Here is a 57,671-nt window from a genome sequence, read left to right on the forward strand (position 1 = left end):
AAAAACGCAAATAAAAACGAAAATGAGGGGAACTTTATGAACCAAAATCAATTCGAATGTCGTATTTCAGAAGAAGATGTACAAATGTTAAGAGCGTTAGCTCACCCACTTCGTCTACGTCTAGTAATGGAACTTATGCAAAGAGGAACATGTAATGTAACACAACTACAGGAAGTGTTAGAAATTCCGCAATCAACGGTTTCACAACATTTAACGAAGTTAAAGCAAAATAAAGTAGTGCGCTTTGAAAGACGAGGATTAGAAGTGTATTATCAAATCCATAATGATAAAGTAAGTGCGGTAGTAAAAACATTATTTTCTTAAAATTTGAATATTATGGAAAAAGACGTGTAGAATATACGTCTTTTTTTATTTGTCAGAAAGGTAGCGAGAGAGTAAATATTAGCATGTGAGGTAGAAATGACTATTAATCAATATGCTGCCTTACCGAATATATTCTAAAAGGAAAAGAAAAAATAGAAAGGAGTGTAGTAAGCAAAAGGAGGGATAGTAGTATGGATGTGAAACGTGTGAAACAAATCTTATCTTCTTCAAGTAGAATTGACGTTACATATGAGGGCGTACCAGTATGGATTGAGAGCTGTGATGAGCAGAAGGGGAGTGCTCAAGTGTATGATGTATCTAATCCTGGTGAGAGCGTTCATGTGGACGTGACAGCTTTAGAGGAGAAATAATAAAAAAGACGCTTCTAATTTTAGAAGCGTCTTTTTGTTATTCCATCATATGTGCAATTTTCTTAGAGAACATAAGAAGTACTAATCCCAGTACAATTACGATAATACCGATGCTTGCGAATACTTCTAAATATCCTAAAGATTGAGTGAAAGCGGCTAATTGTCCTGCTAATAAGTTTGCGAAGCCAGTACCAGCTAACCATACACCCATTAATAATGATGCTAGTTTAACAGGAGCGATTGCACTTACCATAGATAATCCGATTGGTGATAAGAATAACTCACCGATTGTGTGGAACATGTAAGTGAATACAATGAATAGTAAGTTTGCTTTCATTGTAATGTTACCTTCATCGCTACCAGTTTTTAAAACAGCTAAAGTTAGAACTAAATATCCAATCCCTAGTAAAATCATACCTAATGCCATTTTTGTTGGGATTTTCAAATCACCATTTTTTGTTTTTGAAAGCTTAATCCATAACGCAGAAACAGGTAATGCTAGTAAGATAATGAATAGTGGGTTTACAGATTGGAACCAAGGTGTTGGAATTGTAAATCCACCAATTGTACGATCTACGAACTTATCTGTGTAAAGTGTTAAAGAGCTACCAGCTTGTTCAAATCCTGCCCAGAAGAATACAACGAAACAAGTTAAAATTAAAATTGCAACAGTACGTTTTTTCTCTTGTGGTGTTAAAGGTTTTTTCTCAACAGCTTTTGCATTTTGTTCTTTAGATTTTTTACCCACAACTGTTGTTCCAGCTGATCCTAAGTAACGAGGTGCTAATAAGTTAAATGCAATTTGTCCAATAATCATACCGATACAAGCTGTTAAGAAACCGTATCTATAATCTGCGAAGTAACCGCAAATGAATGGAGCGATAAGAGCTCCTAAGTTAATCCCCATGTAGAAGATAGTGAAGGCACTATCACGACGAGAATCGTTGTCACTATATAATTGACCTAATAAAGTCGAAATATTCGGTTTGAAGAATCCGTTACCGATAACTAATAATCCTAATCCTAAAAATAGTCCAGTTTTCGTATTCATTGAAAATAGTACGAAGTTACCAATTGCCATGATGATACCACCAATAGTAATGGCATGTCGCTTCGTAATGAAATGGTCAGTTAACCAACCACCAATAATAGGTGTGAAATATACAAGCATTGTGAAAATACCGTAAATTTGAACTGCAACTGCTTTATCAAATCCTAAACCGCCGCTTACTAAGCTCGTTGTTAAATAAAGAACTAATAAGCCACGCATTCCGTAATAACTAAATCTTTCCCATGCCTCTGTAAAGAACAACAAGTATAACCCTGGTGGATGTTTTTTTGGTGATTGTTGCTCTCCAGCTTTGTCTAATTTTAAAGCTGCATCCATGTTTGTTTCCCCCTAATCCTGTATAACGGATATTTATGTAATCATTTTAATTTACAAAATATTTAGAAGTCAATAGAATTATATGGAAATAGAAAGAAAATTTCTGAAAAAGTTCTATTTTTCTTCGACCGTTACTGTATTTTGCCCTGAAAACAAGATGATAAGCGTTTTCAAATGTAATAATTGAATTCTAAAAGAAAATAAAATAGTGATTAATCAGAAAATTTAGATTAAAATATTTATTCTGATATAAAGAAAATATATTCTATTTACTTTCTCAATATAACATATTGGGAATAAAAATACAAAACGAAATAATGTGACATTTAAGTGAATTGAAAAATAACCAGCTCCATAGAAGGGAGCTGGTTAAGGAAATATTATTTAACAAAGCGTTTTTCGATGTCATCTAATAGTAGGTTAGCGGCCATTACGCCACCAGCTGTATTCCAAATAACGTCATCAACTTTGTATGCTTTACCATTTTTTACTGCATTTAAATTTTTAAATAGCGGATCATTAATATATTCTTTTTCTAATTCAGATCCTTTTTTCTCATTTCCTTTATCGAATGTGAAGTAGAATAATACGTCACCATCCATTGCAGAAATACGCTCTTTAGATACGTTACGCTCTGCAAAATCATCTTTGTTTTGATCTCCAGGACGTTTAAATCCAAGTTCTTTTAAAATAACACCAGAGAATGTATCACCATGATAAATACGAACATCACCAGGCATGAAACGAACCATAGAGATTTCTTGATTTACTTTATCGCCAAGTTTGCCTTTTAAATCTTTCATACGTGATTCGTAATCAGCTACAACTTTTTGACCTTCTTTTTCTTTATTTAATGCTTTTGCATAAAATTTGAAGTTATCTTTCCATTCACCACGTAATGTTTCTGAGAACACAGTAGGTGCAATTGCTTTTAGTTGTTCGTACACTTTTTCGTGACGCATTTTGTTACCGATAATTAAGTCTGGTTTTAAAGAAGCAATTGTTTCAACGTTAACTTGTCCTTCATCACCAACAACTTTTACATCTTTCATTTTATCCTTAATATGTGGATACCATGGGTCACCAGTCCAAGACTTTACAGCACCAACTGGTTTCACACCTAATTCAAGTAAAGCTTCAGTTCCTTCATTTGTTAAGATAACTACACGTTTTGGATTAGCAGGAACTTCTGTTTTACCCATTGCATGTTCTACAGTAACCACTTCTTTTTTATTATCTTCTTTTGTAGATTCTTCTTTGTTACTTGATTTTCCACAAGCGCTTAAAAGCATTGAAAATGCTAGTAAAAATACAAATACTGTAAACGATTTCTTCCGCATGAAATTCATTATGTACCCCCTAAATGTTGAGAATATTTTTCAATAGCAAGCATGATATTAAGCCTTTATCTTTTAATTGTCAATATATATGGGTGAAAATAATTCTCATTTCCGTTGACAATAAGAATTAAGTTGAAATACACTAACAACGTATCATTATACATTGAAGGGGAAACGCTGCATGTTATTAAAAACAAATCGAGCAAAAGGGATTGGATTATTTGTTGGAATCATTGCAGTCGTTATTTGTATTTGGGGAAGTATTATTTTCGGATATACAAATACGAGTTGGAAACTAGCATTGGATGCTTTTTTCCATTTTAACGGTTCCAATGAACATATTATTATTCAAAATGTACGTCTGCCTAGGGCGTTAATTGCAGCTAGTGTTGGTGCTAGTTTAGCCATTGCTGGTTGTCTTATGCAAACTTTAACTAAGAATCCACTTGCTTCTCCAGATTTTATTGGATTAAATTCAGGTGCTGCGTTCTTCATAGTTGTAGCAATTGTAATCTTTTCAGTAACATCATTATCAGCTTTCACATGGATCGCCTTTTTAGGAGCGGCGGTTGCAGCTGTACTTGTATTTGCTTCTAGTTCTTTAGGAAAAGAAGGGACTACTCCTCTTAAGTTAACGTTAGCAGGGGTCGCAATTAGTGCGTTATTTTCATCATTAACACAAGGATTACTTGTGTTAAATGAAAAAGCACTTGAAGAGGTATTATTTTGGCTTGCTGGATCTGTGCAAGGGCGAAAGTTAGAAATTTTACAATCTGTATTCCCATATTTATTAATAGGATGGATTGCATCTCTTATTATGGCAGGAAAAGTAAATACATTGATGATGGGAGAAGACGTCGCGAAAGGACTTGGACAACGAACAATTTTAATGAAATCATTCGTGTTACTTATTATTGTACTGTTGTCTGGTGGTTCAGTTGCGGTTGCTGGCCCAATTGGATTTATTGGGATTATTACTCCGCATTTTGCTAGATTTCTTGTTGGAGTTGACCACAGATGGAGAGTGCCTTATAGCGGATTGTTAGGTGCAATACTACTAATATTGGCTGATATAGCAGCAAGATATGTCATTATGCCACAAGAAGTACCAGTAGGAGTTATGACAGCATTTATTGGAGCACCGTTCTTTATTTATATTGCACGTAAGAGAGGGCTTAGCAAATGAAGAAATATATTCCGTTTCGTATAGGAAAAGGCGAGCTCTCGTTTTTAATGTATAAACGAGCTTGTCTCGTCTTGTTAAGTTTACTACTTGTTTTAATAGGATTATTCTTTGCGAGCGCAGGTATGGGAGACATGAAAATTGCTCCTTATGACGTATGGCAAGCAATTACCGGAAATGGCGATGCGATGTCAAACATGGTTGTAAATAAGTTTCGTATGCCGCGTATTTTAATTGCTATCCTCGTAGGAATTGCGCTCGCGGTAGCGGGCTGTATTTTACAAGGGCTTGTTCGAAATCCACTTGCTTCTCCTGATATCATCGGGATTACGGGCGGGGCAAGTGTTGCAGTTGTATTATTTTTAGCGCTATTTAGTGATAAAAATAATGCACTAACGGTAAGTATTCATTATATGCCGCTCGCAGCTTTTGCAGGAGCAACGATTGTAGCGGTTTTTGTATACTTATTTGCATGGCAAAATGATGGATTATCACCAATTAGCCTCGTTTTAATTGGTGTTGGATTCTGGGCATTAACGAAGGCTGCGACAACATTATTTATGTTGCTAGCACCAATTTATCAAGCGAGCCAAGCAAATGTATGGATTACGGGTACCGTTTATGGCTCTTCTTGGCAAAATGTTATGGTACTTGCGCCTTGGGTTCTCATTTTAACAGTAATATCATTTATCGCAGCTAGGCATTTAAATGCACAAGAGCTAGGGGATGATATAGCGGTAGGACTTGGGGTTCCTTTAACGAAGTCGCGTGTATTTATGCTATTACTTAGTACAGCTTTAATTGGTGGTGCGGTAGCTTTTGCCGGAGGGATTGGATTTGTCGGTTTAATGGCACCTCATATTTCACGAAGATTGGTTGGTTCTTTATACGGTGCATTACTCCCAGTTGCAGCTATTGTCGGTGCAATTCTAGTACTTGCTGCAGATTTAATAGGGCGTACAATTTTCACGCCACTTGAAATTCCAGCAGGGGTATTTACATCAGCAATTGGTGCACCTTATTTTATTTATTTACTTTATAAAAGTCGGAATTCATAAAGGGAGATGAATATGCAAAAAGCATTGGAGACGAAACGCTTGACGTTGTCTTATGGTGAAACAAGTATTATTGATGAGTTGAATTTAGAAATTCCAAAAGGCGAAATTACAATCTTTATCGGCTCTAACGGTTGCGGGAAATCAACTTTATTACGTTCACTAGCTAGATTATTAAAACCAACAACTGGTGATATTTTGTTAGATAATCAAGCCATTCAAAGTATGCAAACGAAGCAAATCGCTCGTCAAATGGCGATTTTACCGCAAGGACCACAAGCACCAGAAGGACTTACAGTATTACAACTTGTAAAGCAAGGGCGTTATCCATACCAAACATGGCTGAAGCAATGGTCAGAAAAAGACGAGGAAATGGTACAGAAAGCACTTGCAGCGACAGGTATGACAGAATTTGCTGAGCGTGATGTGCATGCTCTTTCAGGTGGGCAACGTCAACGTGCTTGGATCGCAATGACACTTGCACAAGATACAGATATCATTTTACTGGATGAGCCCACTACATACTTAGATATGACTCACCAAATTGAAGTGCTGGATTTATTATTCGAATTAAATGAAACAGAACAAAGAACAATTGTTATGGTATTACATGATCTAAATTTAGCATGCCGCTATGCAGATAACATTGTAGCAATTCAAGATAAACAAATATATGCACAAGGTAAACCTGAAGAAGTGGTAGATGAGAAACTAGTACGTGATGTATTCCGAATGGAGTGTCAAATTAGTACGGATCCGTTGTTTGGAACACCGCTTTGTATCCCGCATGGAAGAGGAAGACGTGTAGTTAAAGAAGTTGCTCAGGCGATAAGATAAAAAAACGATGAGTGATTCATCGTTTTTTTTTTTATTTGGTACAAGAAAATAAGAGGAAGAGAGGAATTCGTAAGCGACGTTTATACTCTTCTTCATTTTGAAAATAGATTGGATTTGGTGTAGCTTCTTTTAATGATGTAATGGTAAATCCAGCTTGCTGTAATAATGTGAAATACTCTTCCGTTGTACGATGATATTTAATAACTTCTTGGTCAATCCATGGTTCAACCCGTTTGCCTAGTTTAAAATAATCATCGACGAGCCAACTCGTTCTTTTACCACTTGTTTGTAAGCTTTCAAATGAAGAAGTAATAACGGGATGTTGAACGCTAAAGGTAAAGGTGCCATTTGTTTTTAAAGTTTGAAACACATTTTGAAAAATGGTATCAAGATGTTCAATATAATGTAAGGCGAGTCTAGATGTTACTAAATCAAAAGTGGAAGAGGGATAGGTATAATCTTTGAGGTTTAAAAAATGAACAGATCCATTTTTATTTTCTAGTTGATTTTTAGCTTTTTCATACATAAGTTCGGAGCCTTCAATGCCAGTGTAAGAGTAGCATCCCTTTTCTAATAATTCCGCACCAAACTTAGCGTCACCACAGCCTAAATCGAGAATTTGTTTTCCTTGCACATGACCAATGAGCTGAAAGAATACTGGTTTTTCAATGGATTCATTTGGGCTATTTTCTCGGTATCTTCGTTTCATATATTGTTCGAAAAATGCTGTGTTATTGTATACATCAGATTCTGTAAATGCCATGTTTGAAACCTCCCAAAATATTTTTTTAATTCTATCAAATATGAAAAGTAAATGATAGATTTATTATAATGAATCATATATAATCTAAAATTGTAAGCGGTTACTTTAAACTATTTTTCTATAATAAATTCTGAAAACGTGTTAAGCTAGTAGAGGGATTATTAGAACTATTAAGACAATAATCCGCTTACATGAACGATGGGAGGCTTCACGATGTCTAGTAAAACACTTGCAAAATTTTTAGAAGAAAATTTAGAGGATTTAAAATCAAAGGGGCTTTATAACGTAATTGATCCGCTTGAGAGTTCAAATGGACCAATCATTACAATTGGCGGAAAAGAATATATTAACTTATCTTCAAACAACTATCTTGGATTAGCAACAGATAGCCGTTTGCAAGAAGCAGCAATTGGTGCAATTCATAAGTACGGTGTTGGGGCAGGAGCTGTTCGTACAATTAACGGTACTTTAGATTTGCATATTAAATTAGAAGAGACAATTGCAAAGTTTAAACATACAGAAGCGGCAATTGCTTACCAATCAGGATTTAACTGTAATATGGCAGCGATTTCAGCTGTTATGGATAAAAATGATGCAATTCTTTCAGACGAATTAAACCATGCTTCTATTATTGATGGTAGTCGTCTATCAAAGGCAAAAATTATTGTTTATAAACATTCTGATATGGAAGATTTACGCCAAAAAGCAATCGCGGCGAAAGAATCGGGTCTTTACAATAAATTAATGGTAATTACAGACGGTGTCTTCTCAATGGATGGAGATGTTGCAAAACTACCAGAAATTGTTGAGATTGCAGAAGAATTAGATTTAATGACATATGTAGACGATGCACACGGTTCAGGTGTACTTGGAAAAGGTGCAGGAACTGTAAAGCACTTCGGTCTATCTGATAAAGTTGATTTCCAAATTGGTACATTATCAAAAGCAATTGGGGTAATTGGTGGATATGTAGCAGGGAAACAAAACTTAATTGACTGGTTAAAAGTTCGTTCACGTCCATTCTTATTCTCTACAGCATTAACACCAGCTGATGCAGCAGCTTGCATGAGATCAATTGAAATCTTAATGGAAAGCACAGAGTTACATGATCGTTTATGGGAAAATGGCCGCTACTTAAAACAAGGATTAAAAGAACTTGGCTTTAACATTGGGGAAAGTGAAACGCCAATTACACCTTGTATTATTGGGGACGAAGTGTTAACACAAGAATTTAGTAAGCGTCTAAATGAAGAAGGTGTATACGCAAAATCTATTGTGTTCCCAACTGTAGCAAAAGGAAAAGGTCGTGTTCGTAATATGCCTACAGCAGCTCATACGAAAGAAATGTTAGATGAAGCAATTCGTAAGTATGAAAAAGTAGGAAAAGAAATGGGCATCATTTAAGTAAGGGCATCTTTTGGATAGCTTGCAAATGAGGAGTGGGGAAAATGAAAAAAATTCTAGTAACCGGTTCTTTAGGGCAAATTGGTTCTGAACTAGTAATGAAACTTCGTGATGTATACGGCGCATCAAATGTTATTGCAACAGATATTCGTGAAACAGATAGTGAAGTAGTAAAGTCTGGTCCGTTTGAAACGTTAGATGTAACAGATGGACAAAAATTACATGATATTGCAAAGCATAATGAAGTAGATACAATTATTCATTTAGCAGCTTTACTTTCAGCAACAGCAGAAAAAAATCCGTTATTCGCATGGAACTTAAATATGGGCGGACTTGTAAATGCATTAGAAGCAGCTCGTGAATTAAACTGTAAGTTCTTCACGCCAAGTTCGATCGGTGCATTCGGTCCATCGACGCCAAAAGATAATACACCGCAAGATACAATTCAGCGTCCTACTACGATGTATGGGGTAAACAAAGTAGCAGGAGAATTACTATGTGATTATTATCATCAAAAGTTTGGCGTAGATACGCGCGGTGTCCGTTTCCCAGGTTTAATTTCTTACGTAGCTCCTCCAGGAGGCGGAACGACTGATTATGCAGTTGAAATTTATTATGAGGCGATTAAAAAAGGTGCATACACCTCATACATTGCTGAAGGAACGTACATGGACATGATGTATATGCCTGATGCTTTACAAGCGATCATTTCATTAATGGAAGCTGATCCAAGTAAGCTAGTGCATAGAAATGCATTTAACATTACGGCAATGAGTTTTGAGCCAGAGCAAATTGCAGCATCAATTCGTAAACACATTCCGACGTTTACAATGGATTATGCAGTAGATTCAGCTCGTCAAACAATCGCTGATAGTTGGCCAAACTCTATTGACGCAACTGCAGCAATGAAAGAGTGGGGCTTTAAAGCAGAATACGATTTAGACAAAATGACAACGGACATGTTGGCTAAGTTAAAAAAAAAGCTCACAGCTGAGTTAGTGATGAATTAATAGGAAGAGTCGATTCTTAGGAATCGGCTCTTCATTATTTTTGGGAGGAGAGAAGTCTTATGCAAAGAGTAGATGTCGTATACGCACTAATACATGACGAGGAAACAGATAAAATATTAATGGTACATAATGCAGAACAAAACGTTTGGTCATTGCCAGGTGGGGCTGTGGAAAAAGGTGAAATATTAGAGGAAGCACTAATAAGAGAAGTGAAAGAAGAGACAGGTTTAATTGCTACGTTAGGTGGACTTGTTGCGATCAATGAAAAATTCTTTGAGGAATCAGGGAATCATGCACTATTTTTTACATTCCGAGCGAATGTAGTAAAAGGTGAACTTATTGCGGAAGATGAAGGTGAAATTTCTGCAATAGAGTGGGTGGATCGAACAATTGCGAATGAGCGCTTCCCATACTATGACGGAGGATTTGAATCCTTATTAGAAGTAGCCATTCCATATAAGTTTCAACCAGAAACAAAGTAATTGAATGAAAAAACAGGAGCCACAAGGCTCCTATCTTCTATTCAATCGTCTTCAGTAATAATTTTTTCAGTAATGGTTTAATCTTCAATCGTAAATCTTCAGCATGATTTGCAACTAAGAAGTGATGGTTATAAATGTTCTTCATCAATTGATAAGTTGCTTCTTTTGCCTCGCCTTCTTCGATGAAGATACCGATTACTTCCATGCCACTTTTACGCGCGAGTTTAACAGCTTCATGCGTATCTAAAATTCCATCTTGTTGATAGTCTAGCGCAGAAGGCTCACCATCTGTGAAGACTAGTAAGAATTTATGTTTCTCAGGTCTTTTTGCAAGCTTTTCAGAAACGATACGAATAATATATCCGTCGCGGTTATCTTCTTCTTCACGAAGTTGCATAACTTCCGGACCAACGTTTGGTAACGTTGAGTTTTTATAATTTACAACTTCATGGATAACGTTCGGCTTATCTTCAGGTTTAGCGCTAGAGGCATCTTCCCAAAATCCGCTAATAGCGTGCGGGATTTTTAAAGATTTTAAAGCTTCATGGAATAGTACAACACTCTTCTTCGTCTCTTCCATTTTGTTATACATAGAACCAGAACAGTCAACTAACAGTTGGAATGCAACATCGAGTTCTTGTGACTCTTGTCCTTTTTTATAAAACATACGCGGTTGTTTTTCGGTATAAATACGAAGGAATTTTTTGCGAAGCCTTCCGTAATATTTATCACTATTCGCATTCGTTTTATTTTCAATCGTTTTTTCGATAATTTTCTTTAATTCTTTTACATCTTTATTGACGACTGATTTGATAGCTTGGTAATCTTTTTTCTCATCGATATTTGCTTTGCGAGCTTCTTTAAATGTATGAGAAGCACCTACATTATACTTACCGTATGCACCGTCGTGCTGGCTAGAAGCGTGTGAAGCTCTTGCTTCTTCTGTATCAGCGCCATCAAAGTTGGATTGTGTACTTTTTTGAGAAGTACCTTGTACAGAACCAAGTGCTTGGTCGCCATCTTCTGATTCACGAGCAGTATCGCCCATCATGTTTGTTTTTGTTCCGCTTTCTAATTCAAAGCGTAAAAAGTTCTCGTTTTCGTTATTTTTATTTTCACGATGCCATGTGGAGAAACTTTCATCCATTTTGTTTTTATTTTCATCGTCATCTATAAGCTGTGTATCATCATTTGCTAAATCTTCGACGCGACAGTTCTTTTCGTCTGCAAGAACAGATAAGTAAAGTGGAGCATGTCCGAAATAGTTGTTAAGCATATCACTTTCAAGAAGCGCCTCTAAGCGATAGCGAATTTTCTCAACGACATACATAATATCTTCTGTATTACGTGCTTGGAATGTTTCATGTAAAATCGCTTCAATTTGCTCAAAATATTCATTATTAAACATTTCATATTTATCGCTCGTTAATGAAAGATAGCATAGGCAAAACAAACGATCACCGTGATAATTACGAACGCGGTTTATTTCATTTTGAGAGCCGAAATAATTGCGGTACATTTCTTTTCGGCGTTTAAAAATATGCTTCGTGCCAGGACGTAAGTTCTTTACGATTTCCTCAACGCGTAAATCTTCTAATAGAACAAATAATTGTGTTAAAAACTTTTTTAGGGGCGATTCTTGCAATTCAATCGCATAAGAACGAATTAAAGTCATGTCCGAGTAATGTTTATTACCAAGTGCTTTTAAGAACACTTCGCTTTTTAATCCGATTACTGTATCTTCTTCTTTTCGATCATCCCAAAAGTGACTAATGACAACTTTCTTTTCAATTTCGTCGTAGTATGCTTTATAGCCATATTCAAGATAGGCATCGTCTTCTTTTAGAAGGGCATACATTAAGTTTTCCATTTGTAGAAACAGCGACGCATCAATTTTTTTGTCACTAAAAATTTGTCTCATAAATTATCCCTCAAAGAAATAACTTTCTGCTAATTCACGGACAGTCATTTGTTCTGTTTCATCATTAAGTTTTGCAATTATGCTTCGTTCAATAGCGCGCATAACAGGAATATATACACCTAAATCACATGCGTCGATAATACCACGAATACTTGCTGCTTCTTCACTTACACGTCCATCGCGAGCTAAAGGCATAAGGTCGCTTGCAAATGCAACAAACTTTTCAATTGTTGCAACATCATTTAATTTTGATTCTGCTAATAATAGTTCTTTTAATGTGTCACCTTGAATGTAAGGAACTTCAATAATAACGAAACGGTTTTTTAATGCTTCATTTAGTTCACTTGTTCCAACGTAACCTTCGTTAATCGCAGCAATTACACGGTATTCTTCATCACCGTATACAACCTCTTGTGTAAATGGGTTTGTGATCATTTTACGGTAATCTAATGCGCCGTGAAGTAGCGGTAAAGTTTCAGGTTTTGCCATATTGATTTCGTCAATATATAGGAAGTGACCGTTCTTCATTGCTTTCATAAGAGGACCGTTAACGAATGAAACTTCAGATGCACCATCTTTCGTTTGTAGTGTGTTGTATCCTAAAATACCTTCTACATCTAAGTCGACAGAGCAGTTAATGCTATGCATTGGTTTTTGAAATAAAGAAGAAAGAGTTTCCGCTAGTACTGTTTTACCACTACCAGTCGGTCCTTTTAATAGAATGTTCTTGCCAAGAAGAAGTGCTGTAATCGCATCTTCGATAATGCTGTTATCAGATGCTTTATATATTTTAGTACCGATTAAATGAGCATTTTCACCAGCTTCTTGTTTATTCTTTTCATGAATCGTAGAAAGCTGCTGTTTTAAATCAGAATGTATATGAAATTGTTCTAACATGTATTTCCCACCTAACATTATTTTCATAAAGTAATACATCTTATGATAACTTGTTTTAATATGGTATGCAAAGAAAAGGAAGGAGGATAAAGGGAAAAGAAAAAGCAATCAAGATGAAGTTGATTGCTTACAGTAAAGGAGAAATGAGCCTCATGAAAGACTCCAATATGCGTTTTTTTATACTTCTTTTTTGGAAAGAGTTCCATTTAATTTCAGTTGAATGTTTAAAATCTTTTTCAAAATCACGTTTAATATCGTGAACTGTTTTTGATTCATAAAGTACGCTAATAATTTCGTAATTCAATTCAAAGCTACGTACATCCATGTTCGCTGTTCCGATAGTTGCAATTGTATCATCAACGAGTACAATTTTTGCATGCATAAAACCATCTTTATAACTGTAAATAGAAGCACCAGCTTTTAAAAGTGGAGTGAAATAGGATTGAGATGCTTGATCACTAATGATGCTATCACTTTTACCTGGATATAAAATCCGTACATCTATTCCGGCAATTGCACTTAAGCGTAATAATGTTAAAGTTTCTTGATCTGGAATAAAGTAGGGTGTAGCGATCCAAATGGATTTTTTTGCAGAGCCCATAACAGCTAATAATGTATTACGAATACTTTTATCATCGGAGCTTGGTCCGCTTGCTACGATTTGAACAGCACCTTCTGCATGTGAAATCTCTTTACCTGGGAAGTATTGTCTATTCATGAATTGATCCCAGGAATAAGTATTTAAACCACTAGAGGCATAGAGCCAGTCTTCTAGAAAGATTGCTTGTAATTTATATAATGCTTTTCCTTCTATTTTTAGATGACTATCACGCCAAACAGGAAATTTCTTTGAACGGCCAAGATATTCATCACCGACATTGAGTCCTCCGGTAAAACCAATTTCTCCATCTACAATAACAATTTTTCGATGGTTACGATAATTGACAGTTTCAAGTAACCAAGCTGAAAAAATAGGGTCAAATTCTACAATTTCAATCCCAGCTTCTTTCATAGGTTGCAAAAATCGTCTTCTTAACGTGTTACTTCCAAGACCATCATAAAGGAAGCGTACAATAACACCATCTTTTGCTTTTTGTATTAAAGCATCTCGAACTTTTGTACCAATTTCATCAGATTTATAAATGTAGTATTGAATATGTATATGATGTTTTGCCTGCTCTATAGCTCGCAAAATTTCTGAAAATGTTTGATCTCCGTTTGTTAAAAGTTTTGTAGTTGTTTTATCTGCGGCAGGACCGCCTCCAAATTTTTGTATGACTTCTGTTAAATGTATGGAACGTTCATTTAGTGGGACTGTGAGTAATAACTCTAGTCTTCTTCCTTCTAATATTTCACGGAATAATTTTCTTTGTTCTTCTGAACGATGGAGATGTTTTTTTCTTCTCCAGCGGCTGCGCCCGAAAATAGCGTATAAAAGCACACCTATAATAGGAAGAAGTGCTAATACTAAAAACCATGCCAATGTGCTTTGTGGAGATCTATTTTCTATAAAGATAACGAATGAAATTCCTACGATTGTGATGGACCATAGAGCACCGACAAATGTATATAACGAAATATACGATGTATTTAATAGGAACAGAACGATAGATACAATTGTAAATATTAATAGTAACTGAACGATAGGCTTCTTCATTTCTATATAATTCCCCTAATCTTTTTTCAATATAGATTTCTTAAATAGAAGATGTAATATGACATCTTTATTATAAGGTGTTTTGCTTTTTTTACAAAATATAGACATTTCACCTATACTTTCCGCATTTGTCCTACATACAGTGTACTATCACATTTTTATCCCACTCTTAATGCATATGAAAATGAAAAAATCGAAAAGGAGCGGAGAAACATGAATTATATAGAAAATAATGGATTGTATTATCGGAATCATCATCATGGAGGACACAATCATGGTGGGCACAATCATAACGGCGGACATCATCACCATGGAGGACACAATCACCATGATCACCATCATCATCACGGAGGCGGATGGGGCTGGGGGGGTAGTTCATGGGGAGGCGGATTTTTCCCTGGAAGCTTTGCAGGAGGAGTGTTAGGTGGACTGACAGCTGGCGCATTAACGGGTGCAGCAAGTGGAGGGTATTATCCAGCGCCATATCCAGTAACTTATCCATCACCATACCCTGTAACGTATCCAATGCCATACCCAGGTTATCAGCAAATACCATATTCGTATTAAACTAAAAAAGAGGCTACCCTCTTTTTTAGTTTAATACGGTATTTATTTATAAAATACTTCCAAAATTAAGGTGAAAATATGTTAATATTTTGTTATTGTAATTCAAAAACATATACATTAATGTAGATTTTCATATTATTATTCGTGAATAGTTATGTAGTATGGTCTAATTTCTATTTTGTTATTAAAGAGTAAAGAGATCAGATGTGAATGGTATTAGTTAGAAACAGGGCTTGGATAGAGCCACTTAAAAGGATTGCAGTATAATAAGGTGCGAAATAATTAGGGAGATGAGAAGCTACTAGTTATAATTGAAACGGTATAATATTGCTTTTTATTACAAATAATATTATGTTATTTTAATCGGTCTATTTAAAAAGATAATTTATGTAATGGGCTAGTATTAGAAAATGAAATATCTCTATTTCTATGAAGAGAAACAGGTTGTGTTTTAGTCAGATAGGAAGCAAGGAGAGATGCGCATGCTAGAACAGAGAGGTCATGCATTATATGACTCTTCATTGCGAGATTTAAAGTTAGCATTAGATGAGTCTTCAATTGTTGCAATTACAGATCGAAAAGGTCTTATTACATATGTAAATGATAAATTTTGTGAAATCTCTAAATACAAAAGAGAAGAATTAATTGGAAAAGATCACCGTATTTTAAATTCAGGACATCATCCGAAAACCTTTTTTCAAAACTTATGGAAACGTATTTTGAATGGGAAAGTATGGACAGGTGAGATTCGGAATCGAGCAAAAGATGGTACATATTATTGGGTCAAAACAACAATTGTTCCATTTTTAAATGAAAAAGGAGAGCCATACCAGTTTATCGCAATTCGAAATGATATTAGTAGTAGAAAAGAAGCAGAACATAGATTGCGGCTAAGTGAAAGTCGTTATAGGGAACTTGCCTATCATGATGCTTTAACCAGTTTGCCGAACCGTTTGCAATTAATAACAACCGTTAATAAATTGATTGCAGATAAAAAAGAATTTGGTATGATTTACTTTGATTTGGACCGTTTTAAATTAGTAAATGATACGTTAGGTCATATGATAGGGGACTTACTTTTAAGCGAAGTCGCTTCACGGTTGCATTATGTACTAGGAGAGAAAGATGTTCTGGCTAGGCTAGGTGGCGACGAATTTGTGCTGTTAACAAAAAATCATAGGCAAGATGATATGAGTCAGTTAGCGACATCTGTGTTGTCATGTTTTCAGGCACCATTTATGTTGGAAGGCCATGAAGTATACATTTCAGCTAGTCTAGGACTTTGTTCTTATCCACAAGACGGACTAGACGTGGAAACGTTATTGAAAAACTCTGACTTAGCTATGTATAGTGCAAAAGAACAAGGTAGAAACGCTGCATGTTTCTTTACAGATGAGCTACGGGCGAAAATAAATCGTAGAATGAAAGTTGAGTTTGCTTTGCAAAAGGCAATTCGTGATGAAGAGTTAGATGTAGCATTGCAGCCTATTATTGATTTGAAAACGAAGAGATATTCTGGTATAGAAGCTTTAGTACGCTGTATGACAGAAGACGGCCCCATTGCACCAAGCGAATTTATCCCGGTAGCTGAAGAGTCTGGACTTATTATAAAGCTAGGAGACTGGGTATTAGAAAAATCGTGCCGATTGTTTAAAACATTGCCAAATTATCAAGAAGGACTAAAGTTATCTGTGAATTTATCTATACAACAATTAATGCAGAAACGTTTTATTTTGTCTGTACGTAGCATTTTAAAGAGAACTGGTTTTCCTCCGAACCGTTTAATATTAGAAATAACGGAAAGCATTGCAGTCCGCCATTTTGATTATATTATTGCTACATTACAAGAATTAAGAAATATGGGTGTTTTAATTGCTTTGGATGATTTCGGAACTGGCTATTCTTCCTTATATTATTTAAAACAACTACCACTGGATATTGTGAAAATTGATCGTAATTTTATTCGTGAATTTCATTATGATCACGCGCAACCAGAACGAACAATTGTAAAATCTGTTATTGAAATTGCTCATAGTTTAAATTTAGCAGTAGTTGCTGAAGGGGTAGAAACAGTAGAGCAAGAGAGTTTGTTACAATCAATGAGCTGTGATTATGTACAGGGATTTTATTATGCGAAACCTTTATCTGTAGGAGAGTTAAAAGAAAAGTTAATTACAGATTTTTAATAAAAAAGAGAAGCCAGCAGCTTCTCTTTATTTAATCCGTTTTTTGTGAGTCTTTCATTAGTACTGGATAAAGAATAAGACCTAATACGAACAATCCAATTCCTAAGAAGAACGTTTTTAAATCAGCAGTTCCCGTTTTGATAACCCAAATTGAGTATACAAATGCTAATGTAGTGATGATCCCGTCCTTTATTCGAGAACCAGGCATTATATCATACGTTTCTCCTGTAATAACCAGTTTGAATTGGTACAGAGTAGAAACTAGGTATGGAATTAAATAGGCTAATGTTGCTACGACAATAGCGAAACTATACGCTTCTGAAACAGTACCAGAAATCGTTGAAAATAAGAAAATTTGCGTCATTACATTTGTAATCAATAATGATTTTGAAGGACTACCTTTTTTATTTGTTTTCCCGAAAAACTTAGGGAAAAGTCCATTCTTTGCTGCCTGGTAAGGTACTTCTGAACTAACAACAATCCAACCAACTGTAGATCCAAATAAAGATATAAGAGCGAGTAAAGCCATGATATATGCGCCTTTATTTCCAATTGCTAAATTTAATGCGTCTACTAATGGTTTTTGAGACTCTTTTAAAGCATCTTGCGGAAGAGCTCCCATTGTAAGTAAAGTAATTGACATGTAAATAAGAAGAGCGATAATTAATCCGAAAATCGTAGCTTTTTTTACATCGCGCTGTGATTTTGCACGATTAGAAAGCATAACTGCTGATTCAATACCGATAAATGCCCAGAGTGTTGCAATAGCAGCTGAATTGATTTGTCCACCTAACGAGATGGATTGTCCTGCTTCATTCATAAAGGTTTGACCGTCTCCGAAATTAGAGGCATTGAAAATGAATAATGTAATTACAATAAACATTGTAAATCCGATAATTTTTGCAATGGTAGCAAGTAGATTCATATTTCCAGCTCGATCAATATTTTGAGAAAGAATATATTGAATTCCCCACAGCATAAGGCTACATACGAGGAAAGTTAATCCTTTTCCGAGTTCTAGTGAAAATCCGTTTATTGAAAAAAGAATTTGCTTACTTTGTAAAACTGGAAAGAATGTTGATAAATATCCAGCAAAGGAAATAATAACAGATGCTGTTGCAGCCCAGTTAGCAGCCCAATATCCCCATGCCATACTATATCCCGCAACTTTACCAGCTTTTTTTGAAGGAAACATCGCTTGAGCGTAGCTTTGTGGTCCAGCTTTTAATTCTGGTTTCCGAATCGCTAAATTTCCAAATACAAGTGCAATCATAAATACGCCAAGGCCTGTAATACTCCATGCGAGTGTAGAACCCATTGGCCCTGATACTTGTGCTAAATTTGCTGGAAGCATAAATACGCCACCGCCAACCATATTCCCGATAACAAATGCTGTTAAAACCCATAATCCCCATTTTTTCGTTTCCATTTTTGTTAACTCCTTTGTAGTAAGTTTTGCTTAAACATCATTTTTTACTAGCTTTTTGACAATAAAAAAAGAGCCATGTAGATAAAAAAATACCTACATGGCTCTTTCGCCAAAGCGTAGGTACAACGGGAATAACCCTTGTACCTACGCGTAATTTTTCCGCTAGGTTTCAAGGGTTACGTATGATGATGATGTTTTTGTGCAAATGAAACTACAGTTGTTGTATAAGTAAGCATAGTTCTTTGCTCCCTTTCTCCTCTGATTTTGAAGTTAGTATACTACATGTTTTTTTGAATGAAAAGAAAAATATAAAAATTTTTATAAAAATACGTTTTAAAGATTAAATATTTACCTATATTTTTCTTGTACTGGAAAATAAGTGAGAGATTGGCAGAAGAGTGAAGCATGTTATAATACATATAGAATTAGAAGGTGACAAGGGGCTATTGTAGATGATGAGTAAGTATGAACAAATTTATACAGAAATCAGTAAATCTATTGATAATAAACAATTAAAAGAGGGATGCAAAATCCCATCAGAAACAGAATTAATGAAGCAGTATGAGGCAAGCCGAGGCACGGTAAGAAAAGCTGTAGATTTACTGCAAGAGCGTGGATATGTGCAAAAAATTCATGGAAAAGGTGTTTTTGTTTTAAAGCGAAAAAATATTGAATTTAATTTTGGCGGTATTGTAAGTTTCCAAGAAGAAAATGAACGTTTAGGACGTCATTGTATTACGGAAGTTGTGGAAATGGACAAAGAAAAAGCCACAAAAGAAATTGCGAAATTATTAAATGTAAAAGAAAAAACAGAGATTGATCATATTAAACGTGTACGAAATATTGATGGAGAAAAAGTAATTTTAGATATAAATCATTTTGTATCTGAGTTTATTCCAGGATTAACGAAAGAAATTGCAACTGCATCGATTTATAAATACATTGAGAAAGAGCTTGGGCTACATATTAGTTATTCGCAGAGGGTAATTGAAGTACAGCCGTGTACAGAGGATGACAGAAAGTATTTAGATTTAAATGGAACAGACTATGTTGTCGTTGTGAAAAACTTTACACATTTGTATGATGGAAGTCAGTTTGAATACACAGAATCACGCCACCGTTTAGATATTTTTCACTTTTCGGATGTGGCACGCAGGAAGTAAAGAGGTGGAACAAAATATTGTTTCATCTCTTTTTTTATAAAAAAAAAACACAAACTCGTATATACGAGTGTTGACTAACTTATATATACGAGTTAATATGTAATTGTAAACGGTATCAAAAAAAGAAAAGAGGGACGGGAATATGGGGAAAGACTATCGTAAAACAGCAGAGGAAGTGTTGCAGTATATTGGTGGGAAAGACAATATTGAACAAGCTGCACATTGTGTGACGAGGCTCCGTATCGCTTTAAAAGATGAAAGTAAAATAGATAATGATAAATTACAGTCTGTTTCATTAGTGAAAGGAGCGTTTCATAACGCTGGTATATTTCAAGTTGTAATTGGTCCAGGGGATGTAGATCGTGTTTACGCTGAATTGATAACGCTTGCAGGTATGGAAGAATCGACTGTAGCTGACGTAAAAGATTCTGGAAATCAGAAGTTAAATCCAGCTCAAAAGTTTGTGAAAATATTTTCGGATGTATTTATGCCGATATTACCAGCGATCGTAACAGCTGGTTTACTAATGGGTATTAACAATCTATTAGGGGCAAAGGACTTATTTTTTGATGGGAAAAATTTATTAGATGTTTATCCGAACTTAGGCGGGCTTTGGGATTTAATTAATATGATGGCCAATACAGCATTCGTATTCTTACCAGCACTTGTCGGGTGGTCAGCAACGAAGCGTTTTGGTGGTAGTCCAATACTAGGGATTGTTATGGGATTAATGCTTGTGCACCCGGCCTTATTAAACGCTTGGGACTATGGAAAAGCAGCGACTGGTTTAGAGGGTCAAAAGATTGAGTACTTCAATATTTTAGGACTGTTCCAAATTGAGAAGGTAGGATATCAAGGACAAATTTTACCTGTTTTAGTAGCAGCTTTTGTATTAAGTAAAGTGGAAATTTTCTTAAAGAAACATGTACCAAATGCAATTCAATTATTAGTTGTACCAATTACAACAATCGTTGTGACAGGTGTGTTAGCATTAGGAATTATCGGTCCGGTTACACGTCATATTGGAGATTTATTAACAGTAGGATTAGTAGGTGTATATGAAACAGTACCAGTAGTTGGAGCAGTATTGTTTGGAGCATTATATGCACCGCTTGTAATTACAGGTATGCATCATATGTTTATTGCAATTGATTTACAATTGATTGCACAGCACGGTGGCACATTCATTTGGCCAATGATTGCTCTTTCTAACATTGCGCAAGGTAGTGCGGCACTTGCAATGTTCTGGATTTCTAAAAATCAAAATGATAAAAGTATGGCATCAACATCAGCCATTTCAGCATACTTCGGTATTACAGAACCAGCGATGTTTGGTGTGAATTTACGAAATAAGTTCCCGTTCTATGCAGCGATTATAGGGTCTGCTGTGGCAGCGATATTCATTACATTAAATGGTGTATTAGCACCTGCTATCGGAATTGGCGGATTGCCAGCATTTATTTCTATCATTCCGAAATCGATTCCAATGTTTATTGTAGGAATGATTATTGCAGTTGTAATCCCATTTACTTTAACATGGTTATTTGCAAAAAGAGTCAAACAGAAGTAGGAGGAAGTTAAACATGAAGGATTGGCATAAAAGTGTAGTCTATCAAATTTATCCGAAGAGCTTTAATAGCTATTACAATAAAGAAACCGGTGATATAAAAGGGGTTACAGAGAAACTAGATTATTTAAAAGAACTCGGAGTGGATTATATTTGGTTAACACCGATATACCAATCACCACAAAATGATAATGGATATGATGTAAGTGATTACTACAGCATTGATCCATCTTACGGAACGATGGAAGAGTTTGAGGAACTTTTAGCAGAAGCGAAAGTACGTAACATTGAAATTATGCTTGATATTGTTGTAAATCATAGTTCGACTGAACATAAGTGGTTTAAAGAAGCGAAGGAAGATAAAAATAGTCCATATCGTAATTACTATATTTGGCGTGATGAAAAAAATAATTGGCAGTCTAAGTTTGGTGGATCTGCTTGGAAATATGATGAGAAGACGGAGCAATATTATTTACATTTATTTGATGAAACACAAGCTGATTTAAATTGGGAAAATGAACAACTTCGCGAAGAAGTATATGATATGATGCGTTTTTGGCTGGATAAAGGGGTAACAGGATTCCGATTAGATGTCATTAACTTAATTTCAAAAGACCAATGTTTCTTAAACGATGAAGGTAATACTGCGACAAGTGATGGACGCAAGTATTATACAGATGGTCCGCGTGTTCATGAATATTTACAAGAGATGAACCGAAAAGTTTTTGCAGGAAAAGATGTAATTACAGTTGGAGAAATGTCATCTACGACAATTGATAATTGTATTAAATATTCTAATCCTGAGCGTAATGAACTGAGCATGACGTTTAGTTTCCATCATTTAAAAGTAGATTATCCGAATGGTGATAAGTGGACGAAAGCAGAGTTTGATTTTATTAAATTAAAAGAGATTATGTCTAACTGGCAAATTGAAATGCAAAAGGGCGGAGGATGGAATGCGTTATTTTGGTGTAATCATGACCAACCTCGCATAGTGTCACGCTTCGGTGATGATAGAAAGTACCGAAATGAATCTGCGAAAATGTTAGCGACAGCTATGCATATGTTGCAAGGAACACCTTACATTTATCAAGGCGAAGAAATCGGTATGACGAATCCTAAATTCGAGTCCATCGAGCAATATCGCGATGTGGAATCGTTAAATATATACGATATCAAGCGAGAAGAAGGATTATCAAAAGAAGAGATTATCGGGATTTTAAAACAAAAATCTCGTGACAACTCTCGTACTCCGATGCAGTGGAATGAAGAGATGAACAGTGGTTTTACAACAAGTACACCTTGGATTTCAGTGGCTGAAAACTTTACAGAAATAAACGTAGAGAAGGCATTAGAAGATAAAGAGTCTGTATTTTATCATTATAAAAAGTTAATAGAACTTAGAAAAACGTATGATGTAATTACAGAAGGAGAATATGCTATTTTGGATAAAAATGATCCTAAAATTTGGGCATATACTCGTACTACAGAAAGTGAAGTACTACTTGTTATAAATAACTTCTATGGAGAAGAAATAACGTACTCTGTACCAGCGCACGTTCAATTAGATGGAATGAAACAAGAAGTACTACTGTCGAATTATAAAGATGCCAGCAAGGATATTGCAAAACTTAACTTAAGACCATATGAATCAATTGTGTATCGATATACGAAATAAAAAGGTTGTATGCCGCATGGGCATACAACCTTTTATTTTAAGACACCACTATACAAAATGCTTACTTCTACTTCAGGTTTAAACTTTACTTTTGCATAATCTTTATCCCAATTTTTTTTCCTCCATAACTCAGGGTGATAAGCGATAAGGTGTCTGCCGATACCGAAAGCATCACAGTTTGCTTTTTGTAGCTTTTTTGTTATTTGTTTCGCTTCTTTCGTAAGTTGCTTTGATAATTCTTTATTTAGTTTTTTTCGTTCCCACATTTTATAAAGATTATCTCTTGGAGCCTCAAGCGCTATAACTTTTAGTTGAAGCTTAATGTGAGCATAAACATTTCCTTTTTTATCTGTTGTTATTTTTAAGTCTCGTTTTAATTTCCGATTGCTAATTTCCATCGTTAAATAATCAGATGTCGTCTCTGATTCATCGCTAGTAAGTTTTTGGGTGATACGGGCACTTGTTCCCATTTTTCCAGTTAATAACACGAATAAAACAGATTGTTTCAAAGGTAAATGCCCAGTTAATTTGTCTTTATTAAATAAAGATAATCCGTCTGTAATAACTTCTTTTTCTTTTATTTTTATAGAGGGGAGGGTAAAATCTTTACCTGGATCTAACATTTTTGTAGCAGCTGTTTCTAAAGTTTCTTTCGGAAACACACTCATATCTTCTAAGCTTTTTACTTTTTTCTTTAAAAAATCTCCAATTAATAAATTTCCTACTTTCTTTTTTTTGAGTATCTCGGATGTTTCACCATCTACTGCAATAAGTTTTACTAAAGCAGTTGGGTTTGTTGGGTCCCGAAAGCTGACATCTAAATAGGGTAGTATACCTTTCTTTAGAATTTTGGTTCCAAGTAATTGAACGCCATATTTGAAATAGCGGATATGCCCAGTTACATTTTTTTTTAGGGCATCACTTGTATCCCTTATGTTATATCCAGTTGCTGAATGTACTTCATTCTCGAATGAAGATTGTTCTCCGCTTGAACTTTTTACAAGTTCAAGCGTTTGTTGAAGTTTATTTTCTTCCGTAATATCATATCCAATGCTATAAGCTAATCTCGCTTCTCTTAATGGTTCTTGATCCCAACAGCCAGAAAGGAATGCACTAGTACATAATAAAAAAAGTAATTTAACTCTTTTTTTGAACATACTGCTCTCCTTTCTTATTTCTTATCACTGAATAAAGTAGAAATAAAAGAGGAAGGACAACGATGAAAATATAGGTGAACTTATCAGTGAAAGTTGCAATTACTTTTAATTCTTCGGGTGTATCGATAAATACGGCTACACTAAAGGCAATAATACCAACTATTGGAACAGCTTTTTTATGATTAGCAAGATTGAATATATGTCCAATTCCGATTGAAGCAGCACAATAATAACTAGCAATAGAAGCCACAACTGTTATCATCCATATTGGTATGAATAGTAAATCAGTACGGTCTATAATCCCGATATGTAAGGAGCGCAATAAGTAAGCAACTGGCTCTGGAATAAGCTCAATTTGCTTTGGACTAAATACGATAAAGCAAATCCAAACAGTGAAAGTATAAAAAAGGGTTACAAATCCATTAGCGATAGAAATTGCCTTTAGTTTTGCCACAGAACTCCCGTTTACTTTTGGGAAAGCGATAAGAATAATTTCAAAACCATACATAGCTGTAATGGTTTCCCTAGATGCTTGAATAATATTCCACCATCCGGCTTCTGTGATTGGAAAAATATAAGAAAAATCAGCTCGTGAAAACCCTAGTGCAATTAAAAGAGCCATGGGCAAAATGAGAATAGAGGCCATCACATAAAACCTTACAATTACTTTAAATGTATTATAGGCTACATAGCAGCAAGCTATTGTAAATAGTATGAGAATTGCAGACCAAGGGGTTGCTTGCAAAACCCATACTTTAATGACATTACAAGCGTTTAACATAACGGTCATACCAATAAGGGTAAAATAAAAAACATAAGCAAAACCTAATAGTTTTCCAAACTTATTACCAAATAGCATACAAACACTTTCATACATATCCGCATCAGGAAATCGTTTTAAGAAAAGCCACATAAGTAAAATGATAAGTTGAATTGCAAGACCAGCTATGAGAGCAGAAATCCATCCGCCGCCTTTCGCTATCGGATGAAGACGGTTAGGTAGAGAGAGTATACCGACCCCAATTTGGCATTGAATAACGAAAAAGGTAAATTGAACAAGTGAAATTTTACTTTGCGTGTTTGTCACCGTCCTCATCCTCTCTCGTTACATGTTGTCGTTGCATTTTTTTCGGTTTTGGATCATGTGGTCGTTCCCAAAACGACCACATTGGAAGTCTTACAAAAGAATCTTTCATATCTTTTATCCGCATCGGGGCAACAGGAGAAAGATATGGTGTATGAAATGAATGTAGTTGGCATAAGTGAACGAAAGTTATAATTAGACCAAATGAGATGCCTACATATCCGAATATAGCAGCAAGGAGCATTAACGGAAAACGAAGAATCCGAACTGCTGAACTCATATCATTTGATGGAACGAGAAAAGATGAGATTGCAGTTAAAGCTACAACGATAATCATTGTGTAAGAAACGAGTCCGGCTTTTACAATCGCATCACCAATTACTAAACCACCTACAATACCGATTGTTTGTCCAACTCGGCTTGGCAAGCGAATACCAGCTTCCCGTAATAATTCAAAGATTAATTCCATTAAGAGAGCTTCAAAAATAGGAGGAAGAGGCACTTTTTCTAAAGAAGCTTTAATTGTGTAAACGAGTTCAAGTGGCAACACATCAGGATGAAAAGCGACGGTTGCGATATATATAGCTGGTAAGAGAAAGGCAATCAAGAAACTAACTAAGCGAATCATTCGGACGAAAGAACCGACGATCCAGCGGTTATTATAATCGTCTGGTGATTGATAGAAAGCAAATAACGTAACAGGAACGATAAGTGCTGTTGGATCTCCATCAGATAAAATAGCAACTCGTCCTTCCATTAAATTTGCTGCGACTCTATCTGGACGCTCTGTATTTAACTGCTGTGGAAATGGTGAGAAAGACGTATCCTCTATAAATTCTTGTATATATCCTGGAGGCATAAGTGCATCTGTCTTAATCGTTTCTAACCTTCTTTTTACTTCTGTAACTAAATCGTCATTAGCTATGTTTTGCATATAAGCAATAGCTACTTTCGTGTGCATTTCTTCACCGAGTGTAAAATATTTAACAACTACATTTGGACTCTTAATGAGTTTACGAATAGAGGCTAAATTCGTTGCTAAATCTTCTACAAAACCAGTATGCGGTCCACGTACAATACCTTCATTATCAGGCTCTGTTATATCTCTCTTTAAAGATAGAGCCGTTTCAAAAATGCAAAAGCTTTCGACATGTTCATGAAAATATAAAGATTTACCTTGTAATAAAAGCTGCACACCATAATTTAAATTCGTTTCTTTTTTCATATTTAATGTAGAAAAAGCTTTATCTAAAGATAAATCCGACCGCGTTAATAATGGTTCAAGAACTAATTGATGAATTAGATTTGGATCTGCTAAAGATTCGATATATAAGATTATCCCTTTTCCGTTTTGAAAAGGGATATCTAATTTTTTTATATCATCAGAATGAGAAAGTTTATTTTCAATGTAATTAATGTTCTCAGGAAGTGATGGAAACATATGTTTTTGTTTTTTACTCTCTTGTTGTTCTTTTCTCTCTGTCATAATTTCCACCTCTTTTAAAGTGCAACTGTTTCTGTTAATTTTTGTCGTTTGTGAGAAATTTATGCTTGAATTATTTTTTTAAAAGAGAATTGAAAGTTACGTTATATTGTCTTTTGTGCATTATTCAATTTCATAGCAGTACTTCTCACATTTGTGTCGAATTAAGAAGATATATAGGAGGGATACATATGGAAATAGCTGTAGAACGTGTTTTTACGAAAGAGATCTTAAGAAGAGCGGCAAAGGCATTTCATGTAACAGTGGAAGAGAAGCCGCTTGGAGATTTTGAAAATTATATTTTTAAGGCGAAGGGAGATAATGATGAGGACTATGTATTACGTTTAACGCATTCTTCGCATCGCTCTAAAAAAGAAGTTGAAGCTGAACTAGATTTTTTACGATATGTTGCGGAGCATGGGGCAAAGGTAGCAGGACCTCTTAACTCAACTTCTCAAAATCTTGTAGAAGAAATTGGAGCGGAAGATAGCACTTTCTTTTTTGCTTCTTTATTTACATATGCAAAAGGTGAGCAAGTAAAAGGGGAAGGATCGCCTTATTGGGGAGATGATTATTTTGAAGCATGGGGAAAAGCGATTGGACAACTGCATCGCCTAACAATGAGCTATCCTAAAACAGACTATCGTGATACGTGGGAAGAAGACGAAAGTGGAATTGTTAATGAATTAGAAGATGATCAAGTGAAACAGATTGCAGCGGTATTAATGGATGAGATTAAGGCCCTTCCAGTTGAAAGAGAAACGTTCGGTCTTATGCACGGTGATATCCATCCCGGTAATTTTCATTATGATGGTAAAGAGCTAACAATCTTTGATTTTGATGATGCGGCTTATAATTACTTTATACATGATTTAGCGATGGTTCTCTATTACTCTATTCTATTTACACCATGGACAGCGGAAGAGAAGACAGACTTTGCTCGTAAACAGCTACAAGTGTTACGAAAAGGCTATGAGCATGAGCACAGACTGGCGGATAGTTGGTATGAATCGTTACCGTTGTTTTTACGTCTACGTGATGTTGGTTTATACGGTACACTTCAAAAGAAGTTTAAGGGGAAAGGTATGCCAGATAACTTCCGAGAATTATCAGAAGAGCTATATGAAAGAATTATAAAAAGAGAAGCAATTGTGAATATATAATACATTTAGTTCGAAACAAAGTATATAAAACAAATATATACTTTGTTTTTTTATACAAAAATATGTTTACTTTATTAAAATAATATTGTCCTAGATTCAGTATACACTTATAATTTTATATATATTCTGAATATTCTTTATAAAGAAGGAGGGGGAATGTTGGAAGCTTTCGTGAATTGGTTAAATAATATTGTTTGGAGTCCAGCACTTGTTTATTTATGTTTAGGAGTAGGTTTATATTTTTCCATTCGAACGAGGTTTTTACAAGTAAGGCATGTAGGAGAAATGGTGAAGCTGACATTTCAAGGTGAAAAATCAGAGGCTGGTGTTTCTTCATTTCAAGCGTTAGCACTTTCGTTATCAGGACGCGTTGGGACGGGGAATATAGCTGGGGTAGCAACAGCGGTTGCCTTCGGTGGACCAGGAGCTGTATTTTGGATGTGGGCAGTGGCCTTTTTAGGAGCAGGATCAGCTTATATAGAATCTACATTAGCGCAAATATATAAGACGAAACATCAAGGACAGTTTCGTGGTGGACCTGCTTATTACATTGAAAAAGGTTTAGGTGTGAAATGGTATGCATTAGTATTCGTTGCAGCGACAATTCTTGCAACGGGGCTTTTACTGCCAGGTGTGCAGGCAAATAGTATTGCTGTAAGTTTAGAAACAGCTTTTGGAATTAACACCACCGTATCAGGGGCTTTATTAGTTGTTGTACTAGCTATTATCATCTTCGGTGGAGTAAAGCGAATTGTTAACGTTGCACAAGTTGTCGTACCGTTTATGGCAGTTGGTTATATTTTAGTAGCTTGCGTTATTGTTGCTATGAATATTGAAAAGTTGCCAGAAGCATTTATGCTAATTATAAGAAGTGCTTTTGCATTAGAAGCGGCTTTCGGTGGTATTATCGGTTTAGCAATTTCTTGGGGAGTAAAACGAGGTATTTATTCCAATGAAGCAGGGCAAGGAACTGGACCACATGCAGCAGCAGCAGCTGAAGTATCACATCCAGCTAAGCAAGGTTTAGTGCAAGCATTTTCCGTTTACATTGATACATTATTTGTTTGTTCAGCAACAGCATTTATGATGATTATTACAGGCATGTATAACGTATTTGATGCAAGCGGAAAAAACTTTATCGTTAATAAATTAAATGGCGCTCAGCCAGGACCAGGATATACACAGGCGGCGGTAGAATCTGTTTTTCCTGGATTTGGAAACGGTTTCGTTGCAATCTCGTTATTATTCTTCGCGTTTACAACAATTATGGCGTATTACTACATTGCAGAAACGAATATCGCGTACTTAAATCGTGATAAAGACCGTCCTTGGTTGTCTATTGTACTAAAATTTGTTTTTTTAGGAGCTGTATTCTACGGTTGTATTAAAACAGCAGCAACGGCGTGGGCTTTAGGTGATATCGGTGTAGGAATTATGGCATGGGTAAATATCATTGCGATTTTATTATTACAAAAACCTGCATTAGTCGCATTAAAGGATTATGAAAAACAGAAAAAAGAAGGAAAAGATCCAGTATTCGATCCGCAGCCATTAGGAATTAAAAATGCTGATTTTTGGGAGCATGAATACGGGAAAGATAAGAAAGAAGAAGTATCTTAATAGAATAGAAATGAAGAAGCAAAGGGGAAACCCTTTGCTTTTTTATGGACAAATTGAAGCTGAAAGTTATTTTTGGGACTATTTTTGAATATAAAAAGAATGTACATGCGTTGTTAGGGGAAGGGGGAGTATGTTGATAGAATTTCGTAATGTAAATAAATATTATGGTAATTTTCAAGTTTTGAAAAATATTAATGTGCAAGTGAAAAAAGGAGAAGTGGTAGTAGTTGTCGGGCCTTCAGGATCAGGAAAAAGTACATTGCTTCGATGTATAAATCAATTAGAGGCAATTACAGATGGAGGATTAATTGTACAAAATACAGAGGTACACAATAAAAAGACGGACATGAATGAATTGCGGCGAAATATTGGGATGGTCTTTCAACATTTTTATTTATACCCACATAAAACAGTTCTGCAAAATATTACACTAGCACCGATTAAAGTAAATAAAGTTTCCAAAGAAGAAGCAGAGAAAACAGCAATGTTTTATTTAGAGAAAGTAGGAATCCCGGAGAAGGCTAATGTATATCCACATCAATTATCCGGAGGACAACAGCAAAGAGTAGCAATTGCTAGAGGACTTGCGATGCAGCCGGAAATTATGCTGTTCGATGAGCCTACGTCTGCTCTTGATCCGGAGATGATCGGGGAAGTACTTGATGTTATGAAAACGCTAGCTAAAGAAGGGATGACAATGGTCGTTGTCACGCATGAAATGGGATTTGCGCGAGAAGTAGCAGATCGGATTTTATTTATGGATGATGGTCAAATTATTGAAGATACGACACCGGCGCAATTTTTTGCAAATCCTGAACAAGAAAGAGCTCGTTTATTTTTAAGTCGGGTGCTAAATCATTAGAGGAGGAATTCCATGCTTAAAATGAAAAAGTTATTTACTTTAATCGTATTTTCATGTTTATTCGTGCTTGTTGTTGCTGGATGCGGAAGTAAGAAAGATGAGGCAAAGGAAACAAATACGAAGCAAGGCGGGGCTGTTGAGCAAATTAAGAAACGAGGAAAATTAGTAGTCGGGGTGAAGAATGATACGAATTTATTTGGATTAAAAAATCCTTCAACAGGGCAAGTAGAAGGATTCGATGTTGATGTTGCGAAGGCACTTGCGAAAAAAATTCTTGGAGATGAAAAGAAGCTAGAGCTGAAAGAAGTAACGTCTAAAACACGTATTCCAATGCTGAAAAATGGTGATATTGATGCAATTATTGCGACAATGACAATTACGGAAGAGCGCAAAAAAGAAGTGGATTTCTCAGATGTATATTTTAAAGCCGGACAATCGTTACTTGTGAAAAAAGGAAGCAATATTAAGAGCATCGATGATATAAAACAAGGCGTTAAAGTATTAGCTGTAAAAGGATCAACATCTACAAATAACATTCGTCAAAAGTCACCAGAAGCGACTGTATTAGAATTTGAAAATTATAGTGAGGCATTTACAGCGTTAAAGGCAGGTAAAGGTGATGTGTTAACGACAGATAATGCAATCCTTTACGGAATGGCAAAACAAGATTCTAATTATGAAGTAGTAGGAAAAATTTTTACAGATGAACCGTACGGAATTGCAGTGCAAAAAGGTGCAGACGATTTAACGAAAGAGATTAATAACTTACTAAAAGATATGAAGGCGAGCGGGGAATACGATAAATTGTATGAAAAATGGATCGGTCAAAAACAAGAGAAGTAAAGTGAAACTTTATTTTTCTTGATAAATAGTAAAAGTGAGAGGATGAGAGTGCTCATCCTCTTCTTGTAAAGAAAGAGGGGAGAATATGTGCCTGATTTTTCTATATTAACGAATAACATTGATATGTATTTAGAAGGATTTAAATATACAGTTATGTCTAGTGTAATTGCATTGATAGGCAGTTTTATTTTAGGAGTAATTTTGGCAGTAATGCGCATCGCACCGATTCGTATTTTAAATTGGGTAGGTTCAGCTTTTGTAGAGTTTGTAAGAAATATTCCACTCGTATTAATTGCATTTATATTTTATTTCGCGTTACCTGTAATAGGAATTACTTTAAATGGTTTTGTAGCAGGAACAGTTACGCTTACCGTATATACAGCAGCGTTTATTGCGGAAGTTATTCGCGCTGGTATTCTATCAGTCGAGAAAGGTCAGATGGAAGCAGCACGTTCCTCAGGATTGACTTATACGCAAGCAATGTACCATGTCGTTTTACCTCAAGCTATGAAAATTGTAATTCCCCCTTTAGGAAACCAGTTTCTCAATTTAGTTAAAAACTCCTCAATACTTGGAATTATTGCTGGTGCTGATTTAATGTATCAAGGAGATTTAATTTCAACGAAGACGTTTGTTACGTTTGATGTATATATATTTGTCGGGATGTTTTATTTAATATTAACAATTCCGCTCAGTATGCTAGTGCGTTATTTAGAAAAACGCTTAGCAAAGGAGGCGGTGTAAATGGATTTTAAGGGAGCAATTACAGGGGATCATATTCTATTTTTATTAAAAGGATTACTTATAACGTTAGAGGTAGCGCTCGTAGCAATTGTACTTAGCTTTATTATTGGTAGTGTAATAGGGATATTGCGCTACATGAAAATACCTGTCGTCTCACAAGTATTAGGAATTATCGTTGAAGTAATTCGAAATTTACCACTACTTTTGATTATATTTTTCACGTATTTTGCACTACCAGAAGCAGGCTTGAAATTAGAAATTATAACAGCTGTAATTGTTGCTTTAACAATATTTGAAGCAGCAATGATATCTGAAATTGTTCGAAGTGGTCTATTATCGATTGAAAAAGGACAAATTGAGGCTGCAAGATCTTCAGGATTAACGTATGTGCAAGCGCTTTGGCATATCATTTTACCACAAGCATTAAGGAGAATGGTTCCACCGCTTGTCAGTCAATTTATTTCATTGCTGAAAGATACAGCATTAGCAGTTGTTATATCACTGCCAGAGCTTATGCATAATGCTCAAATTATTAGCGGACAAAATGTGAATTATATGATTCCAACGTTTATGGTAGTAGCTTGTATGTACTTTATCGTAAATTATAGTTTATCAATTTTATCCAGAAGATTAGAACTTCGTTAACCCTTACAATATATGTAAGGGTTTTTCCTTGTTTCTCCTTATTTTCCTCTAAATAGAATCTAAATCTAGCTATAATTAGATTTTTTATATTATTTTATCAGAAAAGTTTTAATTTTATATAGAAAATGTAATCGCTTTCGTGTATATTTTTATTATCAGAAAATTTTAACAAGATATAGGGGTATTTGTAGGGGGAGGATTTAGATGCAGCAACCAACGAATGAGAAATTACATCGTACGATGAAGAGTAGACATTTATTTATGATCGCACTTGGTGGTGTAATTGGAACTGGTTTTTTCTTAGGTTCGGGTTACACCATTAATCAGGCTGGACCAGGGGGGGCCATCCTTTCATATTTAGTAGGCGGATTTATTATGTATTTAACAATGCTTTGTCTTGGAGAGTTAACGGTAGCAATGCCGGTTTCGGGATCTTTCCAAAAGTATGCAACGAAGTTTATTGGACCAGGAACAGGCTTTATGATTGGTTGGTTATACTGGCTCGGCTGGGCAGTAACAGTGGGTCTAGAATTAACGTCAATAGGTTTAATGATGAAAAGATGGTTTCCAAATGTTGATGTTTGGGTATGGTGCCTTGTATTCGGCGTTATTCTATATGCGTCAAATGCTATCTCAGCGAAAAGCTACGCTGAATTAGAATTTTGGTTTTCTAGTATTAAAGTAATTACAATCCTTGCATTTGTTGTTCTTGGTGGTAGTGCATTATTAGGATTTATATCATATGACGGAAAAGAAGCAGCACCTCTTTTCTCTAACTTTGTAAGCGATGGTGGACTTTTCCCGAATGGAATAGCTGCCGTATTACTTACAATGATTACAGTTAACTTCTCGTTCCAAGGAACAGAGTTAATCGGGATTGCAGCGGGAGAAAGTGAAAATCCAGAAAAAACAATTCCACGTGCGATCCGTAATACAGTATGGCGCATTATGTTATTCTTCATTTTAACAATGACAATTTTAGTAGGATTAATTTCTTGGAAGGAAGCAGGCGTAATTGAAAGTCCATTCGTAGTTGTATTTGATAAAATCGGTATTCCATATGCAGCTGATATTATGAACTTTGTTATTATTACTGCGTTATTATCTGTAGCGAACTCTGGATTATATGCAGCGACACGTATATTATGGTCACTTGCAAATGAAGGAATGGCACCAACTTCTTTCAAGAAAGTAAATAAACGTGGTATTCCAATTACAGCGCTAGTCGTAACGATTGCGGTAGCTGGATTATCCCTATTCACAAGTTTCCTTGCAGAAGATACAGTATACATGTACTTATTATCGATAGCTGGTTTATCGGCTGTTTCAAGTTGGATCATTATTGCTCTATCGCAACTTCGCTTTAGAAGTCAGTATATAAAAGGCGGAGGAAAGTTAGAGGACTTAAAGTATAGAACACCACTATATCCGATTGTTCCAATTTTAGCTTTAATTACAAATAGCATCGTTGTTATTAGTTTAGCGTTTATTCCTGAACAAAGAATGGCGTTATACTGCGGTATTCCATTTATCATTTTCTGCTATATATATTATTATTATATGAGTAAGAAACAGCAGAAACCGATGAAAGTGGAGATGGACAAAACAAATGAAACTAACAATCAAACACGATGATATAAAGGCAGATTTATCGTACGCTCAATTAGCGATTGGAAAAGAAAACGGGTATTCACCGTTACAATTACTCGTTTCTTCTATCGCAGGATGTAGTGCAATTGTCTTTCGAACAATTTTAGAAAAGAAACGTATTACATACGATACGTTTACGATCGAAACTGAAATTGGTAGAAGTGAAGCTTTATCCAAACCAGTTGAAAGTGTTCATTTGCAATATAAAATTAAAGCGGAAAACATTACAGAAGAGCAGTTGGACAAAGCATTGCAGCTTGCAGTGAAAAATTGTACGATTGTTCAATCTGTAAAAGATAGTATAAAGGTTACGGAAACAATTGAACTAATAAAATGAAACATAAAAACGTGAGAGCCGTATTCTCACGTTTTTATGTTTTTAGAAAGAGGGGAAAGTGTAGTGGACTGTTTAGGTTGTAAATTAGCAAACGAAGAGGAAAAAATATATAAAGTATATGAAGATGATTATGTAACTTGCTTTTTAGATCATGCGCCTTTCTACCCAGGACATACTTTAATTGTGCCAAAGCAACATGTTGTAGAAGTAGAAGAATTAGATGACGTTGTAGCAAGATCAATTATGGATGCTTCTAAGCTGATTGCAAAAGCGATTAAGGCATTATATAAACCAGATGGAATTACAGTTTGTCAAAATGGTGGAGTATTTAACGAGTTAACACATTACCATATGCATGTCGTACCAAGATATAAAGAGCGTTCGTTTGCTGAGTTTTATACGGTGCAACCGGAGGAAAAGAAGAATCATAACTTTGAAGAGACAAAGAATTTGTTAAAAGAAGCGATAGAGCAAATACTGCATATTGAAAAGGTGTAAAAGAATTTTTCTTAGAGATACAGTCAGGAAAATTCTAATATTAAAAAGCCCAATTTCTCAGTTACAATAGAGAAATTGGGCTTTTGTTTATTCTATTATTAAATTTTATCTATAAAAAGATTTTGCAGTGTCACAAAGTACAGTGCTCATTCGTTATATAGAGTGAGAGGAGGAATTATATGAAAGTTACAAATAACGATTATGAAAAGATGGAAGAGCTATACGAGTTGTACGAACAAAAAATTTATTATGTAGCGTATTCTATTTTAAATAATATTCAACAGGCTGAAGATGCGGTTCAAGAGACGTTTATTACTCTTTATAAGAACTTGGAAAAGCTCCATAGCTTGAGCACTGAAGAGCTTAAACGCTATATTTTGAGGATCGCGAAAAACAAGGCGATTGATAGTTACCGGAAAAATAAACGAAATGAAACATTTTTAGAAGAATATGAAAGAGAATCAATAGAAGCAGTAGATGAAAATATTGAAGAGTGGGAAAAACGTAAAATGTCTGAGGTTCAAATTGATACATTGCTAAAAGAGTTAAATGAATCTAACAGACAGGTGTTTAAGTACAAAGTCTTCTATAACTTAACGTATCAAGAAATTTCAAGTGTAATGGGGATTACGGAGGCTAATGTCCGCAAGCAGTTTGAACGCGCTCGAAAACGAGTCCAAAATATGATAGGAGGTATACAACATGACGAATTCAAAGAACTCCAAAGAAATATATGAACTTGCTGAAAAAATTGCTTTAGATGATTTTGATAAATCCGAAGAACAACATGAATTTTCACATACATATACGCGCAAAAAGAAACTGTTTATGGAGGAAATGAAGCTGAAGGACGAGCGACCACAGAAAAAGAGTAAAAGACATCGTATGTTAATCGCTGCTGCCTGCTTATTGATTGGTATGCCGACAACCGTTTTTGGTGCAGTAAAAGTCTATAATATGATTGTTCAAAAACAAAATTATGAAGTAAATGTGTCGGTAACAAATAAGGACACGAAAAAGGCTGATAAGTGGTATAAGCTGAAAATTGATAAATTACCAGAAAATATGGAAGCAATTGATGACTCTGCTATGAAATATTCATTTAAAGATAACGACGCAAATGGAGGCTTTTCATTTAGTCTTTGGAGAGTAGGGGAAAATGCGGACTTTCAAACTTTATATTCAAAAAGCTACGAAGAAAAAGAGATAGGTGGCAAGAAAGCAGTAATTGTTCATAAAGAAACTGGAAACAACAATGTAATGTTTGATAGGAAGGTCTTTCTCTTTTTTGAGAAAGAAGGGATTATGTTAGAAAGTTTTATTGGATCAGATATAAATGAAGAACAAATGATAGATGTCTTAGGGAATATTTCACTTGAGCCCACGTCAAAAGAAAAGGCATCACATATATCAAATTATGATAAAAAGTATTTTAGCCAAGCAGATGAACCTAAAAAATCTAAAGTGATTCCTTTGAAAAAAGATAGCAAACGACTATTTCATATAGGGCAAAAGGTTCCAGTAACGATATCTATGGATAACAGCCAAATTGAATATGTGATAGAAAAAGTTGAAGTTTTTGATTCGATTAAAGATTTTAAACAAGAGAACTTTAATGAACTTGGCCTAGGGATATTAAGCAAGAAGAAGGCTTTAGATCAGACGGGAAAACTGCTATCGTACAGACGGGATGTATATAAATTAGGGAATGGTAAAGATTCAATTGATACATTAGTAGATTCGCAATTAGTTAATGTTAAATTTGTCTACTTGACAACAACAGTGAGAAATATTGGTAAACAGGCGACAGAAGAAATCTATATGCATCCATCCATAAAGCAGCTTAAATTTGAAGGGAATGCATGGAAATACGCTAAAGAAGAGGGAATGGATGCAACGCGTATTATGACGGGAGAAGTTGATTATTTAGAGCCTCACGGAGATGGGAAAAGCTTCTACAATATTGGCAGTATCCTACCTGGCCAAACGATGAAAGTTAATTTAGGTTATTTTGTGGATGAGGATAAACTAGATTCAATTTTCCTTGATGCTTTCCGTTACAGTGGTTTTAGTGGAACTGAGAATATGAATTCGAAAAATCGTTGGTGGTTTGACATTCGTCAATAATAAAACAATAGGAACAACGGGACGAAAAAAGCTGCTTATATTTAGCAGCTTTTTTCGTCTTCATACATATGTAAAACTTCTTTCGCACGCATAAGTAAACCATCTATCAATTCTTTCGGTTCTAAAATTCGTGCATCTTTTCCAAGTCTATAAAATAAAGGGGTAATAAAGTTGATTTCGCCTTTATCAATTGTTGAATGTATATATCCTGTCCCGTCTTCGTTTATTACCACGAATTCTTCAAGGTAAGGAACACTTTTACATTGGCGCACGCCTTCTGTCGTTAGTAAAACATGTAATTGGGTAGGAATGTGCACTACGTTAGAGCTAGAGGTAAACCATTCTTCTAAATTCATGAACGTACTTTCATTTTTTTCTGTTGATAATATAGAAAGAATACGATCAACACGATACAGTAATACTTTTTTTCTCCTGAAGTCATAGGATGGTAAGTACCATAGCCCATCATGAGCGTATACACCGATAGGATGAACATGTTTTGTTTTTATCCCCGATTTAGATTCGTATTGAAAGTGTAAATTTTTATTTTCAATAGCCGCACTTAACACTGCGTTTAATAGAGGTGTATCAATTGTTCTCTTCGGATTCCAAAAAGCGATATAAGAACGTATTTTATTAACTTTCACTTTCGCATCATGTTGTAGAGAGCTATACAGTTTATGCGTAACGGAATTGATTTCTGTGTTAAAAGGTAAGTCTCGATAGTAACTTAAAGATTGAAAAGCAAAAAAGATGGATACCGCTTCTTCTTCAGTAAATAAAATAGGGGGAATGACTTTATTCGTTAATACTTTATATCCTCCATTACGACCTTGTTCTGCATAAATAGGTAATCCCATATCACTTAAATCTAAAATGTATCTGTGGACAGTACGAACGGAAATATTAAATTCATCAGCTATTTCTTGAGCTGTAAATGCTTTTTTTGCAGAAGCAAATATAAGAATATCTAATAAGCGTTTAGCTTTTGACAAATGTATCACCTTTTTTCTTTTTAAACATGACATAAATTGTCGTGTTTTATTGTTAGTATATTGTTTACAGCATAATGTTATCAAGATGAGATGTAAGGAGGAAAAAATATGTCACGTGAAATAGTTTTATTTATAGCCGCTAGCTTGGATGGATATATTGCGAAAGAAGATGATGATTTACAGTGGTTAATGGAAACCGAAGGAGAGGGAGATAACGGTTATACAGAAATGTACGAAACGATTGATACAATAATTATGGGAAAAAGAACGTACGATTATGTAGTAGAGCATATGGAAACATTCCCGTATTTAGATAAAAAATGTTATGTTTTTTCTAACTCACAAAAAGGTTCAAATGAACACGTGGATTTTGTAAATGAAGAGGTAGTGGAGTTTACGAAAAGGTTGAAAGAGCAAGAAGGATCTAAAATATGGATGGTCGGTGGAGGGAGTCTACTGAGAGAGTTCTTTAAGAATAATTTAATTGATGAATATGTTGTTACAATTACACCGCATATATTAGGTTCTGGAGTTCCGTTATTTCAAGACAAGAATCCAGAAATTAATTTAACTTTAACGGATACGAAACGTTTTGGGCAATTTGTAAATTTATATTATAAAGTAAAATGATAAAGTGAAACTTTAATCAGTGGGGGTTTTGTTCATCTCCCACTGATTATTAGTTGAACCAATCGGGCTTTTACGGGCAGTTGATCCCCCACCTAACTTCTTTGCTTCCGCTGAATTTTGATGTAGGGGTCTTACTGCCCGTTAATGCGGGATAAAAAAACACGACTATTGATGATAGTCGTGTTTCTTTATGGATGGTAATGAAACTATAAAGCAAGACCCGTAATCGACTTCGCTCGTTACAGTAATATTTCCGCCGTGTAGTTCTACAATTTCCTTCACGATAGAGAGTCCTAAACCAGTTCCGCCTGTAGATCGTGATCTTGCTTTATCGACACGGTAAAAGCGGTCAAAAATGTGAGGGAGGTCTTCAGGTGGAATACCTTCGCCTTCATCTTCAATTGTAATGGAGATACGTTTATGTTCGTCTGTAATAGAAATGTTTATATGAGAATGTTCTTTTGAATGTCTATAAGCGTTATTTAAAATGTTCACTATCACTTGTTCGAATCGCTGTTCATCTAAGTTTACTAGCAATGTAGGAGAACAAGAGAAAGAAACTTTAATGTATCTTTCTTTATACATGGCGTTTACTTTTTCAGCTATGCGAGTAAGGAAGGTGTGTAAATGCACTTCCTTTACTTGAATAGAAAAGCTATGTTGTTCTATTTGTGCAAGTGAAAATAAATCTTGAACTAAGTTTGTAATGTAATCAGACTCGTCTTTTATAATTGATAAATATCGCAAACGTTGTTCAGGAGGGGTGCTTTCTTTTAAAGCAATGTCAGCATAACCTCGTACGTATGTTAACGGTGTTCGTAATTCGTGAGCAACACTTGCTAGAAATTCACTTCGCTCTGTTTTCATATAATGTAAATCATTTGCGAGCGTTTGAATAGATGATGCTAGTTCACCAATTTCATCATTTCGAGTAGTCGTTAATGAAACGGACAAATCGCCTTTACTCATTTTTTCAGTTGCATGTTTCATGTGTAACAATGGCTTTGTTAATAAACGTGATAATAGGAAAATTGTGATGACTGTGAGTAGAAACGTGATGGCACCAGCAATAATGAATTGTTTCGTTAATCCATTAACCAACTTTTCAATTGATTCTGTTCCAAGAAACATGTACACATAGCCTTCATGTTTTCCATCGACTACAATAGGGCTAACTGTACATATATAATTAGATGTTTTCCAATGATTTTCTATAATCGCTCCATTATGGTCTGTTCGAGTTTGCATTTTACTAATATGATCGTTTATAGTCGTGTTTATTTCGTTAGATTTAGCTAGTATTTCTTTATTTGTATTTGTAATAACGACAGTTGTTTCAGCTTCAGATTCCATTAGTGCTACGTGAGAGATTGTTTGCTTATCATAATATTTTTCAAGTACATCACGATGACTGTTTCCACGTTTTAATAAAGCAGTCATTTCTTCATTTACTCTAGTGTTTACGAGACTATAATAGAGCAATACAAATAGAACACTTTCAATTAAAAGTGTGACAATTAAAAAATAAAATCCGAATTGAATAGAGATTCGTTTCATCACTTTGCTCCTTAATGTTCGGTATCAATCCATCGATAACCTACTCCATACACGGTTTTTAAATGATGATCAATAGGGAAATTTGCTTTTCGCAATTTATCACGCAAATTACGAATATGTGAATCGACTGTGCGATCTTCTGTATTTGTGTTTAATCCCCAAATTCGTTCAATGAGCTGATCACGGCTTAATACATAATTCACATGGCGTAAAAATAACCCGAGTAAAGAGAATTCGATCGGTGTGAGAAGAAGTTCTTCATTATGTACAGAAGCGAAGTGTTTTGTTTCATCCCATACAATACCGTGATATTGGATTTGTTTATGTTCATTTGTACGTCTTAAAACGGCTTCAATTCTTGCGAAAAGTTCTTCTTCATGGAAAGGTTTCGTTACGTAATCATCCGCTCCGAGTTTTAATCCTTGGATGACATCTACTGTTTGATCACGAGCGGTAACCATAATAATAGGAACGTTACTAAATGAACGGATTCTTTTGCACGTTTCCCATCCGTCCATCTTTGGCATCATAATATCGAGTAAAACAAATTTAAAGTTTCGATTTTCTATATGTAAAATAGCTTCTTCTCCGGAAGTCGCACATACGCAGTTATATCCAATTGGAGTAAGATAAAGCGTTAATAATTCAAGCATTCTCGGTTCATCGTCTACGAGCAGTATATCAATCATAGAGAGCCCTCCATATTTATAATCGTTACTTAAAGTGTAATGCAAAATCATGAAGAAATGGTGCAGATTATGATGTGTCTGCATAATTTCTTCAGAATTGCTTGTTATTGTGGAGTTGAAATTACATTTTAGGTAATCATATTGGCTCAAAAATGATTAATACGGAGGCGGTATAGTGAAAAAAATGACCCGAATTTTTGGGATAACAATAATTACAGCAGTTGGTCTTGCTGCATGTGGGCAAACGAATACAGACCATAAAAATCATGAATCTACAAAAGAGAAGAAAACAGAGCAAAAGGAAATGAAAATGAATCAGGAAGTAACCGCGCCAAAAGAAATGAACGAAGGGGCATCGAATGATTTATTAACGACAAGTCTAAAAAATGTAACGAGGTTAAATACAAATGACCCCCTAAAAATGGCAGTGTTAACTTCGCAAACGATATGGCCAGCAACCCATAAAGAGAACCAGCCAGGTGCTGTTATTTTAGTACCAGCAAGCGAGTGGCAATTAGGTATTGCGAGTGCAGACCTTATTCATCATCCGAATAACGGGCCGATTTTATTTATAGAAAAAGAAAAGATACCGGAAATGACGTTAAAAGAAATAAAACGATTAAATCCAATCGGAACGAAAGATGGAACACAAATTATGGTGATGGGAGATGTAGGTACTAGCGCGCTTGAACAATTGAAAGGTTATAAAGTAAAACAAATAAAAGAAACGGACCCAGCTATATTTGCGAAGGATGTTGATAAGGAGTATGCCGATATAACAGGAAGCTACCCAAATAGTGTTATTATCGGTTCGTCTGCAGAAGAAGGACGTTTATATACAACACCCGCTGTAAATTGGATTTCTCATATGCCGGAACCACTACTCTATACAGAAAAGAATAAAGTGCCAGAAGCGACAATAGAGGCATTAAAAATGAGAAAAGATAAAGCAAATATATATGTATTAGGGCCAGAAAAAATTGTTTCAAAAGAAGTAGAAAAAGAGTTAAGCAAATACGGGAAAGTAACGCGTATTAGTGGAGAGACCCCTACAGAAAACTCGATTGCGTTCGCTAAATTTAAAGATGAAAAAACAAAATTTGGCTGGGGATTCACAAAACCTGGTCACGGTTTATCATTTGTTTCAAGCAAAACACCAGATTTAGCAGTTGCTGGAGCACCTTTTTCACATATGGGTAAACACGCACCTGTTGTCTTGTTAGAAGAAGGGAAAGCTTCACAACCAGTGTATGACTTCCTTGCTACTATTCAGCCGAAGTTTAAAGATGATCCAACACTTGGACCATATAATCATGGCTTCTTATTAGGAAGTACGAGTGATATTTCATTTGAAACACAAGGAATACTAGATGAGAGGTTAGAAATTGTTCAGGAAAGTGGTCAAGGACACGGTGGACATTAATAAAGTGAGTAAAGGCGCTGCTAAGGTAGCGTCTTTTTCTTTAGGAAACTTTTACATAGCAAAAAATCTTCTACTCGTTATATAATAGCTTTCGTGCAGTCGGCTAGATTTTCTTATGGAGAAAATCAAATTATAAAGGAGTAGAGGAGTGGTATTTTGTTTCAAACGATAAAAAATGACTGGTTTTCTAATGTGAGAGGGGACGTGTTATCAGGAATTGTCGTTGCTTTAGCATTAATCCCTGAAGCGATAGCCTTCTCTGTTATTGCAGGCGTGGATCCGACAGTTGGACTATACGCAGCCTTTTGTATTGCGGTTACCATTTCATTTGTTGGCGGAAGAACTGGAATGATTTCAGCTGCAACAGGTGCAATGGCATTATTAATGGTAACGCTTGTTAAAGATCATGGTTTGCAATATTTATTTGCTACAACAATATTAACAGGTATCGTCCAAATTATTTTTGGCGTGTTCAAACTGAGCTCATTTATGAAGTTTGTTCCGAAATCTGTTATGAGTGGTTTTTTAAATTCACTTGGAATTTTAGTTTTTACAGCGCAATTACCGCATTTTAAAAATGCAACTTGGCAAATGTATGCACTCGTTGTATTAGGACTTGCAATTATATATTTATTTCCACGTATTACAACGGCTGTACCTTCTACGCTTATTTCAATTATTATTGTGACGAGTATTGCACTTATGAGCGGATTACAGTTGAAAACAGTAGGGGATATGGGAAGCCTACCGAAAGAATTACCGTTCTTTAGTATTCCTGATGTGCCATTTACATTAGAAACATTAGGGATTATTTTACCTTATGCAGTTATGCTTGCAATCATTGGTTTACTAGAGTCTTTATTAACAGCTTCAGTTTTAGATGATATGACGCATACAGAAAGTAATAAGCATAAAGAGGCACGCGGACAAGGGATCGCAAACATCGTTGCTGGATTTTTCGGAGGAATGGCAGGATGTGCAATGATCGGTCAATCTGTTATTAATATTAAATCAGGTGGACGAGGTCGCCTATCAACATTTGTAGCGGGCGGATTTTTAATCGTATTACTATTCGTTTTAGGGAATTATGTCGTTCATATTCCGATGGCAGCTTTAGTTGCGGTTATGATTATGGTTTCAATCGGAACGTTTGATTGGAACTCTGTAACAACGATTCATAAAGTACCAAAAGGAAACGCATTTGTTATGATTGTAACAGTTGTGATTGTCTTAATTACACATAATTTAGCATTAGGTGTAATTATCGGAACAGTAATTAGTGCGGTGTTATTTGCATTCAATATGGCAAAGATTCACGTGAAACATTTATATATTGAAAATAAGAAAATATACGAAATTCACGGTCAACTTTTCTTTGCATCTACAGCCGATTTCATAAATAATTTTTCATTTAATGAAGATGTAAAAGAAATTGAAATGAATTTTACTCATGCGCACGTATGGGATGATTCAGCAGTGGCATCAATTGATAAAGTTATCATGAAGTATGAGCAAAGTGGTGTGAAAGTAAGTATAACAGGATTAAATGAACGTAGCTCAAAACTTGTTGCAAATTTGGCTACTTATAATAAAAGAATTGCTAGTTAAAAGCCTCCTTTTTAGGGGGCTTTATTATATAATACGAGTAGGATAACGAAAAGGGGATTCAGCATATGTACAAACAAATTATATTAGCATGTGACGGTTCTGAACATGCACTTCGAGCAGCGGAACATGCAACATATATTGCGAAATGTAGCGAAGAAACAAATGTTGAAGTTGTGTACGTAGTAGATAATAGAACGGCAAAATCAGATATTATACAAGGTCAAACAGACTTAGAAACAATATCAGCTAGTCGAAAAGATAAATTAAAAGAGATTGAAGGTCTATTAAAGAAAGAGAACATTTCTTATACAATTACGATATTACATGGTGATCCTGGAGATACAATTGTTCAATATGTAAATACAGGAGATATAGATCTTGTTATCGCTGGAAGCAGAGGGCTAAATACACTGCAAGAAATGGTGCTTGGTAGTGTCAGTCATAAAATAGCAAAACGAGTGAAATGTCCGGTGATGATTATAAAATAAAATAGAATGTAATGAAGACCTTAGTATAACTGAGGTCTTTTTTATGTATAAATAACTCTTATTTGTGGAAATACTAGATATATAAGTTGAAAAGATGTTAACTTACAAATTTGTAAGTTAGTTGTTAGAGAAATCGATGTTATGAAATTTTTCCCATTGGTAAAATAAAAGTATCACAGGGGAGATAGGGAGGATGGAAGCAATGAAATCATTTCAAAATTTGTCATATAGTCAAGGGGTAAGCTTAATTTGTCTAGGGGGATTTGCTGCATCTGTTACGTTAGCTGTTTTAATAAAGGTGTTTCATCAAATTTTTTAATATTAGAGTAGGGAAGGAATTGGTTGTTATCATTAGTAGGAACAGCAATGAAAATAAAAAATAGCTCTTAGCATGTATGTAGATGCTAAGAGCTATTTTTATGATTTTTATATGTTATTTAAGCTTGTTTTGATTTTACTGACCCTGTATTTAAAGTAAGGGCAAGGAAGAACATTGCAAGTATGCAAGATGCAAGTAATAAGATGAATCCGCCATCCCACCCGAATGCATCTACGATAAAGCCCATAGCGGCACTAGCGAAAGCAGCTCCGCCTAAGTAACCGAAGAATCCAGTTAAGCCTGCTGCAGTTCCAGCAGCTTTCTTTGGTGCTAAGTCAAGAGCGTGTAGACCAATTAACATAACCGGTCCGTAAATTAAAAATCCAATTGCGACAAGAGCGATACTATCAACCATTGGATTACCAGGAGGATTTAACCAGTAAACAAGAACTGCGATAAATACACCAATCATAAATAAAATACCAGCAGGTGCACGACGTCCTTTAAATAGTTTATCACTCATCCATCCGCAAAGAAGTGTACCTGGAATACCAGCCCATTCATATAGAGCGTAAGCAGTACGTGAGCTACTATGAGTAAAGCTTTTTTCTTCTACTAAATAAGTAGGAGCCCAGTCTACAACGCCGTAACGTACGAAATACACGAAAACGTTCGCAATAGCGATGTACCATAAAAATTTATTGTTTAGTACGTATTTAAATAAAATTTCCTTTGCCGAAAGTTCGCGTTCGCGATCTTTTATTTTCTCATCCGGTGGATATTCTCCAGTATGCTCTTCAATAGAAGGTAGTCCACAAGATTGAGGTGTATCTTTCATTGTAATTAGTACATAAATACCAACTAAAATTGAAAGAATACCTGGGAAGTAAAAAATACTATGCCAGTCATTTGCAAAGAAGTATAAGCCTAATGTTACAAGAGAAGGCATCAGCGCGCCGCCGACATTATGAGCGACGTTCCAAATAGACATTTTTGTACCACGTTCGCTAATAGAGAACCAGTGAACCATCGTACGACCACAAGGAGGCCATCCCATGCCTTGTACCCATCCATTTAAAAACTGAAGTACAAACATAAGTATAATGCTCGTTGTAATGAAAGAAAATGAGCCGAAAATAATATTAATGATACCTGATAAAAATAGCCCAGCTGCTAAAAAGTAGCGAGGATTACAACGGTCGGATACGATACCCATAAGAAATTTACTTAATCCGTAAGCGATAGATACTGCTGAAAGGATAACCCCAAGTTCCCCTTTACTAAATCCTTGCTCGATTAAGTATGGCATTGCTAGTGAAAAGTTTTTTCGAACAAAGTAGTAACCTGCATAACCAATGAAGATACCTAAGAATACTTGTAAACGTAATTTACGGTATTCGCTATCAACGCGATCAGCTGGTAAGCGTTCCGCGTGGGGCGCAGGTTTAAATAATTGTGTGAAAAACATAAAATGAAAATCCTCCCCTAATTAATTCGAAGCGTTTTAAGACAGAGAATATAAAAAGGCCATGAAATATAAAAAAGTTTCCTTTTTTATGATTCATAGCCGTGTACTCCGTTTCTCCGTGACTGTCAATATTAACTTCGTCGAAAATTATACAACTTTGTGACAAAAATGTAAACGTTTTTATGAATAAAAGTATTGACGGATTTTGTTCGTGGGATTAATATTTAAATACGTTAAATATTTTATTGTTTAAATAAGAGGTGGATAACATGCCAAATGATATGACGCATATCGATAAAATTCAAGCTCTAGCCTTTTCGATTGGAAAGAAAATGCAGACGGAGTTATTAGAACAAATGCAAGCAACAGGACTTACACCACCGCAGTTTTATATTTTAAAGATTCTAGATCATTATGGGGCTTCAAGAGCGACAACATTAGCAAAAAAGATGTACGTGAAGCCTAGCGCAATTACAGTGATGATTGATCGTCTAATCGATCAAGAACTTGTAGAACGCTATCACGACAAAGATGACCGTCGTGTTGTCATCATCGAGTTAACGAAAAAGGGGAAATCTAGAGTAGAAGAGGCAATGACAGCTCGCAACGAGCATATTGCAAAATACTTTTCACATTTAGAGTTGCAAGAAAGAGAAGATTTATTACGTCTCTTTGAGAAGTTAGAAACCATTATTTGCGGGACACAAGAGAAAAAAGAGAATAACTAAGAGGAATTGAGGAGATTACATGGAACAACAAGAAAATCAAAATAGAAAGTTGTTGTTAATCGGTTTAGTAATCGCGATGCTATTTGCTGCATTAGATGGAACAATTGTTGGTACAGCAATGCCACGTATCGTCGGTGACCTAGGCGGATTAAGTTTAATGACATGGTTAACAACAGCATATATGTTAACATCAACGACAGTTGTACCAATTGCAGGTAAGTTAGCGGATTTACTTGGTCGTCGTAACGTATATATAACAGGGCTAGTTATTTTCATGATTGGTTCGGCGTTATGTGGTATGGCAAATGGTATGACAGAATTAATTATTTTCCGTGGTATTCAAGGTCTTGGTGGCGGTATTATGATGCCAATGGCTATGATTATTATTGGAGATATGTTCACGGGAAAAGAACGTGCGAAATGGCAAGGTATTTTTGGTGCGTTATACGGTCTTGCTTCTGTAATTGGACCACAAGTTGGTGGGTGGATTGTAGATGCAGTGAACTGGAGATGGGTATTCTACATTAACTTACCGGTTGGTATTTTAGCAACAATCTTTATTGCAATGGGATTAAAATCACATAAACAAACAGGACCAATTAAAATTGATATCGCTGGAATCTTTACGATGATTCTAGGTGTTGTAAGTTTATTACTTGCGCTAACGTTTGGCGGAAAAGATTATGCATGGGACTCTTGGCAAATTATCGGTTTATTTGCACTAGCTGTAATTGGTATCGTTAGCTTTGTTATTGTTGAAACGAAAGCTGAAGAGCCGATTTTACCAATGCATTTCTTTAAAAATCGCACATTTACAATACTGAATGCGATTGGATTCTTTATGAGTATTGGAATGTTCGGCGCGATTATGTTCGTACCATTCTTCATGCAAGGTATTGTAGGAGTAAGTGCTGCTGAATCAGGAACAATTATGACTCCAATGATGATTACAATGATTGTAATGAGTATTATCGGTGGGCAACTTGTATTAAAAGTTGGTGTAAAACCACAAATTATCGCAGGTATGCTTATTATGGCGGGTGGTTTCTGGTTATTAACAACGATGGATATGCACACAACGAAGCTTACAGCTACTTCTTATATGATGGTTATCGGTTTAGGAATGGGTCTTGTAATGCCGACATTAACATTAGCGTTACAAGAAAGCTTCCCGAAAAAAGACCTTGGTGTCGTAACGTCATCAAGTCAGTTCTTCCGTCAAATTGGTGGAACATTTGGTATTACAATTTTAGGATCAATTATGAATAACACTTCAGGTACAACGTTAACAAATAAATTAGTACCTGTATTAGATACATTCCCGAAAGAAGCGGGACAAATGGTAACGAAATTTAAAGATATGATTCACACAGATCCACAAGGTTTATATTCGATGCTATTTAGCCCAGAGGCATTAAAACAAATGCCAGAAGCGTTCGCTAACAGCATTGTACCTATTTTGAAAAACTCTTTAGTAGACTCGCTTCATACTGTATTCTTAACAGGATTAGTATTTATCGTAGTAGGTGCCATCTTTACGATTTTCTTACAAAAAATTAAATTATCAGATCGTAAAAAAGATGCTAAAGAGCCTGCTGTAGAAGAAAAAGAAAAAACTGTATCATACTCGTAATGAAGAAGCATCGCCTTATGGCGGTGCTTTTTTGAGTATAACCTTAAAAGCTTTTTAGTGAGAAATGATTGACGTATTTTTAGAAATACGTTATATTATTTTCTGTAAACGGTTACATGAAATGAGGAGAAAAGAGAATGAGTACGATTAAAGACGTTGCGAAATTAGCGGGAGTATCTGTTGCGACCGTTTCCAGAGTTTTAAATAAAAATGGATATGTTCACGAAGATACATTAAAAAAGGTAGAGCGTGCAATTGAGATGTTAGATTATAAGCCTAGTACAGTAGCGCGTTCACTGTATAATAAAAAGTCTCGTTTAATTGGCTTAGTTGTTCCAAATATCGTGAATCCGTTCTTTCCAGAAGTTGCACGTGCCGTAGAAGATGTAGCACATAAACAAGGTTACACAGTTGTCCTTTGTAACTCTGATGAAAGTTTAGAAAAAGAGAAACAATACATTGATGTACTTAGACAAAATAATGTAGATGGATTTATTGTAGCAACGAATCCACAAAATAGTGTTAATTACATGAATTTATCTGTCCCGGTTGTTGCGATTGACCGTATGTTTAATGAGCGTATTCCTACTGTATATGCAGATAACTATGCAGGAAGTCAGGCTGCGACAAAGTTGTTACTAGATAAAGGATGTAAACATATTGCACATATTCGCGGTCCACGTGATGTGAGTACTGCAAATGAACGTTTTGAAGGTTTTGTAGACGTTATTACGCAAAATAATCTTTCGTATATGATTGCAGAGAGTACGTTTGATCCAGCAAATAGTGAGCGTGTAGCGATGGAATTATTAGAAGAATACCCGCATATTGATGGTATTGTTGCTGGGAATGATTTAATTGCGATTGGTATTGTAAAGGCTGTACTTCAAAAGGGGATTGCCATTCCAGATGATTTACAAATTATTGGATTTGATGGAATTTCTTTAACAGAAATGATGTATCCATCTATTACAACAGTTGCACAACCGATATATGAAATGGGGAAAATTGCAACAGAGTTGTTGTTAGAGCAAATGGAAGGAAATACATTAGAAGAGAAACACTATCGTTTGCCGATTGAAATTATAGAACGAAATACAACGAAGTAAGGAGATGAAACAGATGCCAAATATTGCAGTAGTAGGAAGCATTTCAATGGACTTAGTGGCTGTTTCAAAAAAACGGCCGAAAGCAGGAGAAACAGTAATTGGTGAAGCGTTTCATACAATCCCAGGAGGGAAAGGGGCAAACCAAGCAGTTGCTGCAGCTAGGTTAGGAGCAAATGTAGCGATGGTTGGAGCGGTAGGAAATGATGATTATGGAACAGTAGTTAGAAAAAATTTAGAGAACGAACGCATTTTTATCGATTGTGTGGTACCGGTTACAGATAGAACGACAGGAATTGCTCATATCGTTTTAGCAGAAGAAGATAACAGTATTGTTGTCGTACAAGGGGCAAATGCTCTTGTAAATAAGTCAGTTGTAGATCGCTCCAAAGACCTTCTTGTAAAAGCGGATATGGTTGTTCTTCAACTAGAAATTCCACTTGAAACAGTAAAATATGTATTGGCTATTTGTGAGGAACATAATATTCCTGTTATGTTGAATCCAGCGCCAGCACAAGTTTTATCAGAAGAAATTTTAGAAAAAGCAACTTATATTACGCCAAATGAACATGAGTGCCGCATTGTATTAGATGATTTTACATCACCAATTGAAGATTTATTGGCGAAGTATCCAAATAAATTATTGATGACAGAAGGTTCTAACGGTGTTCGTTTCCATAATGGCACAGAGATTGTACATGTTCCTAGCATTGCTGTTGATGTAGTGGATACAACTGGAGCTGGTGATACATTTAATGGTGCGTTAGCAGTTGCACTTTCTGAAGGAGAGACACTTCAAAAAGCAATTCGTTTCGCGAATATTGCCGGTGGTCTTTCTGTAACGAAACTTGGAGCACAGGGCGGTATGCCAACGAGAGATCGAGTACGTGAAGTGCAGGTGATTGTTGGATGAAAAAGCATGGTGTATTAAACAGTGAAATCGCGGCAGTCCTTGCTTCACTTGGGCATACAGATACGGTTGTAATTGCTGATTGCGGGTTACCGATTCCGGATGGAGTAAAACGAATTGATTTAGCTGTTGAGATTGGAAAACCGAGTTTTTTAGAGGTGTTACAAGTTGTAGCTGATGATATGGCAATCGAAAAAGTGACGTTAGCAGAAGAAGTCATTATAAATAATGCGGAAGTAAATAAAGAGATCGAGCAAAAATTAATAGAGCCAGCATTTGAGTATGTATCTCATGAACAATTTAAAGAGCATACAAAGAAAGCGAAGGCGATTATTCGTACAGGCGAGGCTACGCCTTATGCAAATGTAATTTTACATGCAGGCGTGATTTTTTAATAAAGGGAAGTGATGGGAATGCATATTGAAATGAAAAACATTTCAAAGGCGTTCAATGGCAATCCTGTTTTGAAGAATGCACAGTTTATGATTGAAACAGGAGAAGTCCATGCATTGATGGGGGAAAATGGAGCGGGTAAATCAACGCTCATGAAGATTTTAACAGGTGTATACAAAAAAGATGATGGGACAATCACGATTGATGGGCAAGAGCGCACCTTTAAAAATGCGAAAGAAGCTGAAGAGTACGGCATCGCATTTATACATCAAGAACTAAACATATTGCCGAATTTAACAGTAGCTGAAAATATGTTTCTTGGTAAAGAGTTAATGTATGGGAAAACAGGTATTTTACGCACTCGACAAATGAACGCGATTGCGCAGCAGCAACTAGCAGAGCTAGGATTGCATGTAAGAGGTGCTATGTTAGCAGAGGAACTATCGGTTGGACAACAGCAAATTATCGAAATTGCGAAAGCGTTAATGACAAACGCGAGCGTTATTATTATGGATGAACCTACTGCGGCACTGACGGATCGTGAAATCGAAACGCTCTTTATAGTAATCAATAAGTTACGTAAAGAAGGTGTTTCATTCGTGTACATTTCGCATCGTATGGAAGAGATTTTCTCGATATGTGATGCCATTACGATTTTGCGTGATGGAGAATACGTTGGAAAGAGATTAATTCCAGAAACATCATTTGATGAAGTAGTGAGTATGATGGTGGGGCGCAGCATTGGTGAACGTTACCCAGAGCGAAATAGTCAAATTGGTGATGTCATTTTTGAAATGCGTAACGGAACGAAGAAAGGGAAATTTGAAAATGTTTCGTTTCAAGTAAGGAAAGGTGAAATCCTTGGTGTAGCTGGTTTAATGGGAGCTGGTCGCACTGATATTATGAAAGCGATATTTGGTTATGAACCTTTAGATTCTGGACAAATTTTTATAAATGGACAAGAAGTAAAGATTGATAGTCCGATAGATGCAATTAGACAAAGAATTGCTTTCATTACAGAAGATAGAAAGTCTGAAGGATTAGTGTTAGATTTTTCAATTCGAGAAAATTTAGTTTTACCGAATTTAGAAAGTCTTTCAAAGGGAAGTGTTCTAAGCAACGAGCTAGAACAACAGTTTACAGAGGATATGATGAAGCTTCTTAATGTGAAAGCATCTAGCGGAGAGCAGGCAGTGAAATCTCTTTCTGGTGGAAATCAGCAAAAGATTGTAATCGCAAAATGGCTAGGCATTCATCCGCAATTACTCATTTTAGATGAGCCAACAAGAGGTGTCGATGTTGGAGCGAAAAAAGAAATTTACTCTATCATGAATAAGCTTACTGAGCAAGGCGATGCCGTTATTATGGTATCATCTGAGCTTCCGGAAGTTTTAGGAATGAGTGATCGAGTTCTTGTTATTCATGAAGGAAAAGTCGGCGGCATTTTAGGGAAAGATGAGGCATCACAAGAGTCTATTATGGCACTAGCTACAGGGGGAGAGTAAGGATGGCTAAGAAGGGGAATGTATTACAACAACTCGGTTCTTTAATCGGTTTAGTATTAATTATCGTCGTAATTACAGTTTTAAATCCAGCGTTCATTGAAATTCCAAATTTATTTAATATACTGCGTCAAGTATCGATTAATGCGCTTATTGCATTCGGAATGACCTTCGTAATTTTAACAGGGGGTATTGACTTATCGGTAGGTTCTATTTTAGCATTATCAAGTGCACTTGTTGCTGGAATGATGGCAAGTGGCATGGATCCGTTCCTTGCAATGGCAGTTGGACTATTAGCAGGTCTTGTAATGGGGGTTGTAAACGGTATCATCATTGCGAAAGGAAAAGTAGCTCCATTTATTGCAACTTTAGCAACAATGACTATTTTTCGTGGGTTGACGCTTGTTTATATGGACGGACGTCCGATCACTGGTCTTGGTGATCATTTAATGTTCCAAATGTTTGGCCGCGGTTATTTTCTTGGTATTCCGGTACCAGCTGTTACAATGATGATCGCTTTCGCAGTACTGTACTTCATTTTGAAGAAAACGACATTTGGCCGTCGTACATTTGCAATTGGTGGAAATGAAGAAGCAGCAGCACTATCAGGTATTAATGTTACGAGAATTAAAGTAATGATTTACGGTCTTTCCGGAATTTTGGCAGCGCTTGCAGGTATTGTCTTAACATCACGACTAGATTCTGCACAGCCGACTGCAGGTACTTCTTACGAATTAGATGCAATTGCAGCAGTTGTATTAGGTGGAACAAGTCTTTCTGGGGGAAGAGGATGGATTGTTGGTACATTCATCGGTGTACTAATTATCGGTGTACTAAATAACGGTTTAAATTTATTAGGTGTATCTTCTTTCTTCCAACAAGTTGTAAAAGGACTTGTAATCTTACTAGCTGTATTAATTGATCGCCGAAAAGAAGCGTAATGGAGGGACAGTTCATGAAGAAATGGTTACTTATACTCGTTGCATGTATTATGGTCATTACTGCTGGTTGTTCAATGGAACCACCAGAATGGGCAAAGGATTCTAGCGATAAAGGTCGAAATAAAACTATTAAAGTTGGATTCTCTGTTTCAACTTTAAATAATCCCTTCTTTGTAACTTTGAAAAAGGGTGCAGAAAAGAAAGCGAAAGATAGCGGCATCGAATTGATTGCTGTTGATGCGCAAAATGATGCAGCGAAGCAAACGAACGATGTTGAAGATTTAATTCAAAAGGGTGTCGATGTAGTTGTTATTAATCCGACCGATTCAGATGCTGTTGCTTCAGCGGTAAGTGCGGCAAATGCAGCAAATGTTCCTGTTATTACAGTAGACCGCGTTGCGAATTCAGGTAAGGTTGTTTCTCACATTGCATCTAATAATATCGAAGGTGGTCAAATGGCTAGTGATTACATTCGTGAATTAGTCGGCGAAGGAGCAAACGTTGCTGAGTTAGAAGGAATCCCTGGATCGTCTGCTGCTCGTGAACGTGGGAAAGGATTCCATAACGTAGCCGATAAGTCTTTAAAAGTAGTTGCCAAACAAGCGGCTGATTTTGATAGAGCGAAAGGATTATCTGTTATGGAAAACATTTTGCAAGCAAATAGCGATATTAAAGCCGTGTTTGCGCATAACGACGAGATGGCATTAGGTGCACTTGAAGCATTGAAGTCTGCTGGAAAAACAGATGTAGTCGTTGTTGGATTTGATGCAACTGAAGATGCTGTGAAAGCGGTTAACGATGGGCGTATGGCTGCAACAGTCGCTCAAAAACCGGAATTAATCGGAGAGAAGGCGATGCAAACAGCAAAAGAGATAACACAAGGTAAAAAAGTGGACAAATCTATTCCGATTGAATTAGAGCTTATTAAGAAAAATAAATAAATATAAAATGAAAATTAGGAAGGAAGAATAACAAATGAAATTCTTTATTGATACAGCAAACATTAACGAAATTAAAGAGGCAAATGCATTAGGCGTAGTAGCTGGAGTAACGACAAACCCATCACTTGTAGCAAAAGAAGGCGTAGATTTCCATGAGCGTATTCGTGAAATTTGCAGCTTTATAGAAGGACCTGTAAGTGCAGAAGTAATTAGCTTAGAAGCTGATAAAATGATTGAAGAAGGAAAAGAATTAGCGAAGATTGCTCCAAACGTTGTTGTAAAAGTTCCAATGACAACAGAAGGTTTAAAAGCAGTAAAAGCGTTCTCTGATTTAGGAATTCGTACAAACGTTACATTAGTATTCTCAGCAGTTCAAGCATTACTTGCAGCTCGCGCTGGTGCAACATATGTTTCACCATTCTTAGGTCGTTTAGATGATATCGGTCATAACGGTATGGATTTAATTCGTCAAATCGCAGAAATCTTTGCAATTCATGGCATCGAAACAGAAATCATTGCAGCATCTGTACGTCACAGCGTTCACGTAACTGATGCAGCATTAAACGGTTCACATATTGCAACAATCCCAGCAAACGTAATTGCTTCATTAGTGAAGCACCCATTAACAGATCAAGGAATTGAGAAATTCTTAGCTGATTGGGAAAAAACACAAGAGAAATAATAGAAAATCAAGAATCCTAGTTTAATTGACTAGGATTCTTTTTTATTTAAAAGAATTTTCATGCAATTTTGCATATTGTCTTTTAAATTTGTTATATAAGATATTTAATATATATCACATAACTCTTTATTTTTCATATTTCGATATAAAGTGAAACTTTAATCAGTGGGGGCTTTGTTCATCAGCACACTGATTATTAGTTGAACCAAGGGATAAACAGATAGAGGGTCTGACCAGAAAACTGGAGGGCATGATTCTATAACAGAAAGTTCAATGTTTATAGAATTATGTCTTTTTATATAGGGAGGGTAGTAAACAGAGATTTCGACAAAAACGCACCGATTTATCTGAATTTTAAGTTTTATAAAAGGAGAGAAATGGAATGAGAAGAAAAGCCCCATTTAAAGTGTTGTCATCATTAGCAATTGCAGCAATTATCGGATGCACATCTGTAATGAGTGCGCCGTTAGCATATGCAGAAACGCCAGCAAAAGAGAAAGAGAATGTGTCTACAACGCCAATTGATTACAATTTAATTCAAGAAGATCGTTTAGCGGAAGCTTTGAAAGAAAGAGGAACAATTAATCCAGCATCTTCTAAAGAAGAGACGAAAAAGGCTGTCGAGCAATATATTGAAAAGAAACAAGGAGATCAGGCGAACAAAGAAATTCTTCCAGATGCTCCCTCACAAGAAACGTCTGATTTCACAAAAAAAGTAAAAGAGAAAAAGATGGAAGAAAAGGAAAATGTAAAAAAGACTGAAAAAAATATTAATCTTGAGCAAAAGCCAGAACCAAATAAAAAGCAATTGAATGGGCAAGTTCCAACTTCAAAAGCAAAGCAAGCTCCATATAAAGGATCTGTTCGATCAGATAAAGTATTAGTGCTACTCGTTGAATTTAGTGATTATAAACATAATAATATTGATCAAACACCAGGTTATATGTATTCGAAAGACTTTAGTAGAGAACATTATCAAAAGATGTTGTTTGGTAAGGAGCCTTATACATTATTTGATGGTTCAAAAGTAAAAACATTTAAACAATACTATGAAGAGCAGTCTGGTGGTAGTTATACGACAGACGGATATGTAACGGAGTGGCTAACAGTTCCAGGAAAAGCATCTGATTATGGAGCTGATGGTAGCAGTGGTCACGATAATAAAGGTCCGAAAGGTGCACGTGATTTAGTGAAAGAAGCTTTGCATGCAGCTGCTGAGAAAGGACTAGATTTATCTCAGTTTGATCAGTTTGATAGATATGATACAAACGGGGATGGGAATCAAAACGAACCTGACGGTGTAATTGATCATTTAATGGTAATCCATGCTGGTGTTGGTCAAGAAGCTGGTGGCGGTAAATTAGGTGATGATGCGATCTGGTCACATCGTTCAAAATTAGCAGTAGATCCAGTAGCGATTGAAGGTACAAAATCAAAGGTAGATTACTTTGGTGGAAAAGTAGCAGCACATGATTACACAATTGAACCAGAAGATGGAGCTGTAGGTGTGTTTGCGCATGAATTTGGACATGATCTTGGATTACCAGATGAATATGACACGAAATATACTGGAAATGGTTCACCTGTCGAAGCTTGGTCATTAATGAGTGGAGGTAGTTGGACAGGAAAAATCGCAGGAACGGAGCCGACAAGTTTTTCACCACAAAATAAAGACTTCTTACAAAAGAATATGGGTGGCAACTGGGCAAAAATATTAGAAGTAGATTACGATAAAATTAAGAGTGGTGTGGGAGTTCCTACATATATTGATCAAAGTGTTACGAAATCAAATCGTCCAGGCGTTGTACGTGTTAACTTACCAGGTAAAAGTGTTGAAACGATTAAACCGGCGTTTGGAAAGCATGCATATTATAGTACAAGAGGCGATGATATGCATACAACGTTAGAGACACCATTCTTTGACTTAACAAAAGGAACAAATACAAAATTCGATTATAAAGCAAATTATGAGTTAGAAGCAGAGTGCGATTTCGTCGAAGTACATGCAGTAACAGAAGATGGAACGAAAACATTAATTGATAGACTTGGAGAAAAAGTAGTCCAAGGAGATAAAGATACAACAGATGGGAAATGGATTGATAAATCATATGATTTAAGTCAATTTAAAGGCAAAAAAGTGAAACTACAATTCGACTATATTACAGATCCGGCTGTAACATATAAAGGTTTTGCGATGGACGATGTAAATGTAACTGTTGATGGA

General features: G+C 35.7%; 53 protein-coding genes (1 of these 53 running past the window's edge). 39 read left to right on the plus strand and 14 right to left on the minus strand.

Features of this window, described 5'->3' with window-relative positions:
* Positions 1–36: 36 nt before the first annotated feature.
* Entirely contained in the window at positions 37–324 is a 288-nt protein-coding gene (locus MR160_RS07685) for an ArsR/SmtB family transcription factor (RefSeq protein WP_001075219.1), read from the plus strand.
* Positions 325–515: 191 nt separating this feature from the next.
* On the plus strand, positions 516–695 hold the full coding sequence (locus tag MR160_RS07690; RefSeq protein WP_000382679.1) for an acid-soluble spore protein H: 180 nt from the start codon (positions 516–518) through the stop codon (positions 693–695).
* A gap of 37 nt (positions 696–732) precedes the next feature.
* Here the strand turns inward: MR160_RS07690 and MR160_RS07695 are convergent, their stop codons facing one another.
* Complete coding sequence (locus MR160_RS07695) at positions 733–2,082, minus strand: peptide MFS transporter (RefSeq protein WP_000338303.1); 1,350 nt, start codon at positions 2,080–2,082, stop codon at positions 733–735.
* A gap of 380 nt (positions 2,083–2,462) precedes the next feature.
* The gene (locus MR160_RS07700) at positions 2,463–3,431 is read right to left on the minus strand and encodes an ABC transporter substrate-binding protein (RefSeq protein ID WP_001010281.1); all 969 of its coding nucleotides are present in this window, start codon (positions 3,429–3,431) and stop codon (positions 2,463–2,465) included.
* A gap of 172 nt (positions 3,432–3,603) precedes the next feature.
* Here MR160_RS07700 and MR160_RS07705 point away from each other — a divergent pair, with 172 nt between their 5' ends.
* The 3 genes from MR160_RS07705 to MR160_RS07715 are packed head-to-tail and all read left to right on the plus strand — an operon-like array spanning position 3,604 to position 6,497.
* The gene (locus MR160_RS07705) at positions 3,604–4,608 is read left to right on the plus strand and encodes a FecCD family ABC transporter permease (RefSeq protein ID WP_000925213.1); all 1,005 of its coding nucleotides are present in this window, start codon (positions 3,604–3,606) and stop codon (positions 4,606–4,608) included.
* Complete coding sequence (locus MR160_RS07710; RefSeq protein ID WP_000760052.1) at positions 4,605–5,663, plus strand: FecCD family ABC transporter permease; 1,059 nt, start codon at positions 4,605–4,607, stop codon at positions 5,661–5,663. Before MR160_RS07705 ends, MR160_RS07710 begins: the two co-directional genes overlap by 4 nt.
* A gap of 12 nt (positions 5,664–5,675) precedes the next feature.
* A complete protein-coding gene (locus tag MR160_RS07715; protein WP_001167972.1) occupies positions 5,676–6,497 on the plus strand; it encodes an ABC transporter ATP-binding protein in 822 nt (273 codons plus the stop codon).
* A gap of 31 nt (positions 6,498–6,528) precedes the next feature.
* Here MR160_RS07715 and MR160_RS07720 read toward each other — a convergent pair whose 3' ends face one another.
* Complete coding sequence (locus tag MR160_RS07720; RefSeq protein WP_000885973.1) at positions 6,529–7,260, minus strand: class I SAM-dependent DNA methyltransferase; 732 nt, start codon at positions 7,258–7,260, stop codon at positions 6,529–6,531.
* Positions 7,261–7,473: 213 nt separating this feature from the next.
* On the opposite strand from MR160_RS07720, the gene MR160_RS07725 reads away from it, so the two are divergent.
* The 3 genes from MR160_RS07725 to MR160_RS07735 are packed head-to-tail and all read left to right on the plus strand — an operon-like array spanning position 7,474 to position 10,156.
* Positions 7,474–8,664 carry a glycine C-acetyltransferase gene (locus tag MR160_RS07725; RefSeq protein ID WP_000095903.1) on the plus strand — a complete coding sequence of 397 codons (1,191 nt, stop codon included), beginning with the start codon at positions 7,474–7,476 and terminating at the stop codon, positions 8,662–8,664.
* Between the two features lie 44 nt (positions 8,665–8,708).
* Entirely contained in the window at positions 8,709–9,674 is a 966-nt protein-coding gene (locus MR160_RS07730; protein WP_000723120.1) for an L-threonine 3-dehydrogenase, read from the plus strand.
* Positions 9,675–9,733: 59 nt separating this feature from the next.
* Complete coding sequence (locus MR160_RS07735) at positions 9,734–10,156, plus strand: NUDIX hydrolase (protein ID WP_001189930.1); 423 nt, start codon at positions 9,734–9,736, stop codon at positions 10,154–10,156.
* 37 nt (positions 10,157–10,193) lie between these two features.
* On the opposite strand, the gene MR160_RS07740 is transcribed toward MR160_RS07735, so the two are convergent.
* The 3 genes from MR160_RS07740 to MR160_RS07750 form a co-directional block, all read right to left on the minus strand.
* Positions 10,194–12,077: a vWA domain-containing protein gene (locus MR160_RS07740; RefSeq protein WP_242297189.1), complete on the minus strand. Its 1,884-nt coding sequence runs from the start codon at positions 12,075–12,077 to the stop codon at positions 10,194–10,196.
* A gap of 3 nt (positions 12,078–12,080) precedes the next feature.
* Complete coding sequence (locus MR160_RS07745) at positions 12,081–12,974, minus strand: ATP-binding protein (RefSeq protein ID WP_000892989.1); 894 nt, start codon at positions 12,972–12,974, stop codon at positions 12,081–12,083.
* Between the two features lie 127 nt (positions 12,975–13,101).
* A complete protein-coding gene (locus MR160_RS07750) occupies positions 13,102–14,631 on the minus strand; it encodes a cardiolipin synthase (protein ID WP_000743027.1) in 1,530 nt (509 codons plus the stop codon).
* Between the two features lie 213 nt (positions 14,632–14,844).
* Between MR160_RS07750 and MR160_RS07755 the strand changes: the two genes are divergently transcribed.
* A complete protein-coding gene (locus MR160_RS07755) occupies positions 14,845–15,198 on the plus strand; it encodes a hypothetical protein (protein WP_001106404.1) in 354 nt (117 codons plus the stop codon).
* Positions 15,199–15,680: 482 nt separating this feature from the next.
* Positions 15,681–17,384 (plus strand): putative bifunctional diguanylate cyclase/phosphodiesterase, encoded by a 1,704-nt coding sequence (locus MR160_RS07760; protein ID WP_000893348.1) that lies wholly within the window; start codon positions 15,681–15,683, stop codon positions 17,382–17,384.
* 31 nt (positions 17,385–17,415) lie between these two features.
* On the opposite strand, the gene MR160_RS07765 is transcribed toward MR160_RS07760, so the two are convergent.
* Entirely contained in the window at positions 17,416–18,813 is a 1,398-nt protein-coding gene (locus MR160_RS07765; protein ID WP_000448446.1) for an amino acid permease, read from the minus strand.
* 452 nt (positions 18,814–19,265) lie between these two features.
* Between MR160_RS07765 and treR the strand changes: the two genes are divergently transcribed.
* The 3 genes from treR to treC all read left to right on the plus strand — a co-directional run bounded on the left by treR (position 19,266) and on the right by treC (position 23,221).
* Complete coding sequence (gene treR / locus MR160_RS07770) at positions 19,266–19,976, plus strand: trehalose operon repressor (RefSeq protein WP_000987242.1); 711 nt, start codon at positions 19,266–19,268, stop codon at positions 19,974–19,976.
* Positions 19,977–20,118: 142 nt separating this feature from the next.
* Entirely contained in the window at positions 20,119–21,546 is a 1,428-nt protein-coding gene (treP, locus tag MR160_RS07775) for a PTS system trehalose-specific EIIBC component (RefSeq protein ID WP_000513939.1), read from the plus strand.
* Between the two features lie 13 nt (positions 21,547–21,559).
* Positions 21,560–23,221 carry an alpha,alpha-phosphotrehalase gene (treC, locus tag MR160_RS07780; protein ID WP_000656109.1) on the plus strand — a complete coding sequence of 554 codons (1,662 nt, stop codon included), beginning with the start codon at positions 21,560–21,562 and terminating at the stop codon, positions 23,219–23,221.
* Positions 23,222–23,253: 32 nt separating this feature from the next.
* Here treC and MR160_RS07785 read toward each other — a convergent pair whose 3' ends face one another.
* The 3 genes from MR160_RS07785 to gerKA are packed head-to-tail and all read right to left on the minus strand — an operon-like array spanning position 23,254 to position 26,948.
* Positions 23,254–24,378: a Ger(x)C family spore germination protein gene (locus tag MR160_RS07785; RefSeq protein WP_242297191.1), complete on the minus strand. Its 1,125-nt coding sequence runs from the start codon at positions 24,376–24,378 to the stop codon at positions 23,254–23,256.
* A complete protein-coding gene (locus tag MR160_RS07790) occupies positions 24,359–25,465 on the minus strand; it encodes a GerAB/ArcD/ProY family transporter (protein WP_098832767.1) in 1,107 nt (368 codons plus the stop codon). Before MR160_RS07790 ends, MR160_RS07785 begins: the two co-directional genes overlap by 20 nt.
* Complete coding sequence (gene gerKA / locus MR160_RS07795; protein ID WP_044783725.1) at positions 25,446–26,948, minus strand: spore germination protein GerKA; 1,503 nt, start codon at positions 26,946–26,948, stop codon at positions 25,446–25,448. The genes MR160_RS07790 and gerKA overlap by 20 nt, the downstream gene beginning before the upstream one ends.
* A gap of 188 nt (positions 26,949–27,136) precedes the next feature.
* On the opposite strand from gerKA, the gene MR160_RS07800 reads away from it, so the two are divergent.
* From MR160_RS07800 to MR160_RS07850, 11 genes are all read left to right on the plus strand, one after another.
* The gene (locus tag MR160_RS07800) at positions 27,137–28,108 is read left to right on the plus strand and encodes a phosphotransferase enzyme family protein (RefSeq protein ID WP_242297193.1); all 972 of its coding nucleotides are present in this window, start codon (positions 27,137–27,139) and stop codon (positions 28,106–28,108) included.
* 159 nt (positions 28,109–28,267) lie between these two features.
* Complete coding sequence (locus MR160_RS07805) at positions 28,268–29,728, plus strand: alanine/glycine:cation symporter family protein (RefSeq protein WP_000387172.1); 1,461 nt, start codon at positions 28,268–28,270, stop codon at positions 29,726–29,728.
* A 133-nt stretch (positions 29,729–29,861) separates the two neighbouring features.
* Positions 29,862–30,590, plus strand: a complete 729-nt coding sequence (locus tag MR160_RS07810; protein ID WP_002083770.1) for an amino acid ABC transporter ATP-binding protein — start codon at positions 29,862–29,864, stop codon at positions 30,588–30,590.
* A 12-nt stretch (positions 30,591–30,602) separates the two neighbouring features.
* Positions 30,603–31,433, plus strand: a complete 831-nt coding sequence (gene glnH / locus MR160_RS07815) for a glutamine ABC transporter substrate-binding protein GlnH (protein ID WP_000916489.1) — start codon at positions 30,603–30,605, stop codon at positions 31,431–31,433.
* Positions 31,434–31,520: 87 nt separating this feature from the next.
* Complete coding sequence (locus MR160_RS07820) at positions 31,521–32,177, plus strand: amino acid ABC transporter permease (protein ID WP_001112685.1); 657 nt, start codon at positions 31,521–31,523, stop codon at positions 32,175–32,177.
* Positions 32,178–32,822 (plus strand): amino acid ABC transporter permease, encoded by a 645-nt coding sequence (locus MR160_RS07825; RefSeq protein WP_000345975.1) that lies wholly within the window; start codon positions 32,178–32,180, stop codon positions 32,820–32,822. It begins immediately after the preceding gene.
* Positions 32,823–33,026: 204 nt separating this feature from the next.
* Complete coding sequence (locus MR160_RS07830) at positions 33,027–34,457, plus strand: amino acid permease (RefSeq protein WP_242297194.1); 1,431 nt, start codon at positions 33,027–33,029, stop codon at positions 34,455–34,457.
* Positions 34,432–34,809: an OsmC family protein gene (locus MR160_RS07835; protein WP_000778854.1), complete on the plus strand. Its 378-nt coding sequence runs from the start codon at positions 34,432–34,434 to the stop codon at positions 34,807–34,809. Before MR160_RS07830 ends, MR160_RS07835 begins: the two co-directional genes overlap by 26 nt.
* 63 nt (positions 34,810–34,872) lie before the next feature.
* Complete coding sequence (locus tag MR160_RS07840; protein ID WP_000340518.1) at positions 34,873–35,307, plus strand: HIT family protein; 435 nt, start codon at positions 34,873–34,875, stop codon at positions 35,305–35,307.
* Positions 35,308–35,486: 179 nt separating this feature from the next.
* The gene (locus MR160_RS07845) at positions 35,487–36,044 is read left to right on the plus strand and encodes an RNA polymerase sigma factor (protein ID WP_242297196.1); all 558 of its coding nucleotides are present in this window, start codon (positions 35,487–35,489) and stop codon (positions 36,042–36,044) included.
* Positions 36,010–37,434, plus strand: a complete 1,425-nt coding sequence (locus MR160_RS07850) for a DUF4367 domain-containing protein (protein ID WP_000185125.1) — start codon at positions 36,010–36,012, stop codon at positions 37,432–37,434. Before MR160_RS07845 ends, MR160_RS07850 begins: the two co-directional genes overlap by 35 nt.
* Before the next feature lie 41 nt (positions 37,435–37,475).
* Here MR160_RS07850 and MR160_RS07855 read toward each other — a convergent pair whose 3' ends face one another.
* Positions 37,476–38,462, minus strand: a complete 987-nt coding sequence (locus MR160_RS07855) for a helix-turn-helix transcriptional regulator (RefSeq protein ID WP_114365429.1) — start codon at positions 38,460–38,462, stop codon at positions 37,476–37,478.
* Between the two features lie 75 nt (positions 38,463–38,537).
* Between MR160_RS07855 and MR160_RS07860 the strand changes: the two genes are divergently transcribed.
* Complete coding sequence (locus MR160_RS07860) at positions 38,538–39,059, plus strand: dihydrofolate reductase family protein (protein WP_000085772.1); 522 nt, start codon at positions 38,538–38,540, stop codon at positions 39,057–39,059.
* Positions 39,060–39,224: 165 nt separating this feature from the next.
* Here the strand turns inward: MR160_RS07860 and MR160_RS07865 are convergent, their stop codons facing one another.
* Both MR160_RS07865 and MR160_RS07870 read right to left on the minus strand, forming a co-directional pair.
* Complete coding sequence (locus MR160_RS07865) at positions 39,225–40,616, minus strand: sensor histidine kinase (protein ID WP_000822549.1); 1,392 nt, start codon at positions 40,614–40,616, stop codon at positions 39,225–39,227.
* Positions 40,617–40,627: 11 nt separating this feature from the next.
* The gene (locus tag MR160_RS07870; protein ID WP_000565487.1) at positions 40,628–41,305 is read right to left on the minus strand and encodes a response regulator transcription factor; all 678 of its coding nucleotides are present in this window, start codon (positions 41,303–41,305) and stop codon (positions 40,628–40,630) included.
* 175 nt (positions 41,306–41,480) lie between these two features.
* Here MR160_RS07870 and MR160_RS07875 point away from each other — a divergent pair, with 175 nt between their 5' ends.
* From MR160_RS07875 to MR160_RS07890, 4 genes are all read left to right on the plus strand, one after another.
* Positions 41,481–42,728 carry a hypothetical protein gene (locus tag MR160_RS07875; RefSeq protein ID WP_000738865.1) on the plus strand — a complete coding sequence of 416 codons (1,248 nt, stop codon included), beginning with the start codon at positions 41,481–41,483 and terminating at the stop codon, positions 42,726–42,728.
* A gap of 156 nt (positions 42,729–42,884) precedes the next feature.
* Positions 42,885–44,336 (plus strand): SulP family inorganic anion transporter, encoded by a 1,452-nt coding sequence (locus MR160_RS07880; protein ID WP_000487912.1) that lies wholly within the window; start codon positions 42,885–42,887, stop codon positions 44,334–44,336.
* Between the two features lie 65 nt (positions 44,337–44,401).
* Positions 44,402–44,824 (plus strand): universal stress protein, encoded by a 423-nt coding sequence (locus MR160_RS07885; RefSeq protein WP_000277998.1) that lies wholly within the window; start codon positions 44,402–44,404, stop codon positions 44,822–44,824.
* 202 nt (positions 44,825–45,026) lie between these two features.
* Positions 45,027–45,143, plus strand: coding sequence for a DUF4027 family protein (locus tag MR160_RS07890; protein ID WP_000834733.1), 117 nt, complete (start codon positions 45,027–45,029; stop codon positions 45,141–45,143).
* Between the two features lie 118 nt (positions 45,144–45,261).
* On the opposite strand, the gene glpT is transcribed toward MR160_RS07890, so the two are convergent.
* Complete coding sequence (gene glpT / locus MR160_RS07895; protein WP_000466386.1) at positions 45,262–46,611, minus strand: glycerol-3-phosphate transporter; 1,350 nt, start codon at positions 46,609–46,611, stop codon at positions 45,262–45,264.
* A 269-nt stretch (positions 46,612–46,880) separates the two neighbouring features.
* Between glpT and MR160_RS07900 the strand changes: the two genes are divergently transcribed.
* From MR160_RS07900 to inhA2, 10 genes are all read left to right on the plus strand, one after another.
* Positions 46,881–47,339 (plus strand): MarR family winged helix-turn-helix transcriptional regulator, encoded by a 459-nt coding sequence (locus tag MR160_RS07900; protein ID WP_001132366.1) that lies wholly within the window; start codon positions 46,881–46,883, stop codon positions 47,337–47,339.
* Positions 47,340–47,358: 19 nt separating this feature from the next.
* Positions 47,359–48,972 (plus strand): MDR family MFS transporter, encoded by a 1,614-nt coding sequence (locus MR160_RS07905; RefSeq protein WP_000437648.1) that lies wholly within the window; start codon positions 47,359–47,361, stop codon positions 48,970–48,972.
* Positions 48,973–49,109: 137 nt separating this feature from the next.
* The gene (gene rbsR, locus MR160_RS07910) at positions 49,110–50,081 is read left to right on the plus strand and encodes a ribose operon transcriptional repressor RbsR (RefSeq protein WP_242297198.1); all 972 of its coding nucleotides are present in this window, start codon (positions 49,110–49,112) and stop codon (positions 50,079–50,081) included.
* A 13-nt stretch (positions 50,082–50,094) separates the two neighbouring features.
* Positions 50,095–50,991 (plus strand): ribokinase, encoded by an 897-nt coding sequence (rbsK, locus tag MR160_RS07915; protein ID WP_242297200.1) that lies wholly within the window; start codon positions 50,095–50,097, stop codon positions 50,989–50,991.
* Complete coding sequence (rbsD, locus tag MR160_RS07920) at positions 50,988–51,383, plus strand: D-ribose pyranase (RefSeq protein ID WP_000716151.1); 396 nt, start codon at positions 50,988–50,990, stop codon at positions 51,381–51,383. The genes rbsK and rbsD overlap by 4 nt, the downstream gene beginning before the upstream one ends.
* Positions 51,384–51,401: 18 nt before the next feature.
* Positions 51,402–52,886, plus strand: a complete 1,485-nt coding sequence (rbsA, locus tag MR160_RS07925) for a ribose ABC transporter ATP-binding protein RbsA (protein WP_242297202.1) — start codon at positions 51,402–51,404, stop codon at positions 52,884–52,886.
* 2 nt (positions 52,887–52,888) lie between these two features.
* On the plus strand, positions 52,889–53,824 hold the full coding sequence (locus MR160_RS07930) for an ABC transporter permease subunit (protein WP_001074650.1): 936 nt from the start codon (positions 52,889–52,891) through the stop codon (positions 53,822–53,824).
* A gap of 14 nt (positions 53,825–53,838) precedes the next feature.
* Entirely contained in the window at positions 53,839–54,765 is a 927-nt protein-coding gene (rbsB, locus tag MR160_RS07935) for a ribose ABC transporter substrate-binding protein RbsB (RefSeq protein WP_000758976.1), read from the plus strand.
* Positions 54,766–54,799: 34 nt separating this feature from the next.
* The gene (gene fsa / locus MR160_RS07940) at positions 54,800–55,447 is read left to right on the plus strand and encodes a fructose-6-phosphate aldolase (protein ID WP_000667667.1); all 648 of its coding nucleotides are present in this window, start codon (positions 54,800–54,802) and stop codon (positions 55,445–55,447) included.
* A gap of 382 nt (positions 55,448–55,829) precedes the next feature.
* A protein-coding gene (gene inhA2 / locus MR160_RS07945; RefSeq protein WP_097891592.1) for a M6 family metalloprotease immune inhibitor InhA2 crosses the window boundary here: on the plus strand, positions 55,830–57,671 show its 5' portion. 558 nt of this gene lie beyond the right edge of the window; 1,842 of the gene's 2,400 nt are visible here — the first part of the coding sequence; the start codon lies at positions 55,830–55,832; the stop codon falls past the right edge of the window.

This window comes from Bacillus cereus group sp. BfR-BA-01382 (assembly GCF_022663475.1).
Classification (GTDB): domain Bacteria; phylum Bacillota; class Bacilli; order Bacillales; family Bacillaceae_G; genus Bacillus_A; species Bacillus_A thuringiensis_S.

Bases quoted from the DNA above. Each gene is read 5' to 3' on its own strand.
- MR160_RS07700 (WP_001010281.1), bottom strand. From the start codon at position 3,431: ATGAATTTCATGCGGAAGAAATCGTTTACAGTATTTGTATTTTTACTA.
- MR160_RS07860 (WP_000085772.1), top strand. From the start codon at position 38,538: ATGTCACGTGAAATAGTTTTATTTATAGCCGCTAGCTTGGATGGATAT.
- MR160_RS07845 (WP_242297196.1), top strand. From the start codon at position 35,487: ATGAAAGTTACAAATAACGATTATGAAAAGATGGAAGAGCTATACGAG.
- MR160_RS07835 (WP_000778854.1), top strand. From the start codon at position 34,432: ATGAAACTAACAATCAAACACGATGATATAAAGGCAGATTTATCGTAC.
- MR160_RS07825 (WP_000345975.1), top strand. From the start codon at position 32,178: ATGGATTTTAAGGGAGCAATTACAGGGGATCATATTCTATTTTTATTA.
- MR160_RS07830 (WP_242297194.1), top strand. From the start codon at position 33,027: ATGCAGCAACCAACGAATGAGAAATTACATCGTACGATGAAGAGTAGA.
- MR160_RS07705 (WP_000925213.1), top strand. From the start codon at position 3,604: ATGTTATTAAAAACAAATCGAGCAAAAGGGATTGGATTATTTGTTGGA.
- rbsK (WP_242297200.1), top strand. From the start codon at position 50,095: ATGCCAAATATTGCAGTAGTAGGAAGCATTTCAATGGACTTAGTGGCT.
- MR160_RS07760 (WP_000893348.1), top strand. From the start codon at position 15,681: ATGCTAGAACAGAGAGGTCATGCATTATATGACTCTTCATTGCGAGAT.
- MR160_RS07720 (WP_000885973.1), bottom strand. From the start codon at position 7,260: ATGGCATTTACAGAATCTGATGTATACAATAACACAGCATTTTTCGAA.
- treP (WP_000513939.1), top strand. From the start codon at position 20,119: ATGGGGAAAGACTATCGTAAAACAGCAGAGGAAGTGTTGCAGTATATT.
- MR160_RS07905 (WP_000437648.1), top strand. From the start codon at position 47,359: ATGGAACAACAAGAAAATCAAAATAGAAAGTTGTTGTTAATCGGTTTA.
- glpT (WP_000466386.1), bottom strand. From the start codon at position 46,611: ATGTTTTTCACACAATTATTTAAACCTGCGCCCCACGCGGAACGCTTA.
- MR160_RS07685 (WP_001075219.1), top strand. From the start codon at position 37: ATGAACCAAAATCAATTCGAATGTCGTATTTCAGAAGAAGATGTACAA.
- fsa (WP_000667667.1), top strand. From the start codon at position 54,800: ATGAAATTCTTTATTGATACAGCAAACATTAACGAAATTAAAGAGGCA.
- treR (WP_000987242.1), top strand. From the start codon at position 19,266: ATGATGAGTAAGTATGAACAAATTTATACAGAAATCAGTAAATCTATT.
- MR160_RS07855 (WP_114365429.1), bottom strand. From the start codon at position 38,462: ATGTCATGTTTAAAAAGAAAAAAGGTGATACATTTGTCAAAAGCTAAA.
- MR160_RS07930 (WP_001074650.1), top strand. From the start codon at position 52,889: ATGGCTAAGAAGGGGAATGTATTACAACAACTCGGTTCTTTAATCGGT.
- MR160_RS07870 (WP_000565487.1), bottom strand. From the start codon at position 41,305: ATGATTGATATACTGCTCGTAGACGATGAACCGAGAATGCTTGAATTA.
- MR160_RS07730 (WP_000723120.1), top strand. From the start codon at position 8,709: ATGAAAAAAATTCTAGTAACCGGTTCTTTAGGGCAAATTGGTTCTGAA.
- MR160_RS07710 (WP_000760052.1), top strand. From the start codon at position 4,605: ATGAAGAAATATATTCCGTTTCGTATAGGAAAAGGCGAGCTCTCGTTT.
- MR160_RS07735 (WP_001189930.1), top strand. From the start codon at position 9,734: ATGCAAAGAGTAGATGTCGTATACGCACTAATACATGACGAGGAAACA.
- MR160_RS07715 (WP_001167972.1), top strand. From the start codon at position 5,676: ATGCAAAAAGCATTGGAGACGAAACGCTTGACGTTGTCTTATGGTGAA.
- MR160_RS07750 (WP_000743027.1), bottom strand. From the start codon at position 14,631: ATGAAGAAGCCTATCGTTCAGTTACTATTAATATTTACAATTGTATCT.
- treC (WP_000656109.1), top strand. From the start codon at position 21,560: ATGAAGGATTGGCATAAAAGTGTAGTCTATCAAATTTATCCGAAGAGC.
- rbsR (WP_242297198.1), top strand. From the start codon at position 49,110: ATGAGTACGATTAAAGACGTTGCGAAATTAGCGGGAGTATCTGTTGCG.
- MR160_RS07890 (WP_000834733.1), top strand. From the start codon at position 45,027: ATGAAATCATTTCAAAATTTGTCATATAGTCAAGGGGTAAGCTTAATT.
- MR160_RS07740 (WP_242297189.1), bottom strand. From the start codon at position 12,077: ATGAGACAAATTTTTAGTGACAAAAAAATTGATGCGTCGCTGTTTCTA.
- MR160_RS07755 (WP_001106404.1), top strand. From the start codon at position 14,845: ATGAATTATATAGAAAATAATGGATTGTATTATCGGAATCATCATCAT.
- MR160_RS07850 (WP_000185125.1), top strand. From the start codon at position 36,010: ATGACGAATTCAAAGAACTCCAAAGAAATATATGAACTTGCTGAAAAA.
- MR160_RS07725 (WP_000095903.1), top strand. From the start codon at position 7,474: ATGTCTAGTAAAACACTTGCAAAATTTTTAGAAGAAAATTTAGAGGAT.
- MR160_RS07800 (WP_242297193.1), top strand. From the start codon at position 27,137: ATGGAAATAGCTGTAGAACGTGTTTTTACGAAAGAGATCTTAAGAAGA.
- gerKA (WP_044783725.1), bottom strand. From the start codon at position 26,948: ATGACAGAGAGAAAAGAACAACAAGAGAGTAAAAAACAAAAACATATG.
- MR160_RS07745 (WP_000892989.1), bottom strand. From the start codon at position 12,974: ATGTTAGAACAATTTCATATACATTCTGATTTAAAACAGCAGCTTTCT.
- rbsA (WP_242297202.1), top strand. From the start codon at position 51,402: ATGCATATTGAAATGAAAAACATTTCAAAGGCGTTCAATGGCAATCCT.
- rbsD (WP_000716151.1), top strand. From the start codon at position 50,988: ATGAAAAAGCATGGTGTATTAAACAGTGAAATCGCGGCAGTCCTTGCT.
- MR160_RS07785 (WP_242297191.1), bottom strand. From the start codon at position 24,378: ATGTTCAAAAAAAGAGTTAAATTACTTTTTTTATTATGTACTAGTGCA.
- MR160_RS07900 (WP_001132366.1), top strand. From the start codon at position 46,881: ATGCCAAATGATATGACGCATATCGATAAAATTCAAGCTCTAGCCTTT.
- MR160_RS07885 (WP_000277998.1), top strand. From the start codon at position 44,402: ATGTACAAACAAATTATATTAGCATGTGACGGTTCTGAACATGCACTT.
- MR160_RS07690 (WP_000382679.1), top strand. From the start codon at position 516: ATGGATGTGAAACGTGTGAAACAAATCTTATCTTCTTCAAGTAGAATT.
- glnH (WP_000916489.1), top strand. From the start codon at position 30,603: ATGCTTAAAATGAAAAAGTTATTTACTTTAATCGTATTTTCATGTTTA.
- MR160_RS07865 (WP_000822549.1), bottom strand. From the start codon at position 40,616: ATGAAACGAATCTCTATTCAATTCGGATTTTATTTTTTAATTGTCACA.
- MR160_RS07765 (WP_000448446.1), bottom strand. From the start codon at position 18,813: ATGGAAACGAAAAAATGGGGATTATGGGTTTTAACAGCATTTGTTATC.
- rbsB (WP_000758976.1), top strand. From the start codon at position 53,839: ATGAAGAAATGGTTACTTATACTCGTTGCATGTATTATGGTCATTACT.
- MR160_RS07695 (WP_000338303.1), bottom strand. From the start codon at position 2,082: ATGGATGCAGCTTTAAAATTAGACAAAGCTGGAGAGCAACAATCACCA.